Here is a 51,210-nt window from a genome sequence, read left to right on the forward strand (position 1 = left end):
CGGGATCCAGTCGGTCTTTCCCGGGGTCATGGCGACGACGGTGGAGTTCGGTCGCAGCGAGGCAGACCGTCCTGTCCTAACGGGCCGCAGCTGCGGGTGCGAGAAGAAAAGGGGCCAGGGGAGGAACAGTTCCATTTCTTCCCGATCGACCGTTTCGTCAGCTAGACCACGGCGCCGGGGGGCTCTGCTGGTGGTGGGGAGAAAAGGGGCCATTGAGCGAAATGGATCCATTAGGGATGCCGACCCTGATTGGCGCCCTGACGCTCGGCGGGGGAGCGCGACGGAAGAAATGTATCTACAGGATGAAAAGGTTCCATTTCTACCGAGGAGCCTCCTATTTGAAGGCAAAGGACGCAAGCGTCATCTCATCGTCGAGGGGTTCGAAGAGATGCCATGGGTAGTCCTCACCGGGGGAGAGGAGCTGTTGCTGCGCGCTGACCGTGTTGCCGGCGAGCCAAGCCCTCCAGACGGCGCGTTCTGCCCTGTAGCGGGTGAGCTGGCGTTCGACGGCGTCAGGGATGCCGAAGTACTCGGCGAGCAGGGCCAGGCTGGTGCCCGGTACGAGGGCCCAGGACCGGGTGGTGGAGCGGACGATGAGGTTCCAAGCTGCCAGCACCTCGAGGGCCGTGGACGCCGCCGTACGGCTAAGCCCAGTGGCATCGAGCAGCTCCGTAGTCGATAGGGGAGTGGTGGACTGCTCAAGTGCCTCGTACAGCAGCGCTGCTGGGATCCCGAGCTCCCGGAAGGCCGGCCTGAGAGCGTGGATCTTGCCCTTTCGCCAGGAGACCTCGGACGCCGCCTCCTGCAGGGGCTGCGGAACCGTGAGCATGTACAGATCTCCGTGGGTCCCGCGTCCTGACTCGATCAGCGTGACCAACGGGTCGCCTTCGCTCCGGAGGGCCCTGAGGTGGGCTGCGACAGTGGTGTGGTCGATTCCGGAGGCGATTGCCAGGGACCGCGTGCCGAACTCGATGTATCTGCTGCCGGTCATATGTGCTGCTGCTCCGAGTGCCCTCAGGAGCATCCTCTTGGCCATGCCGTCTCTACTGTCCCTGTACCGGACCTCAGCCAGAGCAAGAGCGTTACGCCAGGTTCGAATGAAGCGGTGCTCGAAATCGGAACCACGTGCAAAGGAGGCAGTACCCCCTGCCCCCTGTGTATTAGGCGGGCTTGTGGGGGAAATACGGGCATTGTTCTTCCCGGTGGCTTGAGTGGCGAGAAAGGTCTTCGCTTTCCGCCAGTCCCGCTCGAGTGCCTTGAATCTGTGCGGGCTCCGGTAGCGAGCGAAGAACTGTGCGAGCCCAGGCCAGATGCCCTGCTTCATCCGTCGCTCGACGTCCAGGAGCCCAAGACCTGCTGCTGCAGCTGCCACCAGGACAGCCTGACGAGCTTCGGAGGGGGAGTCGTAACGAGTGGTGTCGAAGATCCCGTGGGTGGCGATCGCCAGCGTCGTACGGGACATGCCGCGAACTGGTGTGACCGCGTCCTGATTGTCCACGCTCGTCGAAGGCTCGTACTCCTGTTCGAGGCGGAGCGCGCGCACCGCGGCGATCTCGGGCGCAAGATCTGCGACGAGCCGGGCCCACACGGTCTTCGCGTTCGGCCTGCGGGCAATGTCATAGGCCATGGTCAGGCTCATGTCGAGCATCTGGTGTCCGCCGCGCTTATGGACGCTGCCGGGCGTGCGCATGCAGCCGTGGTGGAGGTTCTGGTGCGGGGACTTGTCCAGGCTGCGGTGGCGGGTGCCGAGAGCTTCGACGAGCTCGCGGGCCTCATGGAAGGGCACGCGCTCGGCGAGGGGGATGTAGATGTGGCGGCCGCCGTTGGGGGAGTAGTCGGCGATCCATCGGGCGCCCATATTGTGGAGCCAGGCCGTGACGAGGTAGACGTCCGCGTCGACCCTGTCGGTACCGTCCACAGAGGAGTCGAAGTCGAGGAAGATGGCTCGGCAGGTGCCGTCCTTGCCGATGATGCGAACTGCAGCCGGCTTCGACGGTAGTCCGTCGGTCAGCTCGCGCTCGAAACGCTGGGGGTAGCTCTTGCCCGCATCCTGCGAAATGCGGACGCGTGGCTGGCCTGCCAGGAGGGGTGCAAGGGCTGCCCACACCACGGCAGGGTCATCGGTAACCGCCGCGACACGCGGCACGCCGGGGTGCACAATTTCTGGCAGCGCAGCACGGCGCTGTTGTACGATGAACCTGTTCCTCTCAAGGGAATAGCGAAGGGACCCTTCACTGGGGTTTGTTCAAAAGGCAGGATCCGTAAGGACCCTGTAACGGCTCTTCACCCTCGCCGGCAAGCAATCGGGTGATGAGCGACATCTGTCATTGGAAGGCCCGCCTTGTGCGGGCCTTCTTATGCTTAAGAGGCCATGTTGATTGGCAGGACCTCCTGGTTATCCCTCTTCGTGAGATCAACGTGCTGCAGGCGCATGGCAAGGGCGGACTCGATCATCTCCGTGATTGTGAGTCCTTCGAGCTCGGCGGCCTGATGCACTTGGTCCGCCATGCGGGCAGGGATCTTTCCACCGACGAATCGACGGTCGCCCTTGAACCGGCGACCGATCTTACGTGGAGTAGATTCAGCCATTCCCAATCGGTCCTTTGCTCATGTGCGCTCCGACTGCCAACCAGGGCCGACTCGGTAGCACGAGGATCAATCTGTCTTTAGCTGCTCCTAGGCTCCGAGCTCATCGCGCGGTCGACCAGGTGCGGCTAGTGAAAAATTACCAGCGCAGGGGATCGATTGCCGGGAAGCTGGCACATCGTTTTGTAAAACGATGTGCGCATGAGCTGATCGGAGGGTGGTCTGAAGCACCGCGTGAGCTGGCGTATGCGCCACGCCTGCCGTCCTACTGGGGAGAATGCACCTAATGTCCCCATTGTTTCCGGGTCTTTTCACGCACAGATAGAGCCATAGATGACCCGAACTGCCCGCGAGATACAATGGTTCCATTTGAACCCTTTCTTCCTCGCCACGCTACTGGAGCCCACTTTCGTTTTTCGTTAGACGTCTGTAGGACGTCCTTGAAGGCCGACAAGCCGACCCGAAAAAAAGTTCCTACACGGCGTGTCGGCGTGTCACCTCGAGGAACGACGAGTTGTGGGGGCGTGTCGCGCGACATGCCCCTCTGCTTGTCGGTGGGCTGCATCTGACTCCTCAACGATTGAAGGACCGTACCAATATGGCACAGTCCTTCAATCCACAGTAATCAGAGCCGCTTCAGCTCTTCCACGCCCACTGAATTAGCTTCGCCTTGGCGTCTTCTGCTATGACGTCGAGCGACCTCGAGCCGAAGGCTTCTCCGAACATGGTCTTGACCGACTTCGCGGTGCGGAAGTATTGGCCGTGCTTGTCGATGCGGCGGGCAGATACACCGAGGTAGCGGGCCGTCTGCCGGCGGTTCATTCCGGCCTCGATGCAGATTTTCACGGCGCGGAAGATGACGGCGTAGGCGGCCTCGTTTTCCGGGTTCGCCTTGGTCAGAATGCGCTCTACAGCCTGCTTTGCCTCTGGTGGTGTCTTACTCACGATCCGCTCCTCACTTGATCGACAGGCCGGTGTCGAAGGTCTTGCGTGCCAGCTGGCGTGACCTGGCGAAGGCGAACGCCCATAGTCCGAGGACGACGCAGGCCGTCGATACGTGCGTGACCAGCTCGAAGATGTAGAACGCTTCGGGCCCCGCGCCTAGTTCCAGCGGGTAGGCGAGGGCGCGTCCGATTGAGAGGATGAAGCCAGCGAAGATCAACCTCGAGGCCAGTCGGCCGAAGCGCAGAGGGTTCCTGCGGCTGTCACGGAAGAGCGGCAGCAGGAGGGGCGCCAGTACGTAGGCGGTGTAGGCGAGGACAATCCACTCGTTCAGTTCCACCGCGCGCTGCTCTTGGTACATCTCCAAGCGGGGTGACGCCTCGGGGGTGTTCGCCACGAGGAGCGTGAAGAGCACCCCTGAGGCCGCGATCACGCCCACCAGGAGGCCGAGCTTTCCAACGATCCAGGTGGTAGCCGTTTCTGAGCCGTAGGCGACGGCGAGGTGCACGCCGAGGACCCCTACAGCGGTCATGGCGCAGCATTTGGCTATGAAGTCGGTGCCGTTGGAGATGGGCACGAAGACTTCCAGGAACTGATAGACGCCGGGCATGGAGAAGACGTAGGCGGCGGTCAGCATTACTCCCATGAGGGCCAGCCGGCCACTGGGTCGCAGCAGTGCCCGAGCCCCTTCGGGTGTGCGCTTGGAGGTCATGCGGTGGAACGTCAGTCCACCGAGGAAGATCAGCATGAAGCTGACTGAGATGACGTAGATGCTTTCGTTCATCCGATCAGGTCCGTAAGTTTCTCCGCGTATTCGAGTGCTTCCTTGCGCTGCCGCAGGCGGCGCTGAAGGAGATTCAGTCGCTGTTGGATCAGTTCGACCAGGTCCTCGTTCTTCATCACCATCAGGGCGGTCTCCCGGATGTCGTCGTGCCAGTCACCCTCCTTCATTGTGACCAGTCCGATGACGACAAGGGGAGCAACCAGGGACGTTCCGCTGACCCGCGCTGCGGTGACTGCCTGGATGGGGGTCAGCTTGTTCTCGGAGAGCTGGGTGAACAGGTAGGTGATCGCTGTCCCTGTCTTCTCGGCAACGTCATGTCGGACGTCGCCGGTGTCGATCGCGTCGATCCATGCGCGATGTGAGCCGTCATGGGGAAAATCGATCTTGACCTTGTCATTCCGGGGGAACAGGTCTTCCTGGAAACGGTGCTGCAGCTCCGCCATGAGGTCCGCGTGGTGGACCTGGCTCAGGACTTCGGCGGCAGTCGGTGTGCGGGGCCGGCCGTCGAGGTCTTCGTACTCCTTGAAGTCCGCCAGTGCTTCGATCGGGTGGATGCCAACACCTCGAGCCACACCAACGATCGTTGTCTCGGGCACACTGCCGCGCCGGATCTGATTGCCCACGGTGACCCGATGCAAACCAGTAAGCCGGCCCAGCTCGCTCGCTGATGTGGTGATGCCGCGGCGTTCAAGCCACTGCTTGAAGTCGGAACCAGAAACAGTCACGGCACCTCCTCCAAGAAAGCACTAGATGGGCATGGCAGACGCGTCCAGCAAAGATGTCAAAATCTAAGCTATTATGAGTACTAAGGAATTGGCATCTGTCCTTTTCCTCACCATTCCAAATTTTACCGGGCAATCCCTAATCGGTCTGTGCCCTTCACACCCCGGGGAGGCGCGGTGGATCAGGACGAAAAGCCCGGAGCTTCACCGCTGCTGGCTCTGGTGATTCTTCTACCTCTGCTGGCAGGACTGCCCGTGGTGGGCATTGCGGGTGCTGCGATCCTCACGCAGGAAGAGGAGAGACCTGCTGCGTGTGTCGTCTCGGCAGTCGGCGGAACCGTCGGGGTTGGCACCTCGACTCCGGCGATCCCGAATGGCTGGGGTCCTTTGGTGGAGGCTGCGGCGAAAACTGCCGGCCTGCCGGTCAGTGTCGTTGCAGCGCAGTTGAAGCAGGAGTCGGGCTGGAACGAAGGCGCTCGGAGCCCTGTGGGTGCTCAGGGCGTCGCTCAGTTCATGCCCGGCACTTGGGCGATGTACGGGGAGGGCGGGGACGCGTTCTCGGCTGAGGATGCCATTCCTGCTTACGGCCGCTACATGGCTGCACTGAAAGAGCAGGTGCAATCCCTGGCCGGCGACGACGCCGACCTTCTGGTGAAGCTCACCCTTGCTGCCTACAACGCGGGCCCCGGTGCCGTGCAGAACGCGAAGGGCGTCCCGCCGTTCACGGAAACCGTGCAGTACATCGAGAAGATCCTGAACACCGGGCAGAACGAGTTCACGACCGACTGTGCCGCCCCGGCCGGGGGAGTGGCATGGGACGGGGACCTCGGAGACGGCGAGTGGACGACCCCCCTGCCGGGCGGCGTGTTCACCTCCGGCTACGGGCACCGGGACATCGCAGGCCTTCCCGCCTGGGCGCAGGAACACGTCGGCGTCGACATCTCGACCCCGGGCGCCGGCTACGGCGACGGCGGCCAGGTCATCGCCCCGACCAAGATCCAGGTCACAAGCTTCCTCCCGGTTGACGGCTGCGTCATCGCCAAGGTCATCGAAGAGGGAGAACCGGCGTTCAAGTTCGGCTTCTGCCACCTGAACCGCTACGACGTGCAAATGGGCGACGTCCTGGAACGAGGCGACATCGTCGGCATCGAGGGCAACAGGGCAGGACTCGGACGGGTGGCCACGCACCTGCACTTCGAGATTTACAGTCCCGAATCCCCGGACGCGGCCTACCCCTACAACAACTTCAACCTCGACCCCGAGCCGATCCTGAAAGAGAAAGGAGCGTGGGTGCAATGACCCACCGCTCACGCACACACCTGTACCGGAGAGCAGCTTTCGCGGTCTCGATCGTCGCCCTGACCAGCTGCGGCGCTGATGCTCCTGCAGCTGAGGACGACGTCGCGCCTATCTCCGCGCCGACGACCATCTCCGAAGGCTCCTCCACCTCCGCCGCGGCCGAGGAGGTCCTGGGTGGCGACACGTTCGCATCCCCTGAGGACGCTGACCGTTCCGACGTCGAGTCGACCGCCCGGGTCGCTGCCCTGGTCCTGCATTCCTGGGACACGACGGTGGACCGCACGGAGACGGCGGCCGCGGTCCGCGCGAAGCCGCTGATGAGCGAGGCGTGGGCAGCGAACCAAATCGAGCCCGAGCGGAACGCGAGCAACGGTGACTGGCTGGAACCAGCCGAACACCGCGCCTACAGCGTTCCCCGGGCGGTTCCCGCAATCGGTGACGCCGCGCAGGACGTCGCCCCGGATAAGGCGATCCGGGTCCTCGACGTGACCTGGCGGTGGGTCGCCCGGGACGAGACACCACTCGAGGGCACCGGCCAGCGGCAGGTGACTCTCTACCTCGAGAAGGTGGACGGCCAGTGGGATGTCGTCGGGCACCAGACCCGAGACCTGACCGCAGCGATCGGAGGTCAGCGATGAGCCACGCCGTGCACCCATGGCCGGTGATCGTCCTGACCATCGGGGAGGGCGAAATCGTCGCCGACGCCAACGGTGACGTCCTCACCTACCCGGTGCTCGAGGACGCTTCCCCTGCCGACGTCGCGGCCGACGCCGCGTCGGAAGCATGCCGTCGCCTGGGCTTGAAAGCCTGCCGGGTGCAGGGCCACACCGAGGACGGCGAGGTGTACGAGATGATCGTCGACACCGAGTTCGGCACCCTCGAGGAGCGTTCCACCGATCCCGCCACGACGCTCACCAGCGGTAATGGAACCATCCACGGACAGACCAGTGCCCGCAGGGGCGGGCATCTTGGCCGCCGCCGCACCTCGAGCGGAGCGACCGCCGCCCGTGGTGGCGTGCGGCGACCGCAGGCACGCCGCCGGAAGCTGATGATGTGGGGCAGCGCCGGGATCTTCGTCGTGACCGTCGGGGTGTGCGGGGTCTACGTCCTCCAGGATCCCGAAGCGACACCAGCCGCCGTTATCTACACGCCACCCCCGGCGCAGCTCCCAGTTCCGGCTCCTGCCGGGTGGGACACCTACGCGACGTGGACCGCGCCGATGCAGTCCTCCACGGTCCGGGCGATCCAGGACCCTTCCGGTCACCCGGTGAGTGTGGACGGTTCGACCCTGACCGCTCATGATCCCGGGACGGGGGTGGAGCGGTGGACGCGTACCGCGCCGTTCACGATCAGCGAGGTGGCCCTGTTCACTCTCGACGGGCAGTCCCGTGTGGCGGCGTCGACCGCGCGCGAGCTGGTCATGTTCGGGGACGGGCCTGATCCGATCCGCGTCGACGTTCCGCAGAACGGGACGATCGTTCTCGACGGGGGCACTGCGCCCCGGGTGGACCTTCCGAGCAAGCAGACTCTGATCGTCGCAGCCGACGGCAGCACCGTGTCCCGGGTGGTCCCGGCGTCCGCCGAACCGGTCGAAGCCCTCGGCGCGGACCTGGTGACCGCGGACCTGGATGCCGGCCGAATCTGGCGGGTCACCACGGACTCTGCCGCCCTGCCCTCCCCGGCAACACTGCCGTCCCCGGCAGAGGGTGCCGAACTGATCAGCGTCCTCGGATCCATCGACGGTCGCGTGGTCGCCGCATGGAAAAACGGGGACGGGGCAAGCGGCGGGGCAAGTGATGGGGTGAGCATCGGCTTCTACGACCTCGGGACAGCTCCGGATGCCACGGAGGTGACGCAGGCCGGACTCGTGACTCTCGAGGGCGGGGACGTCTCAGCCTCCGGGCTGCAGCTGGACCGTGAGAACGCTCTGATGCTCGCCGGGTCCGTCCTCATCGACGTCTCCGCCATGGAAGCTCACCGGCTACCCGGCGCGGGCAAGCTCTCGGCCGGGTACGCGTGGGTCAACACCGACGGCGAACAGTCGCGCATCAATCCGCAGGGCGAGGTCGAGGACACCACCGACTCCCTGCAGGCGTCCGTCCCGGATCTCATCACGGCGGACGGGAAGGCGATCACCCGTGCCACTGGATCACCCACCGGAGACTCACCGAACTCCCTGTACGCGCTGGCGGACACCGGCCCCCGTCCGACGGCCTCACCGACCTCGACCATGGCGCCGACCCCTGCGACGACAAATACCCCTGCTCCTGCCTCCACTTCCGCCGTTTCCCCGAAGGAGAACCCCTGATGAAGATGACCGCTGTGATCGACCAGACCGGAGCCCTCGACCTGGACGTGGAAGGACACAAGACCCACGCGGACTACTCCACGGTGATGGAAGCGCGGCGTTCAGTGATGACGACCGCGACCGGCCTTGCCGCGGACGCGACTACCAGCGTCGAACTCCACATCGAGGACCCGGCCGGGGCTCGGACGGTTCTCGTGCAGGCCGATGGGGCGGTCATTGAGCAGGCTGCCACCACAACCCCGGATGAGCAGCCGATCCTTGCGACCGTGGCAGCGCCGGCAGAACCGGCTGTGTCGTCGGCGCCGGCTGAGCCAACACCTGCTCCTGCTCCTGTTCCTGCGGCACCTGTTCGGGCATCCCGGCGGGTGTCCACAGCAATTCCGGCGCCCACCGAGCCGGTGGCGGAATCCCCTGCACCGAAGACAGCGGTGGCGGTCCTTGAACCGGATACGGACACCCAGGCGGACACGGCGCAGGCTCCTGCGGATGTCGTGGAGCGGGCACCAGTGACAGCAGCGGTGGCAGCACCGGCCGAGCAGGACAAGGTCACGACTGTGGAAGTCCTGCCGACCCGCCGGTCCTCGATGCCATCGTTCGTGGACCGACCCGATGCGGCGTTTCCGGCGCAGCTCGGGATGCGTGGACTGCTGAACCACCTCGGGATGAAACTCGCTCCGTCCATTGATGAGCTCGCGCGACGGGAAGACGAGAAAGCCGTCTCTCAGCACTGGGAGGGACCGCGGACGATCACGGTCCTCAACCCCAAAGGCGGCGCAGGCAAGACCCCGACGGTCATCTGCCTGTCGGCGGTATTCGCCCGTATGGGCGGTTCCGGTGTCCTGGCATGGGACAACAACAACTCGCTGGGCTCGCTGGGGTGGCGGACCTACGATGCAGGCCACGAAGCAACGGTGGTCGACCTCCTCGGGCAGACGGACTACTTCATGACCGCCGGTGCCCGGGCGGGAGACCTGTCGTCCTACGTTCACCACCAGCCCTCCGATCAGTACGACGTCCTCCGCTCTGATGACCGTTCCGGCGCCAGGGCCCGTCACGAGGTCACCGGCGCCGAGGTTCACCGGCTGTACGCGGTGGCCGCGAAGTATTACCGGCTGATCGTGAAGGACTCCGGGAACACCGAGCGCGGCGACAACTGGGAAGCGATGATCAGCCACACCGATCAGGTCGTAATCCCGGTGAAGTCCGTCGATGACGCGGCCGAGGGTGCGTCGAGGATCCTCAGCGCACTACGGGCCGGGGACGAGCACGCTCAGTCCCTCGCGGACCGCGCCGTTGTGATCGTCCTGGGCTGCACTCCGGCGCATGGCAAGGCGAAACTGGACGCGCTGGCTGAGTCCTTCCGGCCGTTCGTGAAGGCTGTCGCCACGGTGCCCTATGACCCGTCCCTGGTCGAGGGCCGGATCCGGTTCTCCTCAATGCTCCCGCGGACCCGGCGGGCCTGGCTCCGTGCTGCCGCTCTGATTGCGGAGGAGCTGTGAGCGTGACGACCAAGGGCAACCCGTTCATCAGTGCACCGGAAGTAGCACCGGAAGAGGACCCGATCGATGATGACCCGATTCTGGGGCACCGTGAGTCGCTGCGCGGTCCGCAGAACATTCAGCAGACCCTGGCTGAGGAACCGGTCAAGGAAACCGAACCTGCCGCGTCAGTCACGGTGACCTCGGCAACGCTGTGGCTGGTGGGCGCCTCCGGTGGAGTCGGGACCACGACGTTGGCGGGCATGTGCTCGGACAACGTCGTGGACGAGTCCGATCAGCGCCCGACGTGGGCGGGGCGGGCCTTGCTGGTGTGTTCAACCAGCGGGTCGTCACTGGAGGCCGCGCAGCAGCTGGCCCGCAAATCGGCGTCCGGGCAGCTCGCCTACGAGCTGGTCGGACTGGTCATCGTCCACGACCGGCCAAAGAACCGGCTGACGAAGCCGACCCTGGACTTCGCGCGCGGTGTCGCGCGCATGTTCCCGGTCGCCATGACCGTCCCCTATGAGGCGTCCTGGCGTGAAGTCGGCGCAACCCCACAAGCTTCCGGCACGCGACTGAAGAGCGTGCTCCGGAAAATCGAAAAGATCGCCCACACCGGGCACTGAGAGAAGGAAACCATCATGTTCGGAAATGCACTGGCAGCACACACGATCACCACCATCAACGCTTTCACTCCTTCCACGGAGGGCACGATCACGGCGCAGCAGTACACCCCGATGCAGCCTCCCGGCACCGAAGGTCTCACTACGGTCATGGGCTGGGTCCTCTGGGGCGCCACCGCGTTGCTGTTCGTCTACTTCATCTTCGGACTGGTTCAGGCTGGTAAAGCACGCCGCAATGGGGAGTCGGTCGAGGCACCGCTCTGGCCGATGATCGGAGCACTCCTGATCGGCTCGTCCGGGGCGATCTGGACCGCTGTCACCGCAGCCTAATCCACACCTGACTGACCCACCTGCAACGAGACAAAGGACAGACGATGAGCACACAGGACACTACCGACCGACCTACCGGCCGACCCGCTTGGTTCGGTGCTGCTGTCATGCTTCTGGTCCTCGTAGTGGTGGGCCTCGCAGCTTGGGGCATACGGACCTTCTTCTTCGATAACAACGCTGATGACTCCGCCGCACCGGCGAGCCCGACCAGTCAGGCTCCCGGTGCGGCGGAACCCACCGCTTCCACCACGACAGGACCGGCCGTGGTGGAGGCTGATACCGCGTGGGACTGCCAGGCGGACCTCAGCGATGACGAGACCTCCGTCGCGGATTCCGCTCCTGTCGTAGAGGAGTGGGTGGCCGCCGGCTACAACGTCGTCCCGTTCTCGGAGTTCGGTGGCTGCCAGAAACAGCCTTCAACCCTTCGGGTCGGATATTCACACACCGAAGCCGGCGCACTGATGGCAGCGGCCACCTATGCCGTCGCACTCGACCCCTCGGTTAGCGAAGAGGCAGCACCCGACCTCGAGGCGGCTGTGGCGGAAGGACCGAACCGAGTGCTGCTGGGCGAAAGGGCACAGCGCATCCGGGACGGAATCGAGCAGAGCGAAGACCCTACAGCCATCACGCGGCTGAACTTGATCGGTTACATCCAGAACAGCTACGACGCCGATGCAGCTTCCTACCTTCTCGTCTACACGGCAGTGGATGACAGCGGGCTAGACCAGACGGTGATGGCTCAGGTCGACCTGGTCTGGGAAGACGGTGACTGGAAGCTCGACCCGGCCTCGGGCAATGACTTCATCACGGGTGCTCGATACCAGGGGCAGCCCTACATCGAGTGGGGACCTAAAAGCTGATGGGGGACTGGGTAGGGGATCTCTTTGAAGGAGTTGCTGGGGACGCGATTGAAAAGCTCATCACTTTTCTCGCAGGGTGGGTCATCCAGATATTGACGGAGATTCTGAACTTCGTCGGGACGTGGTGGTTGAAGATCGGGGCGCCCGAGATGGGGGAGGGCTCCGCGACTGCGCGGATCCAGACGTCGACGGTGCTTTTCGTCGGTGTCGCTGGCGTCCTCGGTACTGTCTTCGCGCTGATCAAGATCGCCCGCGATCAGGACCGCAACTCGGCCGAGAACTTAGTGATGGGAATGGTCCGCACCATTCTGACGACGGCGATCGCAGTTCCCATGGTGGCGCTGCTGTTTGCTGCAACTGATGAGCTCGCGCCGTGGTTGGTGACGACCATCTCCGGGTCCGCGCAGGAAGACGGACTCGGGCAAGCCATGGGGCTGGACGCTATCGCGGGCGGGACGATGACGATGCAACTCGCCGGCATCGTCCTGTTCATCGTTCCTTTGGCACTGTTGGGGGCGATCCTGAACGCGCTCATCGTCATTTTCTCCTACGGCATGGCGATTGCCCTGTGCGGTGTCCTGCCGATCTTCGCCGCGGCCTCGCAAACCGAGCGCGGCCGCAAATCCTTCGACAAGGCCGTGGCGTGGCTCGCTGCCGTGGTGCTGTTCAAGCCTGCTGCGGCGATCCTCTACGGGGCGGGACTCGCATTGCTCAAAGGTATCCAGGGCACCGCCGAGAACGAGCTGGGGAACACGATGATCAGCCTGATCACTGGCCTCGTCGTGATCCTCAGCGCCTCCGTTGCGATGCCTGCCCTGGCGAAAGTCCTCGTTCCGGCGATCAGCGCCGGACCGCAGGGTATGGGGGCGTCAGGGCTCGCGATGCTCGGTGGAGCACTGGCGGTCGGTGCGGTCACTGCTGGCGTCGGGGCGGCGGGCATGGCCGCGGCTGGGAGCGCAGGCACTGCCGGCACGGCAGGCACCGCAGCGGCAACCGAAACGGCTGGGACCGCAGGCACCGCAGCGGCAACCGACGCGGCTGGGACCGCAAGCACTGCCGGAGCCGCTAGTGCTGACGGGATGAGCGGCACACCTGCCCTGACCGGAGGCACTGGTTCTGGTGGTGGACCTGCTGGTGCTGGTCCCGGCGGCGGTGACGGAGTCAGCGGCGGTGCTGCCTCGAGTGGTGGGGCCGGAGCTGATGGTGGTGCTGGTTCTGGTGGTGGCACCGGTGGATCCGGAAGTGCTGGCGATTCCTCTGGTGGACCGACGGGTGCGGAGCAGCAAGCCCAGCGAACCGGCGCACCGGGAGCCACGGAGACCGGAGCGGACAGCAACAACAGTGGAGGAGCTGGTGGAGGTGCTGGTGCCGAGTCCGGCGGTGGCACAGGCGGCCCGACAGGTGCGGAGCGGCAGACAGCCAGCTCAGGGGCCCCTGCTCAGACGGAGTCCGGCCCGGGGTCCGGCTCAGGTGATGAAGGGCCCAACGGGTCAGGGGGAGGTCCAGCGGGGGCTGAACCGTCAGCTAGGTCAAATAGTCCTTCCACGGGGTCTGCCGTGCCGGATGGTGACGCCGGTGGCGGACCACAGGGTGCGGGCAGTGAATCCCCGGCGGCGCAGGGGTACCGGGACGGAGCCCCTGGTGGGGCGGAGAAGACGGCGGACAAGTCGGGGTTCAACCGGCAGCGCATCGAGTTCGCGTTGCGGGACGCAGCGCGAGAAGCCGAACACGGAGTGGAAAGCGGGAATGACGTATGAGCACTGATCAGCAGGTTGTCCGGCAGTACGGCAACATCGCCGAGGACAAGACGGCGGGCCTGATGGGGTTCACCATGGCCTCGACCGCTGTCCTCGGTGTCGGGGCGGTGGGCGTATTCATCGCGATCATGCTGTCGCAGATTTGGGTGGCGATCGGGCTCGCCGTTTTCTCGTTGGCCGTGGCCGCTGTACTCGGGTCCAAGGACCGGTATGGCCGTTCCAAGCCGGAGCGGTGGATTGCCCGCAGCATGCACACCAAGGGCAGACGAGCAGGAGCGACCACGTACAAGGCCGGGCCGGTCTCACAGATCCCGGACGGATCATTCCGTGCACCGGGCCTGCTTGCCGCGACGGAGCTGATCAACTTCCAGGACCTCTTCGGTCACGAGGGCGTCATGCTGTGGCACCCACGGCTGAAGACCGGGACCGTGTTCTTCTCCACCAACTCCTCCGGTCTCGGGTTGCTCGATCAGGACCGGGTGAACCGCCTGGTCGGATCATGGGCAGCGTTCCAGCGTGACGCCGGATCGAACGCCCGCGTCGAGCAGATCGCGGTGACCACCCAGTCGACCACCGATCCCGGCGAACGTCTCCCGGACGCGGTGGCCGTGGCCCGCCAGCAGGCCGGTAACCACGAGGTCCCATCCTTCGCCCGGCAGGTCATGGACGACGTCGTACAGAACCTCAACCACAATGTCCCCAAGCTCGAGCAGTGGGTATCCCTGACGTTCAGCGGCAAGGCCAGTGATCAGGGCCGGGCGCCGGAGCGCACCGCCGACGAGCTGGTGTCCGACGTGAAGTCCCTGCTGCAGGGGTTCATCGAGGAACTGGAGTCCGCAGGTGCGGGCAGCGTCGCGCTGATGAAGGCCACGGACCTGACGGACCAGACCTATGTGGCGTACAACCCGCTGGGCGCGGCAGCGGTGGAACGGGCCCGTCTGACCGGTACCGGTACCGGTACCGGATTGACGTGGCATGAGGTCGGTCCGGCCTCAGCACGGACGGTCGGGTTCCCGGGCCGGTACGAGCACGCCGGCGTCGTGTCGAAGTCCTGGCAGATGTTCCGCCCACCGGCCGGAACGTTCCGGGAGAACGCGCTGGTGGCGCTGTTGAGCCCGGATTCGAGCATGGTGCAGAAGCGGGTCACCGTGTTCTACCGGCCGCAGCCGCCGGAGAAATCAGCGGTGCAGGTCCAGGAAGCGTTGACCAACGCGCAGTTCGCCACGAACCAGAAAGGCCGACGCCCGACCAGCTCGCAGATCATCGCCCTCGAGAAGGCCCGCAAAGCCGAGCGGGAGCAGGCCGAGGGCGCAGCCCTGGTGCGCTTCGCGATCGGGATTACCGCGACCGTCCACACCCCGGAGCAGCTGCCTCAGGTGGAGGCGTCCATCATGCGCAACGCCTCGAGCGGAATCCAGATGCGGGTGCGTGGGTGTGACTACAACGACGATGCGGCGTTCGCGTTCAACCTCGGCCTGGGGCTCATCCCAGAAAACGTCGCCACCATCTCCGCCAGCGTGAGAAAGGCCCTCTAGATGTCTGTCTTCGATGAGCTGGTCGACAAGGTCAGCGACAGGTTCTTCGGCAAATCGGCGGCCGCGACGACGGCGGCCGCCGCGACCTTCCCGCAGCTCACCGACAAGGGCATCAAAGTGCCCGACGGCGGGATGGTGACGTGGGTGGAACCGCCCCCGGAGTTCACGGCCACCTCGAACCAGACTGCGGGCCTGTGGCCGTTCTGCGTCGGTACGTCCTCGCCTCTGGTCGGTGCGATCCTCGGCCGGAACCTCCTCAACGGGTCCGTGGTGTGCGGGGATCCGATCAGTCTGTTCCTGCGCGGGATCATCTCCTCCCCGTCCGGGTTCATCCTCGGCCTGAACGGTCGGGGAAAGTCCTCGGTCGCTGTCCGCATGGCGTTGGCCCTGATTGATCAGGGGTTCCTGATCTTGGTGGCCGGGGACCTCAAACCTGACTTCGCCGGCGTCGTGAAGGAAACCAACGGCCAGATCATCCGTGTGGCGCCAGGTGTCGGGGCGATCAACCCACTGGACGCCGGGCCGCTCTGGAACAGGCTCGGAGGTCTGGAAGCTCCCGTGCAGCGGCAGATGCGCGCCGAGATTCACAGCCGCCGGCTGATGACGCTCACCGGGCTCATCGAACTCGTGTTCAAGGAGCCCCTGGACGCGAAGAAGCAGGAGCAAACCGTCCTGTCCATGGCGATCGCCATGGCAGCAGAAAAGGCCGAAGCCGAGGGCCGGCAGCCGCTGGTCGGCGACGTCGTCGACGTCATCAAAGCGGGCCCACCGCAGATCAAGGCGGCGCTGCTCATCGAGGACTCCACGGAGTACCTGCCTCAGGTGAAGAACCTCCTCGCGGGCCTGAACGCGCTCGGGGAACACGGCCCGTTCGGGGACGTGTTCTGCCAGCCGACGACCGAAGAGATGCTCATGGACAAGTCGGTGGACTTCGACATCTCGATGATCGACGAGTCCCAGCTGATGCTCCGCGCCGCAGTGCAGACCGTGTGCTGGTCCTACGGGCAGGCCGGTGTCTCGGCTGCGAAGACCATGGCCGACGCCGGGCTGATGGAGGAACGCCATCACCTGATGATCATGGACGAGTTGTGGCAGTCGCTGCGGGCCAGCGAGCTGCTGGTCCACCAGATCGACGCCCTGACCCGCCTGAACAGGACCAAGGGACTGGGACAGCTGATGATCACGCACTCCATGAAGGACCTGCTGCTCTCCACGGACGAGCTGACGAAGATCGCCACCGGATTCGTGGAACGCTCCTCCGTGAAGATCCTCGGCGGGCTCGCTCAGAACGAAATGAGCCTTCTCGAGACGGTGTTCCCGGTCTCCGAGCGGGAGAAAGCCCTGCTGGTCGGCTGGTCAGCAGAAGGGTCGATGAACCCGAACACCGGTCAGGTCTCGCCCCCGCCCGGGCGGGGCCGGTTCATGCTGAAAACCGGGGACGAGCCCGGTGTGCCGTTCCGGATGAACCTCACTGCCGGAGAGCACCGCGCCCACGACACGAACAAGGCATGGGCTGCCGCGCAGGAGAAGGTGAACCGTTGAACGATCAGGAGAACGGTTCGGCTATCACAGTCCTCGGGGTCATGGGCGCGATCGCTCTCGCGGTTGGCCTGATCCACCTAGGGGCGGTTCTGACCCCTGTGCCGGTATCCCTGCCATGGAATCCGATCGCGCTGGGTATTGGTCTGATGCGGGGCACGCCGTGGCCGCCGGCGGCCACCTGGTTGCTCGGCGTCGAAGCACTGATGGTCATCGTGGCGCTCGGTTGGTGGGGAACGCGCACTCCCTCGAAAACCAGTAGCGCCGCGCGCCGGATGAGTCCTGGCGGGAAGATGCGTCCGGCCATGGAGGAAGCTCGGTTGACCGAAGCTGCACGCCTCCACCCCGACGCTGAGGGGATCGGCCCGGGCCTGACCATCGGGTACACCGGGGACACCGGCACGAAGGCCGTCATCCAGGGTTGGCGTGAGTGCTCCGCGCACGTCTGGGGGACCGGTCGGGGTAAGACGACGACGCAGGTTGTCCGTCATGCGACCGAAGCGCCTGGCCCGTATTTGATGACCAGCAACAAGGTTGACGGCGTCGCCGAAGTGATCGCCGCCCGGTCCGGGACCGGGACGGTGTGGTTGTTCGACCCGCAGCGGATCTGGCGGGACAGTCACCGGCCCGCGATGATCTTCAACCCACTCTCGGTCGTCACCGACACGATCAGCGCCGGCGAAGTCGCCTCGATCTTCGAGACCTCGTCCGCTCCCGGTGCCGGGTCGGGCCGGGGGGATGCACAGTTTGATTCGCAGGGCCGCGACTTCCTGTCCTGGTGCCTGCTCGCCGCCGCCAAGAACAACGGCACAGTGAAGGACGTTCTGCGGTGGGTGTCGGCAGCTGACTTCATGGAACCGGCCGCGCTGCTCGAACAGGCAGGGCAGGCCGGTCCCGCCTCCGCCCTGCAGGGAATGAGCGCCCAGCCGGAGGACACACGGGGATCCGTGGCCGCCAGCGCCCAGCGTATGGCTTCCGCCCTCGTCCACGACGAGCTCGTGGCGTGGTCGACCCCCACCAAGGGCGTCCCGGTGTTTGATCCGGCCCGGTTCGTGATCGGTAAGGACACCCTGGTCCTGCTCTCGCAGGACGCGGCCGGCTCCGGCGCCGCGTTCGTCTCGACCCTCGTCTACGCGGTGTTCACCGCAGCGCAGCAGGCCGCCCGTCGTGCCGGTGGACGCCTGACTGTGCCGGTGGTGGCTGACCTGGATGAGGTCGGGAACGTCGTGAAACTCAAGCAGCTCCCCGAGTGGTATTCCTACTTCGGGTCCATGGGCATCGTCGTCAGCGCGTACTTCCAGACCAAAGGTCAGGGCGTGGCCATGCTCGAGCGCACCGGCTGGGACACCCTCTGGTCCGCGGCCGCGATCAAGGTCTACGGCGGCGGGTCCGACGACACCCAGTTCCTCGACTCCCTGTCCAAGACGATCGGCCAGTACGACGCGAAGGTCCGCAGCTCCTCAACCTCGAGGAACGGGTCCTCCCGGTCCGTGCAGACGCAGCGCCGCGACATCATGTCCGTCTCCCAGCTCTCCGAGCTCCCCACGAACCGGGTATGGGTGAAGACCTCCAACGGAGGCGGCACCATCGTCCGCACCGTCCCTTGGTTCCGCGACAAAGCCCTGAACAGCCAGATCGGCGCCACCGTCGAACGCATTAGGACAGGACACCGCCCATGACCGAATCCACGGACGACGTCGCCCCCGTCACTGGCAGTCAGGATCACGACGAGGACTGTTTCACGTTCACACCCGAAGAGCTTGTCGACTGGGTAGAAGGTCTGGTGTCCATACTGGAATCCGTCGACAAGTCCACGGGCATGTCCTGGTGCCCACAGTGGTGGAACCACCCCGAAGCGGTCGAAAGGTTCCGCGCACTCATGGAAAAGTGGCTAGAAGTGCAGAAAGAAGGCGGAATGTCGTCCTGGTGGACCGACCACTTCGACCGGCAGGCCGCCGTGCTTTTCGCCAAACGGGGACCATTCGGTGAGTGCGGGACCAAACACGTTGAGAAAGGACTACGCCGAACCCTCGCTACGGAGCACCCCCCGAGCGACTGGTCATGGTGAGGATCCTCCTCACACCAGGGCGCTACGAGAGCATCATCAGAAATACGAAAAACAAGGCTTGTGATGCAAAAACAAGGCTTGCAATACAAGCCTTGTTTGCCGTCTGATAGCAGAAGGTTGCGGGTACGACTGCACCATCAACTTCCCATGATCCCTAGAAGCGGGTGGCTTGCTGAGCGACTGCCTGCTGGTCTGCGCGTAGAAAACCGAGGAGTGTGCGGCCCGCGGGAAAGAAGGGCCCCGACGGAGGATCAGGGCGAAAGGCCCAGCCAAGCCCACCGGGGCCCTATCCCGTAGCTACTGCTGCCGTACCCGCCCGACGAACTTTTGCGCGCGTTCCTGTAGTTCCTTTACCTGCCGCAGAACCACGAGCGCCGGGTCAAGGTGAATCTCGCTCGCCGGCGGTTCCTTGCGCACGTTTGAAGAGCAGATAAAGTCCGCGCAGATGAGTGTGCCGACGGTATTGCCGTTGCGGCCGGATTGGCCAGCCCGGCGGGCGACCCACAGCAGGACGTCCTCCTTGGAGTGAACGTCGCGGCACAGGTCGCACAGGACCGAACGGTTTCGGCGAGGACCTCCCTCGGGTGCCCTGAGCAGGATAGACGTCAGCCCTTGATCGGTTGGCAGCACGAGGTAGCCGCGTAACGGCATTTTTTCGTCACGCCAGCCGAGTAGGTCAAGGTTTGCCCAGTCCAGCGCGTCAAGGTCTTTGGGCGGAGTGAGTTTTGCGGTCTCAGACCGGGTGGCATTGATGAAGGACGAACGAATGTCTTTGATGGAGAGGGGGTGCATGAAGAATCGCCTTTGCCGTGGATGAGGCTCGAAAATGATCGGGCTTTGCCAGCGGAGGCCATGCGGTATCCCGAATCCAGGCGGGCGGTGTCGTCAACGCGTTGGTTGGGAGGATCAGCTCTCGGAGCTGTCTGCTGCGCATAGGGAGGCCGGCATCGGCCGGGGCGCACAGAGGGCCCGAAGGGCCACCCCGCTCACCATGGCCATACCGTTCCCGAAGGTTTGCAGCATGTTCATTCATCCTCGTTATTCGACGCTTAGTGCGCTCATTGTCTCAAGAGGTGTGTCGTGGACGCAAAAGCAACAGCTTCACCGACCGGATGACCACCACACAGACGGACGAAAGCGCCCCAATGCGATCGCGCCATGAGCTGGCTCTTTCGGCTCACATCAAGGCTCCGGACCTTCACCGTATGTTGTTGCTGACACCGCGGTTTGAATCAGTGCATGACAGCGTTGCGTGAAGTACGGCGCACGGAACACCGCACCGGCTTGACCCTGTTCCTTGCACATGGTTTCAACTGGTCCCGTACCAGAAATAGAGCCGCTCCGCAGCTGACACCGACTCGCATCGAATGCGACGATCTGCAGCCCCGGGCGGCCCCGGAACCGAGGAGAACACAGTGGACAATCCGTATGAGGGAGTGCGCGAGTTCGTGCAGCAACTCCCCGAGATCGTGCAACCGGTGGGCGTCGCCCTCGCCGGCACCATTCCGTACATCGAGGGCGAGGGAGCCGCAGGCATCGGCATCCTCCTCGGGATCAACCCGATCGTCGCGGCTCTCGCAGCGATGATCGGCAACTTCCTGAGCGTCCTCGCCGTCGTCACCATCAGCTCCCGCGTGCGGGAGAAGGTGGTCGCCGGGCGCGCGGATCGCGCTTCCGCAGACGGTGCCGTTCCCGCAACCACCCCGCGCCGGGCGAAGGGGCAGCGACGCCTGCAGGGCTGGCTCTCCCGCTTCGGCGTGCCGGGAGCGAGCCTGCTCGCCCCGCTGGCCCTGCCCACACAGCTCACCGCGACGTTCTTCGCGGCGTCGGGCGTACCGAAGCAGCGCGTGCTCGTGTGGCAGGCCGTTGCGATCGTCCTGTGGACCAGCGGCGTCGCCTTCCTGGCTACCGGGGCCGTGCGCCTGCTCGGGTGGTAGGGACACCTCATGGGGAAACGATGGTCGGGAGCGACGACGAGGAGGGGACGGAAGATGGGCTGGAGCACGCGCGAGCTCGCCGACCTGGCGGGCACCACGGTGAACACAGTGCGCCACTACCACCGGATCGGTCTTCTCGAGCTGCCGGACCGGTCCTCGAACGGCTACAAGCAGTACGAGGTGCGGCACCTGGTGCGCCTGCTCAAGATCCGACGCCTGCGGGACCTCGATGTGCCGCTCGACCGGATCAACGAGGTCACGGACGACGACGATTCCTCGACGAAGACGCTCAGACTCATCGACGCCGAGCTCGCGGCGAGCATCGAGAGACTGCAACGGGCCAGGGTCGAGATCCGCGCGATCCTGGAGGGCTCCTCCGTCGCAGGAGTTCCCGCGGGGTTCGAGGACGTGGCGTCACATCTCTCCGAGCCGGACCGCTCGCTGATGCTCATCTACGAGCAGCTCTACGACGACACCGCCATGAAGGATCTACGTGAACTCCTGACGGCCGATCCCGATGCGGCGAGCAAGGAGTTCGACGCTCTGTCCCCCGACGCCGAGGAATCGGTGAGAGGCGACCTCGCGGTCCGTCTCGCCATCACGCTGGCCCGCACCATCGCCGACTACCCGTGGCTCCTCGACCCCGCGGAGCACCTGTCGAAGAGCCCGGCGGTGACCGAGCGGACGTTCCTCGAATCGGTCACCGCCCTGTACAACCCGGCGCAGCTGGACGTCCTCGCCCGTGCCGGCGAGATCGCGAAGAAGCTTCGGACACCCGACGAACCCTGACAACCTGACTGTCGAGCGGCCGCCCTGATCGCATGGCGAACAGGTGTCCTGCTGCAGCGCCCCCACCGGCGGCGGGGCGCTGACATGGGTCGTGGTCTCAGCGAGCGAAGTCGAGCTCAAGCTGCTCATATAGGTCGGCTGGATCCTTGTCGAGGAACGACTTCACCCAACGCGTCCAATTGTCGGTCAGCACCTCAATGTCGCCGCGCTCAACTCCTTCCAGGAGGACGCGGGCGATGTCTGCCGGGTCCTCCTTCGGGCCGTCGTAGCCAGCCGAAAATTCTGTGTCGAACGCTCCGGCATGGACCCCGATCACTCTCGTCCCCTGACCCGCCAGCTCCAGCCTGAAGCCATTGGTCAGTGCCCAGGCCGCCGCTTTGCTCGCGTGATAGCCGTTCGTGCCGGGGTAGGCGAACCATGACTGAGCTGAAAGGACGTTGACGATGGTTCCGCTCTTGGAAGCAGCCAGTGTCGGCGCGAACGCCCGCACCATGCGCAGGATGCTCCCGTAGTTCGTGTCCATCTCCGCTTCTAGGTCGGAGATGGGGCTGCTGAGGAGTGAGCCAGGGCGACTGATTCCGGCGTTATTGATCAGTAGAGTCACATCGGATGCTACGTGTGCTGCGGCCTCGATCTGTTGGGGGTCGGTCACGTCAAGGACGATGGGAACAACGCCCGGAAGGTCGAAGCCCAGGGGTGAGCGGACACCGGCGTATACCTTCGCGGCCCCGCGCTCGAGCAATTGTGTGACGAGGTGCCGGCCAAGGCCACGATTCGCACCGGTCACGAGAGCCACAGAGCCGGAAATGGATGAGTTTGGACCAAAATTTGAGTTCATTCCAGTACTGTAAAACCTGACGCTAACGTCAGATGCAAGTTCAGGATTGTCGCGAGGAGAACGCTGTGAGGATAGGCGAATTAGCTACGCGTGCCGGCGTGAGCGTTCGCGCTCTGCGGTACTACGAGGAGCAGAAGTTATTGGAAAGCGAGCGTACCGCCGGCGGTCAGCGTCATTACCCTGACAGTGCCGTGGAACGGGTCCGCTTTTTCCAGGCGATGTTTGCCGCTGGCCTCTCGAGCCGGCGGATCGCAGACATGTTGCCGTGTTTTGACAACGGCACGACGAATGCGCAGCAGCGGGAGATGCTTGCCGAAGAGCACGTGCGGATTAACGAGCGCATCGCCGAGCTTATGGACGCCCGGGAGCGACTTGATCAGCTCATCGTCGCGGCAAGCCAGCGCGCCGCCTGACCCTCAAACCCGTTCAGTTCCATGTAGTAGCTAGTCGTTCAGTGGACCTGACGACGCCCCAGACCTGCACCAGCAGCGTGAGAGAGGCGAAGGCGATCCCTCCCGCGTTCGAGCCGGTGGGCATTGTGATTCCGGATAAGTTGATGATCGGTAGGTTCCCTGAACCTGTCCGGTTCAACCCGTTCACTGTTCCGACGGTCGTCCTGCATCCTTCGCAGTGTCGGTTGTTGGCGGCGCCCCCAGCACGCGTCCACTTGAGGGCAGGCGTACCGCGGGCGAGATCGGATGTACCGGCGATCAACCCGGGCGACGCACCTTCTCCTGTCAGTTCTCCGATCCGGGGTGTGGGGTCGTTCTTGCTGAGGTGCGTCCGCGGCACCGGTGAGCCTGTACGAGCAGTACTGCGCATGCGATGGCTACGACTCCGGTGGGGATCGAGACAGCCGGAATGGAACTGACGGTTGTGGTTAGGGTGTTTGCGACCAGTGCTGCGATAAGCGCTGCCCAGAGGACGACAGCGCGGCCGAAACCGTGTTGTTGAACAGGAGGATTGTGAGTCATGTGAACTACGTCCAGGTCAGTGGGTTGGGTAGGGGTTAGGTCCGGGAGTCAGAGGCTGCGACGTTCCAGGGTGAAGGCGGCGCTGCCCAGCAGAAGTGCGGTCAGGACGGCAAGCCCTCCGAAAGTGGTCGAGCCGGTAACTGCATCGGGTGCGCTGATTAGGGCATGGGACAAGGTACCCGGCATGAGTTGTGCCCAGATCGGAAGAGTGCCCGTGGCAATCTGGACGATCGCGAGCAGGATCGGTTCCAGGACGAGGACGCCAAGCATGACGAGGACCGCGGTGAGCTGGTTTCGAAGCAGCAGCCCGACAGCGAGTCCGATCAGGCTCAGAAACGTGAGGGCCAGGACGCCGCGGCCGAGTGTGCCCAGCATGTCGGGCAACGTCGCGGTCAGGGTCGCTCCGTCGAGGACCAGGGCGAGGAGCAGCGTGACGGCGGATACGAGGGCGAGGACGACTCCCGTTGAGACGCCAATGATCGCGGTGGCTCCAGTTTTGGCCAGGACGATACGTGCGCGGCGAGGTTCGGCCAGTGCCGTGCCGACCATTCCTCCGAAGCGGAAATCACTGATTCCAGCGAGGACACCGAGGAGTACGACGGCGAGGAGGACAATCCCGATGGAACCACCAGTTCCGAGGGGGCTGAGGGCGGCCAGCTGTTCGGAGGCCGTCGTCATATCTATCACCGGTAGGTCACTGGTGACTTCTGGGCCCGCGGCTCCGCTATCGACAAGGTAGGGCAGGAGAACGGTGGAGGTGAGCTGCGTGGTGAGCAGGCCCAAAACCGCAATGAGGATCGCTAATTTTGTCGCGCGTACAGTGGTGAGTTTGAGAATTTCAGCGCGCAGCATGGGTGGTCCGTTCCGTGGAGCTGATCAAGGAGAGGTAGAAGTGCTCGAGGTTCCCCTCGGACGCGGTGAGGGCTTCGGCGAGGGTGGTCGCTGAGCGCACCTGCCCACCGGCGATCACCACGATGTCATCGGCGATCTGCTCCACGTCGGCGAGGATGTGGGAGGACAGTAGGACGCTGCCGCCATTGTCGGCGAAGGAGCGAAGGTATTGCTTGAGCCAGAAGATGCCTGCAGGATCCAGGCCGTTAGCCGGCTCGTCGAGCACGAGGATCTTCGGGTCGCCGAGGATCGCTGTGGCGATGGCGACGCGCTGGCGCATGCCGAGGGAGTAGTCACGGATCCGGCGATCGGCGTCGGCGCTCATACCGACGATCTCAAGAACCTCTTCCACGCGGGTTCCTGCGTGGTAGCCCTGCGCGGCGGCGATACGTAGATGTTGGCGTGCGGTACGGCCGGGGTGGAGGCCTCCTGCATCCAGCACTGCTCCGACGAGCCGGGTGGGATCGGACAGGTGGCGGAAAGGACTACCGAACACCAGCGCCTTCCCCGAGTCGGGCGCGATCAAGCCCAGCAGCATACGGATGGTCGTGGTCTTGCCGGCACCGTTGGGCCCGAGCAGGCCCGTGATACGGCCGGCGCTGACCACGAAACTCACGTCCCAGACTCGGCTGGTCCCATGGAAGGACTTCGAGAGGTGCTCAATGAGCAGGGGTTCATTCTCTTGCTGGTTCATATCTCTAACCTGTCAGTCGTATTGTTTCCGTGCCCCAGCCACAGGACCAGTCCTTCACTAGCCAAAAGGACAGTTTGCTCATCCCGGCACGGCTCAATGCCTCTTTCTCTAGCCTTGGGAAGGGGTCCTATGGCATGACATTGTTTCCGGGCTGTGGCCCGGCCTGTATTTAAGGTTTAGCCAGCCCGAGGTATACCGAACACACCGGAGGGCGAAACGCTTTGCCCTCCGGTGTGCACTGGGATAAGGCGGCAGATTCGGGAATACCGTGGGTCAGCGTGAACAGTCGGGCATCTCGACAGGCAGCTCGAGATCGATCAGATAATTGGATGCCACCTCATTGACGCAGTCATTCGTACCCTTGCTCACGATGGTGTGCTCGGCTCCCTCGAGCGTAAGAAGTGCGCTATCGAGGGCATCTGCCAGTGCAATGGCTCCGGTATGCGGCGTCGTGGGATCCCCGGTGAAAGATATGACGAGAGTAGCGGTCAAGCCGTCGATGTCCTGGGCGTAGGGGAAGCCGAGCGTCGGCTCCGAAGGCCACTGTTCACACGCGTCCCGCGCACCCTTCGTAGGGTCGCCGCCACGGTCCATGAACGGGGCACTCTCGTAGGTCAGTTCGTTCAGCCGCACGATGTCGTCAGGTGAAAGGCGTTGCTCGTCCATGCAGTTGATGGCAAAGGATGCCTCGAACTGGTTCTGATTGACTGCTGTAGTGGGATTTGCGGTGCTTGTGGTCGCGTACTTCAGCAGTGCGTCGCCGCGGCCCTGCTTCACTTCGGCGATTCCAGCAATCAGGGTCGGCCACGTTTCGGTCGAGTACAGACCGAGGATGACTGCGCCGATGGCGGTATCGAAGTCCAGTTCCCCATCGAGGGCTGGAACGGGGTCTTCGTTCAGGGGCTGCATGATCTTCTGGAACGCTGCAGTCGCGTCGGCCGGATCAGTGCCCAGCGGGCACTGCGCGTCTTGGGTACAGTCTGCGGCCATCGCGTCGAATGCCGCCTGAAATCCGGCGTACGTCGTCGAGAATCGTTCGACAGTAGGCAGCGTCGGATCAAAGGCTCCATCGAGGATCATTGCCCTGACCCGCTGGGGGAACTCCTCCGCGTAGACAGCGCCCAATCGGCTGCCATAGCTTTGGCCGAGGAACGTCAGTTTCTCATCCCCCAACGCTGCACGCAGGATATCCATGTCCTTGGCCGTTGTCCTCGTACCCATTTGTACAAGGGCGTCAGTGCCACCGGAGCCCTCTGCGCAGCGATCTAGCACAGCCTGGGTGTCCTCTTCTGTGAGGGAAGGTCTTTGAGCGAGGGTGGGGAACAATTCGTCACCGCGAGTAGTGCCGTCCTCTGAGTAGCAATCAGCAGCGGGAGTGGTGGCTCCCACGCCACGCGGGTCGAAAGAAACGATGTCGAACTGCTGCGCGAGGCGAGTCGCTGACGGTGGCCCGCCAGGCGCAAGACCACCAAGCTGTGCCCCGAGCGCTAGGGCGCCCAGCACTCCTGATCCACCGGGTCCTCCAGGGTTGAACACGAGCGAGCCTGTTGCCTCGCCGGTTGCACGCATTCGGCTGACTGCGACGGAAGCGGTTGGACCGCTGGGCTCGTCGTACCGCAATGGAACCTTAAGGAATGCACAGTCTGCGGGGCTCGCGGCAAGTATTTCCGCTTCTCGAGGGCTTGTGGCGAAGTTTGCATCGCACTCACCCCACGCAAGTTCCTGTTCGTAGAACTCATCCAGCTCCGTGTTGATCTCGGCTTCCGTGGGCTCTGCCTGCGGGGTTCCCGACGTACACGCAGTTACCGTCATCATTACAGTCATCACAACAGTCAGCAATGTCCACCGTCGTCGGTCGCGCTGTTTATGTGGGTTCTGGATCAGATCTCTCGGGGTCATTTCGTCATTCATGTTCATAGTTCACGGCCTGTTCCTACCACAGAGTCAAATGACCTCTCGAGACCGGCTACCTCTTATGCCAGTCCGCCTCCTACCAGAATGTTCTGGTTCGTCACCCACCGGCCGCCAGGGCTGGCAAGGAAGACAATCAGCTCGGCAATCTCTTCGGGTTGTCCCAAGCGGCCGAAGCTCGAAAGCGACTCCGCCAGGTCAAGCATCTCGGGCTGGAACGCATCCGTGTTTGTCGCGCCAGGAGAGACGGCGTTGACCGTGATGTGACGAGGGCCGAGCTCTTTAGAAAGCACACGCACGAACTGCTCCACGGCTCCCTTCACGCCCAGATACATGCCCATCTGGGGCAAGAGCATCCGAGTGTTCACACTTGAGACCGCGATGATGCGCCCGTGTTCGCGCACCCGGCGAGCTGCTTCCCGGAGGGTCAGGAAGGCCCCTCTCAACTCTCCTACCAACTGGTCGTCGAAGTCCTGTGTTGTGAGCTCTGCGAACGGTCCGACATACTGCCGCGCCGCATTGGCAACAACGATGTCCACGCCTCCGAAACGATCGATGGTTTCGTCGAAGAGCCCAATGAGATGATGTTCGTCTGAGACATCACCTGCCTTAGCGAAAGCCCGGCCTCCTCCTTGCTCTATGAGGCCTACGACGTCTTCGGCCGCATCATGACGCTCTCGGTAGGAAATGACGATGTCAGCACCTCGGGAAGCCAGAGCAAGAGCGGTATAGCGTCCGATTCCCCTCGAACCTCCTGTCACGATTGCGGTCTGACCAGCGAGGTCCATCGATTCTTGCTTCAAGCGGTACTCCTAATTGATCAAGGGATCTGCAAGTGTCAGTTGTGACTCCGGTGCCGACCACGGTCCTGATGCGCGCTCGTGCACGGTTGCTTGCGGCACCTTCATAGCCGCATGACATAGTTCGAGCGGCGTGATCTCACACCCGGCCAACGATGATGATCGGATCCATACAGCCGGCGGCGAGCCCCTTGTGAGTCGCGGTTGGATGTGACCGGCGCGCGTCCGACAGCTCAGCGAAAGCGCACAGCAGGTGCTGCTGCATCGTTAGATGCGGTAGTCCTCGCCAACTTCGAGGACGACCGGTTCCACTCCCACTTCCCGTGCCTTAACTTCGAAGCGATTGATCGCGTCGGGGGCTTGGGCATAGAGCGGTGGATGGTCAAGTCCGTAGTGGATGGGGACTGCAATGGGAGCCCCGAGCAGGTACGCCGCTATTGCCGCCTCTTCGGGCAGCATCACAGCCGGCTGAGGGCTCGACGGGTGAATATTGGGTACATCGACCAACGTCGGACCGTTGATCGGAAGGAACGCGACGTCGATCGGGCCAAGCCTCCGGACTATCGACCACCAGAAGCCGTGAAACATGGTGTCCCCGCCATGGAACACACGGGTGTTCCCGCCCTCGATGACCCAGGAAACTTGCGGGTCGCCCAGCCCGTCAATTGCGGGGCAGGCAGTTACCCGGAAGGGGCCCACGGTACGGCTCTCCCACAGCGGTACGGGCTCGGCCCTGACACCGTTGAGGCTCAGGGCGTTCTCCACCGTCGATTCATGGTGCCGGTCGCCGAAAAGCCCTGTGTCGGGTTCGGGGCGGTACAGAGGGGCTCCCGGAGCGAGTGCTCGTCCGAGCGCTTCAGCGTCGGTGTGGTCTGTGTGCATGTGCGACACCAAAGCCGCATTCGTACGTCCGGGACGAGATGGGGGAGTGAGAGGGAAATTGAATTCAAGATGCTCGGACAACGGCGTGTGATCCTCGAGGAGATCGACGACCAACACATGGTCTTCAAGCTCAATCTCGATACCAGCCCACCCCAACCTGCGTAACCTCATGCTCTTCCTTTCTGATTCCACGCACATCTAGCTCCGCCCGAAAGTTGTTCCGTGGGAGTAGCTGACGAAAGCCAATATTGGTGCATCAACTCCTCATAATCGGTTCATGTCCAAGCATGAGCCGAATCAGGACGAGGTGCACCTTGCGGACGGTTGCAACGGTGTAGGAATAACGCCAGGGCAAGAGGCGTCACTATCGCCTCTTGCCAACTGGGCGCCACCTATGGATCGCTCCGCACGTCACGTCGAACGTGACCTGATCATCTGATGTGTAGATGTGCGAGTATGAGCTGTGGAGCAGTATTCGCTTTTGAAAGGCTTCCGCGAAGACCCCTCAGGTTACTGCTGCACTATCCGTCGCGATCTTGATTTTCGACCAGCGGTCCACGTCCACTGGAGGAATATCTGTCGCAACGCTTGTCGGATATCAGTCCAGGATTGCTGTTGCCTCGATCTCGACGAGCAATTCAGGCACCCATAGTGCCTCGACGCCGATCACGGTGATGGGCGGCAAGGGGGAGCTGTAGCCATCACTCTGCTGGGCACGCGCCGCCCCTTCGAGCACTTGAGCGCCCATTTCCGGCTTCCACCCCACGACGTAGATGGTCATCCTCGCGATGTCGCTTACATCGCCACCTGCTCCCTTGACCCCGAGGACGACGTTCTGCATCGCGGAGTGCACCTGGCCGGCAACGTCTGTCGCGGTCACTGCGCCTTCAGGAGTGACGGCGCACTGACCTGCAAGGAGGAGGAAACGCGTGCCGGTCGCTGATGCGACTGGGGCGTAATCGTCCTGCGCGAGCAATCCCTCGGGGCGACTGAGGCTGACTGTCATTGGATTTCCTTTGCTTGCCGATGTGGGTGGTCAATTTTTGGCGGGGTTCCCGCTCGACCCACTCTAGCAGTGCTAAAGTCTAACTGTCTAGCACCGCTAGATGCTCAGCTCATGCTGTTCTATCCGTCGAAGTGAGTTGAGGACGAACCGTACGTGTGCCAGACGCAGCTGCTCCTTCTCTTCCTCAGGCCAGGCAGACATTGGTGTGTCGATGAGTAGAGCTGCGAGGCCATGGCAAGCTGCCCAGACGTGCAGTGCGTCCCGGCGAGGACCCGAAGTCATGTCGAGCTGCTCGGTGTGTGTGGCGACGGCTTGCTCGAGAATTTCGAATGCTGCGAGTCCAGCTACGCCACGTGCGGCCTGCGCCGGCCGTATCAGCTCCTCGGTAGAGGAGTTCAGCACTATGACCTGGAACAAGCCTTGGTGGTCTCGCGCGAAGTGCATATACGCGAGGCAGACGGCAGCTAGACCTGAGTCACGGGAGGACAGGGTGTTGGTAACCGCGTCGCTGAGAGCGTCGGCGAGTTTGGCGGTGGCGCGCCGGCTGACGGCGAGGAGTAGATCAGCCCTGTCCTTGTAGTGCCAGTACGCGGTTGCTGCGGAAACGCCTGCTGCTCGTTGAACGGCACGAAGTGATAAGGCGGAGGGTCCGGAGGCGGCAGTGATGTCGTAGGCGATCGTCAGGAGGCGCCCGGCAAGATCGGAGGTTGGAGTTTCAGGCATAGTCCATTGTGCGATGACGGACGGTGTCTATGGCAGAGCACAAAAGCCTCCGTTCCACGGAGCTATAGGTGAACGAGTTGTCGTGCTGGACTTGAAGAGGGTTGCGGTCGACGGACATTGGGTGTCGAGCAAGACGCTGCTAAGGGGAGATTTGACGTGTATGACAGCAACATTCGCGGGACGGCGCAATGACTGCATGTGAGCCGACACTGGTCGAAGATGTGCTTCTCTTGCTTTTTCAACCGTCATCGGGTGCCATCGCCGGTGAAAGCACGTTGTATTACGTTCTTGGCGGTGCTGTCATCGCTGATCTGGCGTTAGCTGGGAAGGTGGAAGCCAGGCCTTCTGGTCACTTCTCGAGTACCCTGCACCCGATTGGTGAGGATTCGCCTGCCGATGAGCATCTTCGATCAGCATGGCAGCAGATGACAGCTAAACCGAGAAGTGCGCAATCCCTGATCGCATCAATCGGTCCAGCGCTTCGAGCGCCGATACTGGAACGGTTAGTTGATCGTGGTGATCTGCGTCGTCATGCCACCAAAGTTCTCGGCATCTTCAACTCGACCAAGCTGCGTGTTGGTAGTGAGCGCCGCGAGGGGCTCTTGACTGCTGTGCGAAACACCCTCACCGAGGGTAGAGAGCCGGACGCTCGAACCGCCGCTTGTATCGCTCTTCTATCCGCGAGTGGCACGCTTCCGCAATTCAACCAGGAGATTCCTTGGAACACGGATGTCTATGTTCGAGGAAAGCAGGCCGAGCAGGGTGATTTGGGGGCTCAAGCTGCTGGAGCCGCGGTAATCCGAACGTTGACAGCAGTCACGGTTAACCCTGTGATTGCCTCGACTTTCCTGCGATCTGAGAACTGAACTGCTCAGCTCCGGGCTTGAGCCTAGCTGATCGTAGATCTGCTCAAAGGAGATTTTCTCCTACGACCCGACGGCGTGCTGGGCGGGCAACACATACTCCTCCAAACCCCACCAACCCCATAACCAGCACATCTTATGAAAGGGACCCGCCATGGACACGACAGACATCAAGAGCCGCTCGATACAGACCTCGTTCATCTTCAACTCCTACTACCGAGTACATCCCGAGGACCGCCAGAAGTTCATCGATGCGGTGGCAGAGCACATCCCCCCTACCGCGCAGATGCAGGGATGCGTGTATTACGTATTCGCTGCCGACATCCTTGACCCCAACACCTTCCACCTCTCCGAAGGGTGGGAGAGCGAAGAGGTCATTGAGCGCCACCATCAGTCGGACCTGTTCCAGGAAGCCCTGAAGAAGGCGACGACGACGGTGCGGATCCTCGACAATCAGGGGCAGCGCTACGAGGTCGCCGCGCAAAGTGACGGTCGTCCGCCGCGCCTGAACTGACGTCGGAGCTCACACCTGGACACCATCCGTCGCTGGAGTTCCGACGCGGTTCGTGCCCTGTGTACTTGCTCGGAATGCCCTTGAGGTGGCCTTGTCTGGTGTCACCGAATGATCGATGCTGTGTCTGAGCTGAAGTCCTTACTGCAAGCTACAACGGCAGTTCACTCCGCTGATCCTCCGGTGGGCCGCAGGGCTAACCTCGCTATTTGCTTGCGGGAGACGCGGGATCCCTCTGTGAAGAGTAGGTCCAGGCATGTGAGCATGACATCCCACGTGTTGTGTGTACCTGATGTGCCCTTGTCGCCAGCGCGTCGATGGACGGGGTAGCAGGCGGAGGGCAGCGGAGGGCAGCGGAAGGAGCAGTGCTGTGGCAGGTGATCAAGAATCTCCAACCGGGCAGATAGAGGTCGAGAACTTCTTCGTAGACCCTGCTTTCTCCCATCCGCTGATCTCACCAGACGGGTCACAGATCGCGTACCTGGCTTCCGCTCTAGGGCGGCGAAACGTGTGGGTTCGCGGTGTCGACCAGGACCATCACCACGCAGTACGCGTAACCCATGATTCCCGACGTGGCATCACAAGCTATTTCTGGGCGGAGGATTCGCGATGGTTGCTCTACCTGCAGGACACCGACGGTAACGAGGATTGGCACCTGTTCAAGGTCGATTTGCATGCCCCAGAGCAACCCGCAACCGACCTCACACCGCTTCCGGCGGGGTCACGGGTATTCGGAGCTGAACCGCTGCCATCAAGGCCAGACACTGTGCTCGTCTCCATGAACAAAAGACCGACGGCCATCGACCTGTTCCGCGTTGATCTGGTCACAGGGGAGACAGTCTTACATTACGAACAGACAGATCCGTCCGAGATCGTCCTATTGAACTCCCTTGGAACGCCGGCCTTCTCGACCAAGATGACCGTGGAAGGCATACTCGAGATCTTCGCGATCGACGACGATACTGACAGGCGTCGTCTCCTCCGGCGCCTGGGAGGTGCTGAGTACCCGGTGGGTGTACAGCCCCAGGTCGTAACTCCCGACGGTAAAGGCCTGTTGATCGGTGCGTATCAGGATTCTGATGACTTGCGTCTCCTTCGAATCGACCATGAGTCGGGCGAGGAAAACGTAGTTGCCGCCGTTGCCGGGCACAGCCTGGACATCCTCGGCACGATGGCACCAGGTCTTCTCCCTCCAACAATCTTCACCAGCCGGCGAACCGGAAATGTCATCGCCGCACGGTTCGTCGACGACCGGCCCCGCATCGAAGTCCTGGATGACACTTTTGCCGATGTATACGCTGAACTCGCAAAGCTCTCAGATGGGGTATTGGGCACGCTGTCATCTGACCTGTCCGAGCAGCGATGGGTCGCTACCTTCATCCACGACCGCGATCCAGCGGTGACCTGGTTGTACGACCACGCCACCGGAAAGAGCCAACTTCTCTTCCGCCCTTACCCGCAACTCGATCCGGCAAGCTTGGCGCCAATGACATCGGTTCGTCTGAACGCTCGTGATGGGCTCCCCTTACACGGGTTCCTCACTCTCCCCACCAGCAGCGGATTGGAACCACCTGCGCTCGTGCTTCTTGTTCACGGTGGACCATGGCAGCACGACACCTGGGGCTACAACCCCCAGGTGCAGCTTCTGGCCAATCGCGGCTACGCGGTGCTCCAGGTGAACTTTCGTGGTTCTACCGGATACGGACGAACCCACACTGTGGCCGCGATCGGGCAGTTCGCCCGCGCGATGCATACCGACCTCATCGATGCCTGCGACTGGGCGGTCGCGCAGGGTCATGCCGACCCGCGACGCATCGGCATCATGGGAGGGTCCTACGGAGGCTACGCCGCTCTCCTAGCCGCTGCCATTGCTCCCAAGTACTTTGCCGCGGCGGTCGACTATGTCGGCATCTCCGACCTCGAGAACTTCCTACGGACCCTGCCTCCATTCACGCGCCCTTACAGCATCAATAGCTGGTTCAGGTATGTTGGCGACCCTGACGATTCCGCTGCTGCTGCCGAGATGTTCAAGCGATCGCCGATCTCGATGATCCATCAGATCACCATTCCACTGCTGGTCGCTCAGGGAGCGAATGATGCGCGGGTCGTCCAGGCTGAATCAGACAATATCGTTACACCGCTGCGCGAACGCGGCGTTCCGGTTGAATATCTGCTAGCCACTGACGAGGGCCATGGTTTCGATAACCCGGAGAACAACATTCGATTGCACCATGCGATCGAACATCACTTCGCGAAAAACCTCGCTAACTGATATGGCTGATGTTCTTTTCGGTGAAGTCCTTCTCCGTTTCCACGCCGGAGGGCGAGTGCTCGGATAGTTCGAGGTCGACCGCGTCGATGTGGGGATTCCCCTGTAGCGCCCGTCGATGGGGCAATCACAGCTGGTGCGCGCCACTTCCCGTCGATTCGGACCCCCGACGGATCGCCGATAACTTAGATTATGTCAACTTATGTTGACGTGCACCCCTACTCGCTGCTGTTTGAGCTGATCTGGTCGAACGCTGCGGTGAGGTCATCGGCCGCTGGCAGGGCGCGCCGCTCAGCAGCCGGCAGGCTCTCGTACGTGTAGGTCGAGACGGCCATTGGCGAATCGGATCGACCCAGGGCATAGCGGACGGTGTGGTCGTTCTTGCTGCCGCAGATGAGGATGCCGACGGTGTCGTTGTGCGCCTCACGGCGAAGCTTGTCATCGACCAGGGCGACGTAGAAGTTGAGCTTGCCGGCGTATTCGGGCTGGAACTTGCCGGTCTTGAGTTCGATGACGAAGTAGCGCAGCTGTTCGACATGGAAGAACAGCAGGTCGAGGTAGAAGTCGTCGCCTTCGACTTCGAAGTGCACCTGCCGGCCGACGAAGGCGAAGCCGGGACCGAGCTCCCGGAGTGTGTCGACGATGCGATCCATCAGTGCCTGCTCGAGGTCACGCTCAGCCACCTCTCCGGAGAGACCGAGGAACTCGAACGCATACGGGTCCTTGGCCGCCTGCTGTGCTAACTCGGAGTCCGAGGCAGGCAGGCTACGAGTGAAGTTCGATGGCGCCGTTCCCGTCCGCTCCATCGACTTGTTCATGATCATGTTCGCCAGGACGTTCCTGGACCACCCGTACTCAACGGCTGCCGCGGCGTACCAGTCACGCGTATCGCGGCTGTCGAGCTTGTCAAGCAAGGTGACGACGTGGCCCCACGGCAATTGTCCAACGGGCTGTTGGACAATTGCTTCCTCTTCCCACGCGGCGGCGAAGGCTCGCATGTACTGCAGGTTGCTCCGTGACAAGCCGGTCATGTCGGGGAACTCTGCCCGCAGGTCCTCGGCCAGCCGCTTCATCACTCCGGCACCCCAGCCCTGTCGCTCACGCCGGACCAGGATCTCGTGGCCCAAGTGCCAGTACAGGCTGATGAGCTCAGTGTTCACAGCCCGATGGGCTTTCTGGCGTGCGCCTCGGACGCGTTCCTTCAGGGCTTGCAGCGTCGATCCGTACTCATCTGCCACGGCACCATCGGCGGAAGTCATGAGAATCATCCTTCCAGCATCATCAACGGCGAGTGATCATGCTCGGAGCAGTTGAATCGTCCCCCCCCCGGCGCAAATTGCGTGGGGGACGCGGACTTCTGGGCTATTGGGAGAGGACCTATTGATTCTCGAAAGACTTGTTGTACCTCCGGAGGAGGTGCAGGTCTATTTTTTCCAGCTGCAGGACGTCGGCCACAAAGCGACATCGGTGTTCCGATAACGCGGATCTGTACGCGAGGAAGAATCCTGAGGCTACAGAACCGGTCAAAGTCCACGGTAAAATAGGCGAAACGGCCGAATTGCCTCCAAAAAGTTGACCTAAAACTGCGACAATCAGCACGCCACCTGCAACAAGCGTGAAAGCGATTAAAGCAAGTTGACCCGATGGTTTGAGTAGACGGTAAAGTGGAACTCGAACAAGATTTGTCGCTGCAAGTTGAACGGCTGCCACTCGGAGGTTCAGTTCCAATACAGATTTTGCCACTTGGTCCTCAGCCACCACTTTCAGGGTCTCTTCGATTGATCCGACCAACCTTTGAGCACGCCGGAGGTCAGATAGGCGGGACATGAGTCCGAGTAAGGCAGTCACACCCGCCGAACCTGCAATTGCCGCAATTAGCGAAGCCGCGCCTGCTATATCCACTGCACAGCCTTAGGAGCACAGCCAGTGGACTGATACCTCTCGATACGCAAGCCTTGCGTTATACCCAATCCCAACCTCATTCACTTTGATCCCAACCGGCTAGTTCCGCGTCGACGGTAGGCGCTCCTTTGACCAGAGCGGTCCGCCAGTCGAGCACCTTGTCAATCTGCAGTCGCCCCAAGATAACGATGGGATGCACACCAGTCTTCTGTGCGGCTTCATGCACCCACGCCTTCCGTATGACATCGGGAAGCTGAGGTAAACCACCTGGGATCTGCCACTCCCCCGCTTGGGCGTCTGCAGCCTGCTCCATAGGCTCCTCAGACGACTGGGAGCCATCATCAATAACGAGCTGATCTGGAGACACATGACCAAGGGTGATATGAGCCGCTTCATGCAATAGAGTGAAGAGAACGCTATCTAGTCGCTTACCTCTACCCGATAGTGCAATTACGGGCTGGCTCCGATCTTCATCGAGGAGGAAAGAAGCACCGTTTAGCTTGCTACCAGGGAAAGCTTCAACATAGACGAGGCGCACTCCAATCTCACCAAACATGGCTGGCAGCTCTCGAAACTTAGTTGGCTCCGAGGTGAAGCGCGCCAACTGCGATGCGAGACGTTCAAGTCCCCCTTTATCGTACTCGCTTACCTCTACTTGTTGTGCGCGCTTCCGTGAACAAGCTAGCCATGCCTTTTGCGTTGGCGTGGGACCTTCGTCACGATTAGAACGCCGTGCGGCAGCAAGGAAAGCGGGCGTATCGTAGATGCTGTCGATTTGAAACAACTCTCTGAGTTCTGATTCCTGCTCAGCGAGGCTCTCGCCCTGGATAAGTTTTCGCTTTCGCAGGAGCGACACCGGCGCCAGTTCGTTCATACGTGCACGTAGACGAACTTCATCAAGATCCTTACGGTTTGAGTCGCTTTGGGCTCGTAGCCAGAGCAGATAGCTATTCTGCAGGTTGAGCCAGTACTCAGGTCCGGTCCCTAGGGCAGCACCAATTTGAGCGGCTGACTCCCGAGTAATCTCCTTCTTACCTGACAGGATTTCAGAAACAAACTGAGCTGGTCGCCCCAGTATTTGGGCAAAGTCACCCTGAGACCAATGTCGAGCTTCAAGCTCCTCGGCGAGGAACTCGCCAGGGCGGAAAGCTTCAGCAAGCTCGCGTGTCATGGGTTTCACTCCTTCATCAGTGGTAGTCGAGAGCTTCAATTACGATGACCGATCGCTCATTGGACTGTGTCTCGAAACGAAGGATGACCGTGTATTGCGCATCTATGCGAATGGACCAGGTGCCCGCCCGGCTACCCTTCAGTTTTTCGAGCCGCAGGGACTTGAGCACGCGAAGGTCCTGATTATTTACCGCAGCTTCCAGCTGCTGGATCCGTCGCCGGTAGGCACGAGTGACAGTCGTGGACCACTTTGAGGTATGGCGGCCTTGTTCGTAAGCAAGAAGCTCCAGCTCCTTGTCCTCAAACATCACTCGCATGCGCTCCCCGTCTTCACCCTTGGTGTGAATCGAGACTACAGGAGTGGTACGTGAGGCGTGCTTCTATCGTGCTCGTAAGCTCGTCAGCGCTCATCACCCTTGCGCATGATCATGTTCACGAGTAACGTGATGATCATCATCGTTTCAATCGCTTCAACGACGACCACAAGCTCGCGCTTCTCCCGAGCTGCAAGAAGATGCCCAGCCGCCATCGTCGGTACGTTCTCCACCACAGTCAGTGCTCTGCTCTGACAGAAAGTAGTGCTCCCATGAAGACTCCGATCACCACCGACCTGCAGGTCGTCACGCAGGGAATCAACATCGACATCGAGTCGATTGCACCCACGAAGCTTTTTGGCTCCGAGGCCTACGACGTCGCGAATATGACGATCACGGCCACGGTCAACTCCCCTGCTGATGCGATGTATCGGCTGGTACTGGCCGCTGACGTTGAGTCCGGCACGTCAGCCCTGGTACGGGTCGTCTCGGCAACGGACAAGCACTTCGACAAGCCCGCGTCATTCACACGTGTCAACAAGAACGAGGCAGACCTGTTGGAACCGATTCTGCTCAAGGAGGGAAAGACCCTCGATCCCAACGGCAATACGAAGAAGCAGCTCGAGGCGCTCGTCAGCCAGTACAAGATTGCGGACCTCAGAATCCCCGCGGGCACACAGGTTCTGCGTATCCACGCCAGCCAGAAGCTCCTGCCCGTCGGCGGCGACCCGAAGAAGTATCAGTTCGTCATGTACGCCCCTCAGCTCAGCTTCGCACCGGCCAGCAACGTGCGGCTCGGTGCCACCGTTGTCTTCCCTCTGGACTTCAACGCCACCATCGACACCCCCGTCGTTGAAGCACTTCCCGGCCAGCCACCCGTCAACCTGATCGTGGGAGACGGGACACCTATCACCGTCGGCCAGCAGCGGGCTTACGGCTGGTTCTTCCAGGCTGACCCAAAGATCACCTTCAACTACACCTACGCCTAGAGCTCACCACTCAACAGGAGGGCGGCCGCACTCGTTATCGAGTGCGGCCGCCTTCCTGGTCCTGCTGACGCATAGTCGGACAACAGGCAAACCAACGATTTGCCGAGTAGCTCCGAGATTGTTGTAAAAACTCAGCACGATACCTAGAGCGACCTGCCTTTGGTTAGATCTGCGGCTTCCGCGGCCCTTCTGGCTGCGGAAGCCGCTTCGTCTTGTGCGGTCTTCGTGACGGGCTTGTCCGGCGTGTTCTTCCTCCTCTGAACAGCTTCCTCGGTCTTCTCACCCCACCACGAACGACGGCCATCGGAACGGGGGGCATCCTTGTTCTCGCTCACGACGGGCTCCTTCTTCTGCTGCTTCGCTGCGTCCTGGGTCGCCTCGGTACCAGCCCGGGCAGCGTTCGAGGGCGTCGTCCCTGAAGCCTTCTCCCCAGCCTCCCGATGCCGTGCGATCGCACGTTCGATCGCGGCCTCTTCCGTCGCGGAGCGTTGCGGCTGCACCTCAGGCGTCCTCGTGGGCTGCACAGCGGCCGGCACAGAGTCAGTGGACTGTATGGCGTCGACGATGCGCGCTTCGCGCTGCTGCGGTGCCGGCAGCGGGTCGCTGGCAGCGACACGTTCGGCTTGGAGGCGTTCGATAGCCCTGCGCGCTGCGGCCTGATTCGCGGTCATGCGGTCGGTGATCGCTGCTTCGTCGGCACTCTGCTGCACCTGGGCGGCGCTGCGCGGCGGGACCTGTGTGAGGGCACTGTGCTTGTGCAGGGCCATGGCACGCTCGACCAACCGCTGCGCGACAGGGTCGTCCTGGTACTGCTTCGGGATCATCGCCGTCTCATGAGTACCGATGTTGTACCGGTTCCGATACGCCTCGGTCTCGGCCGCGATGCCATGCCATTCGGTGGCCTTAGACTCCTTCGCTGGCACCGGTCCGAGCGCGGCCGCCCACGCCGGTTGTTCCTCGGCGAGCTGCGCGCCGCGGACGGCGACCCGCTGTCCGAGGTGTGCCCGCAGCCGCTCGAGTTCATCCCGGTACTCGACCGGTACCCGTGCGTCCTGCAGGAGAACGGACGGTGCGATGTCCTCGCTGATGGTAGATCGGCCGAACCCTGCCGTGCTCGTGTCGGTGGTGGTTCTGATGCGGTCGGTGGACGCCGGCGTGCTGGTGCTGGGAATACTGGCCTCGCGTAGCTGGCGTTCCTGGCGGATTGCCTCGGCGATCGTGACCTGGTGGGCGCTGCGGGGATCCTCGCCACGGGCGGTGCGTTCGATCGCTGTCTGCGTCGGGGAGAGATCCTGGCGGCGCTCGAGCTCGAGGGTCATGGTCTTCACCATCCACTGCTCTTTCCTCGTCGCAGCACTGAGTGAGGCGGTCGGGTCGAGGGACTGCAACCGCTCCACAGCGGTGTCGCGTGTCTCGGTAAGTCTGTTGGTGTGCAGGAGCGCGAACGGCCGGGCGGCCCATTCGGTGTCCATGGGAGCCTCACCGGGTGTCCGGCGGAGCTGACCGGCGGCAGCGCCCTCGGCGTGCTTCGCGGCCTGCTGAGCCAGGCGGTCGAGATGATCGTCGGTAAGGGCACCGAGCGGTCGCTGTCCGGTGTTCGCCCGGATCTGCTGCGCGGTGTCGATCCGATTCTCTACCCGGAAAGCGAGGACTGCGGTTGCGTCGTCGGCGCCTGCAAACCCGCGTTCCCGGTATGCCTGAGCGAGGACCGTGGACGCGTCCAGACCCTCGTTCTCAGCCCGCCGCAGGTACGTAGCCACGGCGCCCCATGACTCGTGCGAGGTGAACGCAGCGGCAGCTTCCGGCCCCATGACGTCCTGCGCGATGCCCCGGGTCTTCGCGGTCCATGCTGCTGCCTCGACCTCCTTGTAGACGCCGGCGAGGGTGGCGACGTCACCGGTGCGGACGGCTTCGGCGCGGACAGTTTCGTGGGCAGACAGGGTCCGGTCATGGTTCGCGGTGATCGACGCGAGGACGCTGTCACGGGTGACGGTCTGGTCGTTGTCGTCGCCCAGGGCGACGTAGAGCTTGTTCGTCTCGCGTCCGCGGGTGGCGGCGACGTAGGCGCCGGCCCGGTCGGTCCGCTCATCGATAATCGCGTGCGCGGTGTCCACGGTGGCGCCCTGGGCGCGGTGCACGGTCGCGGCGTAGCCGAGCTGTCCGTGCTCGTTCAGGTAGTCGGCGTCGACGGTGATACGTCCCCGGTGCCCGGAGTGACGGAGGGTCACACGCTGCCGGTCCTTTGCCTCCGGCTGTCCTGCTGCGTGGTCGGTGGTGGGGTTGGCGGTGACCTGTTCCACGGTCCAGACGTCGTTGTTCTTGACGAAGTCCTTGCCTTGGTTGAGCTGCAACGTCCGGTCGTTCCTGCGGGTGACGACGGTGTCGCCGGGGTAGGCGCGGAGCCCGTCCCGCAGGACCACGGACGGCGTTGCGTCCGTGATCGGGCCCGCCCCGTCGGTGAGGTCGCCGGTGGCGATGCGGGCGGCCTGGGCGCGGGCGTTGAGCTCCGTGACGGTGGCGTTGTCGGTGGCGATCATCAGCGACGTCTTACCTGCTGCGGTGTCGGTCATCCACGCGGTGAAAGCATCCTGGGTCATGGCTTCGGTGGTGCCGCCGGTGACACGTTGGTTGTCGAGGTACCACTGGAAGGGGGTGTCAGCTCCGACGGTTGCCGGTTCCCGGAGGGCCAGGGAAGCGTCTGCTTCGCCTTCGGTGTGGAAGCGGTGGACCTCCTCGAGGCGGACTGCTCCGACCTCGTTGTTGAGTAGGCGCAGCGCGCCGCCGGAGCCGATGGCTCCGAGCTGCCGGTCGTCCCCGATCGCACGCACCACGGCACCGTTGCGGGCGGCGACCGCGACGACCTCGGCAAGTTTCGGCGTGGTGACCATCCCTGCCTCATCGACGATGATCACGTCCCCGGCACCGAGAGCGAAGGCGGACCCGCCGTTGTCATGGCCGTCCTTAGCCATACTGTTTTGCTGGTTTTGCTGGCCTTGCGGGTTCCGTTGGGAGATGAGGAACGCGTCGATCGTCGTCGTGTCCGCCCCGATGTCCTTGGACATCACCGCTGCGGCCGCCGCGGTTGGTGCGAGTCCGATGACCTTGCCGCCGCTGTCACGGACAGCGTCAGCGGCCAGGGACAGGCTCGTGGTCTTGCCCGCGCCGGCGGGTCCTATGCCGAGGGTCAGCAGCTTCTCGTCGGTCGCAAAGGCGCGTGCGAGGTCGATCTGACCCTGCGACAAGGCAGGTCCCCCACTGGCAGCGGTGGCCTCGACGTGCTGTGACAACAGGGTGTCGAAGCGTTCAGCTGACACGGCGGGGATGACGATCTTCTGTCCTGCGGCCAGGACCCGGTGCTCGGCGTTCAACACCTCGTGCGAGGTGAACAGGGTGACGTCGGCCTGCTGGAACTGGCTCGTTCCGTCGGCGCGCAGGAACTCGGCCAGCTTCGGAGTGATCGTGTCCGGGGTGACCTGGAGGCTGTGCGTCCCGGTGACTTCCCGGGTGATGTTCTCCACGGTCTGGTCGGTAATGGTCTGTCCCGGGAAGGCCTCTTTGAGGTGCCTGCGAGTCTGGGCGATGACGTGATTCCGTCCCCATACTGCGCGCTTCGCTGCCAGCTCGTGGACGACCAGGCGTGCGTGTTCGTGGACGTCGAGGTCATTGACCAGTGCACCTGCGGGCTTTCCTGTGCTCGCGTTGCGGACGTGCTCGAGCAGGTCGGGTCCGACCGGCATGTTCGTGCTCGAGCTGTAGTCCTGCTGCCATTCCTCGACCAGCTCCGACAGCCGGCGGGCACTCTTCTTCTCCGGCCTTGTCTCCAGGGTTGCTTGCTGCGCGAGGGCGATCTTCTGCTTCTCGTTCGGCGCGTACCCGTGCTTGTCAGCGAACTCAGATTCGAGTCTGCCGATGGCTCCGGCGATGTCTGACCGTCGTGAGGATGCCCGGTAGATGGTGTCCAGGTCGATGCCGGCAACCTCATAGATGGGTTCTCCACCACCGGCTGCGCGGGCCACTGTGCTGACGCCGAGAGACGCACAAACCTTCTCGATGACCTTCGCGTTGTAGGTTTCGGACGCGGCGACGTTCATCTTGTAGAGGGTCCGTCCGTCGAGGGAGGACCACTTTCCGTCGACGCCTCGCACCTTGTTGGCGATGACGACGTGGTCGTGTAGCTGGGGGTCCCCGGCGCGGGAGTCGTAGTGCCGGAACTGGGTAGCGACCAGCCCGCCGTCGACGTCGATCTGTCGGACCCCGTTCTTGCCCCGCCGCGTGTAGGTGGCGTTCTTCTCGAGGAAGGTGATCGTCTCGGCAATCGCTTCATTGTGTGCGGTTTCAATGGCTTTGCGGGCTTCGTCGCCGCCGAGCGCCCACAGAACGGACACCGATTTGGCGGGAGAGAACACCAGGTCATACCCGGCAACGGTCTGCTTCGCCGGAGTGGTCTGCGCGGTCACATACCGGGCAAGCTCCTCGTTACTGCGGGCGTTCCTTCCGTGCGACTCACGGAACAGCTCGCCTCCCACCCGTGACCGGATCTCGTGCATGACCTCCGTGGGCAGCACCTTGTCCGCGTTCTCGGGACCGGTCCATCCGGGACCGCCGAGGCGCCGGAACCGGGCTACTTCCTCGTCGATCCTGCGAGTCATCTCCGTGTTGGCAGCGCCGTACTGGTGGTACTTCTGACCCAGTTTGATCTGCGCTGTCGTACCGCCGGCGGCAAGAATGCTCGCGGCCTCGGGGTGCAGTCCCTCGCCGAACAGAGCTTTCATCTGCGCTTCGCTGACTTCCCCCGACACTCCCAGCAGCTGTTCTGAGTGTCCTACCCACTGACCGGGAGGCATGCCCTCGACGGTGTAGTAGTCCCCCAGCTCACGGTCGCCCGCGCGGAGCTCATCGGCGCTAGCGACCTCGGAGGTGTAGTAGGCGTAGCCGTCGCCAGCACTGAGCTTATGGACGGTCATCACAAACCCATTCTCGCTCACATTCGTTGCGGGGTCGACCTCACTTATCAAGATGCATGAGGTGTGACACATTGTGGTGGTTGGAACGGGGTGGAATCGTGAGGTGACGACGGAGGAGGAAACGCGATGGAACCACGTGGAAACCACTACGATTGGTCCATCACGAACGTGATGCGGTTGTGCACATGAGAATGGGCTGTGGGTAACACGATTCACCGTTATCCACAGCCCATTCGATTGTGTGGAACCGCAAACGGACGTTATCCACCAGGTGGGCAGCGGAGAGACGTTGGGTTATCTCGGAGCTGTCCACGTGTGGTCAACGTCCGTTGGATCCAGTCCGAGCGTCAGCGAGGTCCGCATCGGTGGTTGTAGGCGCCGGCCTCGAGGTCGGCGGTGTCCGTGACCAGCCGGGTTCCGGTTGGGGTCGGCCGGTGGTCGGGCGCTAACCGTTAGGTTTGGGATGGAGTACGCGCCGGAGTGCAAGTCGCGGCCGGGGCAGTATCAGGTACAGGTTTTGAACGCAGGATGAGTGAAGGGGACGAGTCATCATGGCAGCACCGAGGAAGTCAGCGCAGCAGGTAGCGGCACGCGAAAAGGCGAGGGCGAAGGCTCAGGAGCTGACCGAGCGGCACGAACGGTTGATTGACCTGGCGGCGGAGTTCTTCGAGCAGGAGCAGCTGGCCGAGCAGATCCGCGCCGAGGCGCGAGAGCGGGCGGACGCGATCCTGGCGAAAGCCGAGCAGGACGCCGAGGCGGCCGCGAAGGCAGCTGGGCTGAAGGTGCAGCAGATGCTCGATACCGGAGAGAGCCGCGCGGCGGTCGCCGCCCGACTCGGGCTCAGCCCCGCCGAGATGAAGCGGGCACTGGAAGGGGCCGATACCAGCTCACCGTCTGGTGAAGCGCGGACCGAGCCGGCGTTGGCGGCAACAGCTGACGACGTCGCGGAACAGGTCGCAGCAGAGACGAAGGCCGCGTAGCGGGCGATGCTCTGACGGGCAGCACGAAGTGAGGGGACCGACGTATGTTGGTCCCCTCTTCTGTGGGCGACGCATCTGCGTGGTCCTTCCTCCTGGTCGTGTCGGTGTGTGGCGCGGCCGGGGTGTGCGTACTTGATGCGCGGCACCGGAGCCGGGTCGAAGCTGAGTGCGAGGATGGCGGTTCGTCGCCGGCGACCACAGCTCGAGGTTCCCGTAACGGCGGCGAACCGCCCCGCCCACCAGCGGTAAGCCGACCGGCATGCTTTCCCGGGCTGGGCTGGTGGTGCAGGGCTACCGCTCCCTGCACCACCGGCACCCGGTGCTACTCGGCCGCGTACTCTTCCGCGATCATTTCCTCCTCGTCCGCGTGGACTTCCTCGAATGTCTCGGTGTCCTCGTCGGGTTCGGTGGTCTTGTTCGCGCTGTCGAGGATGATCTGCTCGACCTCGCTGGTCTTGTACCCCCACATAACCAACTGCGTCAGGTACGCGACGTGGCCTGCGGAGGGTGAGCGCCACGAGTCCTTCGCGATGGTCTCCTCGAACCCTGCGCAGATCAGCGCGATCAGCGACACCTCGGGACGCGTGGTGGTCTTCGCGACGTGATCACGCAGCGGGTTCCACCCCCACGTCTCCTTGCCCTCGATCTTCGCCCCTGCCATGGTCGCGGCCACGTCGCCCTTGTAGCCGCTGGCGACCACGGGGTGGTGGGTGAGCGCATAGGCGGTGAAGTGCTGCCACCCCTTCGGTGCCTGCTTCTTCGCCAGCAACGACTGGACGAAGTCGCGGCGGACGGTCGTCGCGGACACCATGGCCTTGTTGTTCGCGATCAGGGTCCGGCGGTCGGCCTTCTGCTCATCGGTCATCGGGCCGGACGGCGCCGATGAAGTCGCTGCGTGCCGGAGGGTGAAGCCAAGGTCCTTCCACCCGGTAACCACGGGCACGGTGAAGACCTCGCCGTAGTAGTTGCTGTCCACGAACACGGCGTTCGCGTCCTCGTCGGTAGCTCGTTCGCCGTCCGAGCGGAGCAACCCGCTGGGGCGCACGTTCTCGTCGGTCGGGTAGTAGCCGTAACTCGCGTGCTCCACGACGGTGGTCCCTGCCGCTGCCAGCTCTGCGAGGAGATCGACGCGGGCCTGCTCACGGGTCCGCCTGTCCCGCAACTGCTGGGCGGCGTGAGCGAGCATTTCAGGCTCACCCTCGATCACCGATTCCAGCTCCTCCGTGGCGTTTTCGTCGCCCTCGAACTCGGCCAACACGAGAGCTTCCTCGATGGTCCGGCCCCTCGTCAGTGCAGCCTCCCCCGCTGCGCTCTTCTTAGCCTTCAACGCGCCCTCGACTTGGGTCTTAGCGCGTCCGGTCTTCTTCGCGATCTGCGCCGCGCTCACGCCCAGCAGGGACAGCTGGTGGAAGGCGTCGGCCTCTTCGGCGTCGGTCAGTGCGGACCGCTGGACGTTCTCCACGACCTGCGTGGTGATCCGCTCGGCTTCCTCGGGGCTGGCGACGACCATGACCGGGATCAAAGGGGCCTCGGCTTCGACCGCGCCGCAGGTGCGGCGCTGACCCATCAGGACGTGCACGGTGGTGGTTCCGTCGCCGTTGTCCTTGCGGTGTGCGATCACGGGTTCGATTACGCCGTGCTCCTTGATGCTCGCGACGAACTCGGGCGTCAGGGCGGCGTCCTTGCGAACGTTCACGTCGACGGTGAGCGTGCGCGGGTCAATCATCTCCAGCGTTGGCGCGGAGGTCGGCTGAGTAGTCAGCTGAGTGTTCATGGTTGTTGCTCCTTCGTTGCGGTGGTGGAGTCGAGGCCCTGTAGTGACCAGCAGCGGACCCCTTCCCCGTTGTTTTTTGCCTGCTGGCGAACTCGTTCGCTCGTTCCCGACGGAGCACTGTCAACCCGAAGGGCAGGGCCTGCCAGAAACCTCGAAGGAAATAAGCGACGCAGGAGCGCCGTAGAGGTTTGTGGCCGGCCCCGTCGCGCAGCGATTGACGGTGTGGAGCGGGGACGCACAATCCGTAGGACAGCAGCAAAAAAGACCCGGACGGGATGCGACGAAGGAGCAGCCTGGCCGTGACAGGCCGAAGCGAAGCGCAGGACCATTGCCCTGCTCGGAGCCCTGGCGGAGAGCAGGGGAAGCACTAGAACCGCCGGCTATCCACAACCGCCGGCCACCACACTCCCCCGCGCTCGCCGGCCACCGTTGGATGCCTGGGTGCATTGGTGGGGGTATGGGAAAGGGCGGCAGGGCTGGTGTGCCCGTGCCGCCCTCTGTGCCCGGCTAAGTGCTCTCAGCCGATGGTGTGTCTAGGCGAGGAGATCCTTGTCGGCCTCGGGTGTCCACACGATGTCGACGTGCGAGAAGTGAACGGGCCCGGCCGTTACCTGGTCCTCGAGCAGTTCTTCCACTGTCGGTGCTGTCAGCTGCGGGAAGTGGACGGCCAAACTCTCACTGAAGGGGGTTGCCATGGTGATGCTCGGGGTGGTGCGCGCGATGAAGTCTGTGGTTCCCATGCGTGTGTCTTCCTTACTCGGTGGAGTGATTTCACTGTACGTGCTGGCGCAGCCGGAACCCGGAGGTCGCCTGGCGGACCAATCCTGTAGGTGCAGCTCGTGGCTGGTAGGTGTGGTCGCGTCAGCGTGTCTGGCGGCGGCCGGGGGAGCTGGCGGCGGAGGCCGCCGCCCGCGCACCCAGCGAAACCGGCGGCACCCCTCTCGCGTGCTCCTGTCGTGCCGGGTAGACGACAAGAGGGCCGGACTCCCGTGGGGGTGGGTGTCCGGCCCTCGGCCTGTGGTCCAGCTGGCCCCGTTTCCGGGTGCCTGGCTAGTGGCGCCTACCCTGCGGGTACGCGGTGGCCTCGCTCTGCGCGGGCAGTGCTACGTAGCTGCGGCCGACCATTTCGCGCAGCAGGCGGGACAGCCGGTGCTGCCCGTCGACGTCCACGGCTTTCGTGAAGTAGGCGATGGCCACCGACGATGATCCCCGGTACCAGCACAGCCATCCGAGGAAGCAGAACAGCGGGGCGCGGTCCTCGATCGGCGTGTACGCGAGGACCTCGATCAGCAGGTCCTCGGTTGCGTCCACGCGGGACCAGTCCGGCCGCCCCTCGTACCGGCCCGTCAGGATCTTCCCGAACGTCAGCTCGTCGTCGGCCGCGCTGATCGCGTCGGCCATCAGCCGGTCCCGGATGGACTTGATGTGCAGGTATGCGACCAGCTCGCACGCGGCCGCCTCGTCGACGTCCTCCCCCAGTGCTTCGTTCCACTCGGCGCGGGCGTCGCGCATCTTCTGGTGGTCGAACTCCAGATCATCCGGGGCTCCCAGCCTGTTAATCCAGTACGTCGTGTCACTGATCGTCGCGTGAGCGTCCCCCGATCCGATGAATGCCGGGTTTACGGCCATGGCTTCCACGCTGGGGCGCGTGCTGTATCCGCGGTAGACCATTTCCGCGTTGACCGTGCTGTCACGGACCTCCTCCAGCGGGTTCAGTGTGCAGCACCCGGCGTCTTCGCAGAAGTAGGTCGTGTATCCCTTGTCGGTGACCAGCCACCCGTTCCGCAGGGACCATCCGGCCTGCTCCATTTCGGTTTCGATGGCCTTCGCGTAGTCCATGTAGGGCTTCGCGTGCTCGTTCTCGCCCGACAGGGCGGCGTCGGCCAGCTCGTTCGTGTAGGCGATCAGCAGGGCGCCGTCGGCGGCGGTGTCCGCGAGCAGGTACTCCATGACGGTCCGCGCATAGTCGACCGGGCGGACCCCTTCGCGGGGGGCGTCGGTCCGAAGGGTCGCGCCCGCCACCTTGCCGCGCATGGTGACGACCACGAAGGACTCGCGCGGCTGGAAGCCGAGCACGGTCGGGACGTAGGCGAGCAGGTCGGCGGCCGTCGACGCGGTGACGGTGTCGTTGTGCTGGGTGTTCTCGTTCATGGTTGTTGCTCCTTCGTTGCGGTGGTGGAGTCGAGGCCCTGTAGTGACCAGCAGCGGACCCCTTCCCCGTTGTTTTTTGCCTGCTGGCGAACTCGTTCGCTCGTTCCCGACGGAGCACTGTCAACCCGAAGGGCAGGGCCTGCCAGAAACCTCGAAGGAAATAAGCGACGCAGGAGCGCCGTAGAGGTTTGTGGCCGGCCCCGTCGCGCAGCGATTGACGGTGTGGAGCGGGGACGCACAATCCGTAGGACAGCAGCAAAAAAGACCCGGACGGGATGCGACGAAGGAGCAGCCTGGCCGTGACAGGCCGAAGCGAAGCGCAGGACCATTGCCCTGCTCGGAGCCCTGGCGGAGATCAGGGAAGCACTAGAACCGCCGGCTACCTACGACCGCCGGCCACCCGCGTGGTTTGTCCCTGAGCCGCAGCAGTAGCTGAGAGTGTGCCCGCCGTAGGGTGAGTTGCATGCGTGACTTGGCCAATCTCCTCGTACAGCTCGCCCTGATCGTCGGCGTCCTGTTGATCGTCCGGCTGGTCTTTGATCTGAGCCTGGGAGGGGTGCTGGCTGGCTGTGGCGCAGGACTGGGCATCGCCGTCACTCAATACGTGAGAGCCCGCAGGGCTACGCGGGCGACCGTTCATGGTGACGGCCGCCGGCTACCGGAGGGTTAGAAGGTGGAAGCGGGAGCTGCACTACCAGCTCCCGCTTCCGTACCGCTTTTCTTGCGTTTCCCCGCAACGAGGAAATCTCGGGCCCGGTTCTTCTCTTCGGTGAGAGTCCGTCGGCCTGGCCGGAGGGCCCCCGGTGCGACCGGTTCCCACTTCCTGCCCTGGTTGTGCTTGCGCTGCAGGCGCTTCACCTCACGCATCACAGCTGCTTCGATCAAGTCTGTCACAGAGCGGTACCCCTCGGCATTGCCTGCGGCGAGGAACGCGGCTCGCACCTGGTCCGCGTCGGTCTGGCTGAAGTACGGGGTGAATGACGCAGGCTTGTTCTTGCTCACTCCGCGTCCCCTCCCCCACCATCGCCCTCGGGCTGTCCACCTCGAGCGGTGTCCTACTAGCGCCTACCGTTGAATTTGACTAATACATAGCGACAGCAAGTGATGTAATTCTTCAGGAGTTTTAGCGTTTGGGTTTTCATTAGTTATGAAAACATTTAAGTACTGATGTAGCTGACGCCGTCCGGTGATTCCCTGCAGAGGTCTGATATACCATACAAAACCTCGAGGACGCGGCGGTATACCAACAGCCGCTAAATACTCGTCGATAGTATCTTCGACAATTAGCTGATCGTCGACATCTAGCAGAGGAGCACTTGGGACCTTCCGTACAACATTCGCCGGTTTGGTGACAGCGCATATCATGGCGTCCCAAGTCGAGTCTTCAAGCTCGATCCAGTCCGAGCTAGGCGACTGGACCCGTACCTGTTGCCAGTTGAAGGACTTCATTTTCACTCCTCTAAGTGTCCCGCACCGGGCGTGGTTCGCGCAGTGCGGGACACCGAATCCTAGGGGAAGTAGCAGTTATCTGCTCCGTAGCAGGCAAAGTCAAGCGTCTCGAGTGGAGCCGCGGTGTAAGGAGTATAGCCCGACGGTGTGAAGTCGGTTCGAGCGAAATTGACGTACAAATTGCTGTTATTTAGCCTGTTGCCATAGACAGTCCCCGAGTCTGCACGATACTTATTTGGCCCGATGCCGGCAGCCGCGACATTATGTGATCCGCAATTGATTGGGGGATTACGGTACTCGGTGCAGGTAATTCTTGTATTGTAAAAGGAGATACTCGGTCCCGAGTCCCAGATCACAGCCAGACGAGAGTTCGCTTGGCGCCCATTGAGAGACGTGCGGAGGACTATGTCGTAGCTGCCAATCACACCATTCGAATTCCCGTATGCCGCGTTACCCTTGGTCTCAGAGACATAGTTGCTGAGCTCACGCCTGCAGATCGAGCCATTCTCACACCAGGTGTCATAATCAGTCCCACCAGCCATCAGTTCCAGCTCCGGGGCATTCCGGTCCTGCTTAGGCTGGTGACCTGCAGGGGAAGAGCTGGGCGTCGGTTCCTTCACGCTCTTCTCTTTGATAGGAGCCTTACCCGTGCGGTCAACCTGCACATCCAGACCATCCGGAGTGCAAAGCCACTGTTGTGCTCCGCTAGCCATAGCCTCTGATATGCAGGGCTGCAGCGTTTCTGGGATGCCCCTATCAGGCTTTTCCCCATTCGCATGGGCAGGCGCGGCAGTGAGTAGTGACAGGAGGACAATTGACGATGCAAGTAGTGACCAAATGGAAGAGGCCCGACTTGAGTTTGGGCGCACTCCAGAGTTTGATGGCATATGTGTATCTCCCACACGTTGACAGAAGGTAAACCTTCGAGCGATAACGGCTATTGCCGTTGCGTTAGATTAAAAGTTAGTTTCCTGAAGTTCAAGGGTTCCCGCGACTAATTTTCGAGAGTCTAGACAAACGGCATCTTGAAGTGTATAAAGCTCGACTTTTACTAAGTCGAGTAGGATCTATAATCTCAGTGAACTTATTAGTTTACCTATCATTCTGTCTACGACAGCAGGAACCATCCTTACCGCCTGCGCACACCCACCTCGTCACCGACACCGCGTAGTTCAGCTCGAGCGAGCGGTGGCCGTGCATAGCCCCTGAACGCCAACTCACCACGTAGATCATTGATTGTTGACGTGGGCTCGTACTATCTGGGCATCGGTCAAAACAAGCATCGCGCTGCCTTCTACGCGGAACAGCTGAATGCGCGAATTGAATAGTTCGTGATGCGGGAGGAGCTGATCATGCTCACCGCAGCCGAGCTCGACGTCGAGAACTGCCAACCGACGGATTTTGCCGAACCGCGGCAGATGTACGCGTGGGTGCGCTATCGGTTTAAGACCAGCGGGGTTCATGCACACGCGATCCCATACTTGAGGACGGCGCGGCGATGTTCAGGCCACGGTGTCAAAAAGAAGGAGACGGGAGCTGCACTACCAGCTCCCGCTTCCGTACCGCTTTTCTTGCGTTTCCCCGCAACGAGGAAATCT

45 protein-coding genes are annotated in these 51,210 nt (G+C 62.9%); 21 read left to right on the top strand and 24 right to left on the bottom strand.

Annotated elements, in window-relative coordinates:
• Nucleotides 1-334 precede the first annotated feature (334 nt).
• The 5 genes from AC4D12_RS16175 to AC4D12_RS16195 all read right to left on the bottom strand — a co-directional run bounded on the left by AC4D12_RS16175 (nucleotide 335) and on the right by AC4D12_RS16195 (nucleotide 5,037).
• Entirely contained in the window at nucleotides 335-2,158 is a 1,824-nt protein-coding gene (locus AC4D12_RS16175) for a MarR family transcriptional regulator (RefSeq protein ID WP_490950980.1), read from the bottom strand.
• A gap of 203 nt (nucleotides 2,159-2,361) precedes the next feature.
• Nucleotides 2,362-2,589 carry a hypothetical protein gene (locus AC4D12_RS16180; RefSeq protein WP_146069706.1) on the bottom strand — a complete coding sequence of 76 codons (228 nt, stop codon included), beginning with the start codon at nucleotides 2,587-2,589 and terminating at the stop codon, nucleotides 2,362-2,364.
• A gap of 633 nt (nucleotides 2,590-3,222) precedes the next feature.
• Nucleotides 3,223-3,531 carry a hypothetical protein gene (locus AC4D12_RS16185; protein ID WP_490950981.1) on the bottom strand — a complete coding sequence of 103 codons (309 nt, stop codon included), beginning with the start codon at nucleotides 3,529-3,531 and terminating at the stop codon, nucleotides 3,223-3,225.
• 10 nt (nucleotides 3,532-3,541) lie between these two features.
• Nucleotides 3,542-4,312: a hypothetical protein gene (locus tag AC4D12_RS16190; protein WP_490950982.1), complete on the bottom strand. Its 771-nt coding sequence runs from the start codon at nucleotides 4,310-4,312 to the stop codon at nucleotides 3,542-3,544.
• Nucleotides 4,309-5,037, bottom strand: a complete 729-nt coding sequence (locus tag AC4D12_RS16195) for a hypothetical protein (protein ID WP_490950983.1) — start codon at nucleotides 5,035-5,037, stop codon at nucleotides 4,309-4,311. Before AC4D12_RS16195 ends, AC4D12_RS16190 begins: the two co-directional genes overlap by 4 nt.
• A gap of 174 nt (nucleotides 5,038-5,211) precedes the next feature.
• On the opposite strand from AC4D12_RS16195, the gene AC4D12_RS16200 reads away from it, so the two are divergent.
• The 12 genes from AC4D12_RS16200 (at nucleotide 5,212) to AC4D12_RS16255 (ending at nucleotide 18,831) form a co-directional block, all read left to right on the top strand.
• Nucleotides 5,212-6,333, top strand: coding sequence for a transglycosylase SLT domain-containing protein (locus tag AC4D12_RS16200; RefSeq protein ID WP_490950984.1), 1,122 nt, complete (start codon nucleotides 5,212-5,214; stop codon nucleotides 6,331-6,333).
• Nucleotides 6,330-6,971 carry a hypothetical protein gene (locus AC4D12_RS16205; RefSeq protein ID WP_490950985.1) on the top strand — a complete coding sequence of 214 codons (642 nt, stop codon included), beginning with the start codon at nucleotides 6,330-6,332 and terminating at the stop codon, nucleotides 6,969-6,971. The genes AC4D12_RS16200 and AC4D12_RS16205 overlap by 4 nt, the downstream gene beginning before the upstream one ends.
• Nucleotides 6,968-8,641 carry a hypothetical protein gene (locus AC4D12_RS16210; RefSeq protein WP_490950986.1) on the top strand — a complete coding sequence of 558 codons (1,674 nt, stop codon included), beginning with the start codon at nucleotides 6,968-6,970 and terminating at the stop codon, nucleotides 8,639-8,641. The genes AC4D12_RS16205 and AC4D12_RS16210 overlap by 4 nt, the downstream gene beginning before the upstream one ends.
• A complete protein-coding gene (locus AC4D12_RS16215; protein ID WP_490950987.1) occupies nucleotides 8,641-10,140 on the top strand; it encodes a MinD/ParA family ATP-binding protein in 1,500 nt (499 codons plus the stop codon). Before AC4D12_RS16210 ends, AC4D12_RS16215 begins: the two co-directional genes overlap by 1 nt.
• Before the next feature lie 2 nt (nucleotides 10,141-10,142).
• A complete protein-coding gene (locus AC4D12_RS16220; RefSeq protein ID WP_490950988.1) occupies nucleotides 10,143-10,745 on the top strand; it encodes a DUF6668 family protein in 603 nt (200 codons plus the stop codon).
• 15 nt (nucleotides 10,746-10,760) lie between these two features.
• A complete protein-coding gene (locus tag AC4D12_RS16225) occupies nucleotides 10,761-11,072 on the top strand; it encodes a hypothetical protein (protein WP_490950989.1) in 312 nt (103 codons plus the stop codon).
• 44 nt (nucleotides 11,073-11,116) lie between these two features.
• Nucleotides 11,117-11,932, top strand: a complete 816-nt coding sequence (locus AC4D12_RS16230) for a DUF8175 domain-containg protein (protein WP_490950990.1) — start codon at nucleotides 11,117-11,119, stop codon at nucleotides 11,930-11,932.
• Nucleotides 11,932-13,689: an ICP22 family protein gene (locus AC4D12_RS16235; protein WP_490950991.1), complete on the top strand. Its 1,758-nt coding sequence runs from the start codon at nucleotides 11,932-11,934 to the stop codon at nucleotides 13,687-13,689. The genes AC4D12_RS16230 and AC4D12_RS16235 overlap by 1 nt, the downstream gene beginning before the upstream one ends.
• Nucleotides 13,686-15,224: an SCO6880 family protein gene (locus AC4D12_RS16240; RefSeq protein ID WP_490950992.1), complete on the top strand. Its 1,539-nt coding sequence runs from the start codon at nucleotides 13,686-13,688 to the stop codon at nucleotides 15,222-15,224. Before AC4D12_RS16235 ends, AC4D12_RS16240 begins: the two co-directional genes overlap by 4 nt.
• On the top strand, nucleotides 15,225-16,766 hold the full coding sequence (locus tag AC4D12_RS16245) for a hypothetical protein (RefSeq protein WP_490950993.1): 1,542 nt from the start codon (nucleotides 15,225-15,227) through the stop codon (nucleotides 16,764-16,766). It abuts the gene before it with no gap.
• A gap of 317 nt (nucleotides 16,767-17,083) precedes the next feature.
• Entirely contained in the window at nucleotides 17,084-18,442 is a 1,359-nt protein-coding gene (locus tag AC4D12_RS16250) for a type IV secretory system conjugative DNA transfer family protein (protein ID WP_490950994.1), read from the top strand.
• The gene (locus tag AC4D12_RS16255) at nucleotides 18,439-18,831 is read left to right on the top strand and encodes a DUF4913 domain-containing protein (protein ID WP_490950995.1); all 393 of its coding nucleotides are present in this window, start codon (nucleotides 18,439-18,441) and stop codon (nucleotides 18,829-18,831) included. Before AC4D12_RS16250 ends, AC4D12_RS16255 begins: the two co-directional genes overlap by 4 nt.
• 297 nt (nucleotides 18,832-19,128) lie before the next feature.
• Here AC4D12_RS16255 and AC4D12_RS16260 read toward each other — a convergent pair whose 3' ends face one another.
• Nucleotides 19,129-19,623, bottom strand: coding sequence for an FBP domain-containing protein (locus AC4D12_RS16260; RefSeq protein ID WP_490950996.1), 495 nt, complete (start codon nucleotides 19,621-19,623; stop codon nucleotides 19,129-19,131).
• 623 nt (nucleotides 19,624-20,246) lie between these two features.
• On the opposite strand from AC4D12_RS16260, the gene AC4D12_RS16265 reads away from it, so the two are divergent.
• Both AC4D12_RS16265 and AC4D12_RS16270 read left to right on the top strand, forming a co-directional pair.
• Complete coding sequence (locus tag AC4D12_RS16265) at nucleotides 20,247-20,768, top strand: small multidrug efflux protein (protein ID WP_490950997.1); 522 nt, start codon at nucleotides 20,247-20,249, stop codon at nucleotides 20,766-20,768.
• A 9-nt stretch (nucleotides 20,769-20,777) separates the two neighbouring features.
• Nucleotides 20,778-21,557 carry a MerR family transcriptional regulator gene (locus AC4D12_RS16270; protein ID WP_490950998.1) on the top strand — a complete coding sequence of 260 codons (780 nt, stop codon included), beginning with the start codon at nucleotides 20,778-20,780 and terminating at the stop codon, nucleotides 21,555-21,557.
• A 97-nt stretch (nucleotides 21,558-21,654) separates the two neighbouring features.
• Here AC4D12_RS16270 and AC4D12_RS16275 read toward each other — a convergent pair whose 3' ends face one another.
• A complete protein-coding gene (locus tag AC4D12_RS16275) occupies nucleotides 21,655-22,395 on the bottom strand; it encodes an SDR family oxidoreductase (protein ID WP_490950999.1) in 741 nt (246 codons plus the stop codon).
• Between the two features lie 32 nt (nucleotides 22,396-22,427).
• On the opposite strand from AC4D12_RS16275, the gene AC4D12_RS16280 reads away from it, so the two are divergent.
• Nucleotides 22,428-22,808, top strand: a complete 381-nt coding sequence (locus tag AC4D12_RS16280) for a MerR family transcriptional regulator (protein ID WP_490951000.1) — start codon at nucleotides 22,428-22,430, stop codon at nucleotides 22,806-22,808.
• A gap of 609 nt (nucleotides 22,809-23,417) precedes the next feature.
• Here the strand turns inward: AC4D12_RS16280 and AC4D12_RS16285 are convergent.
• The 7 genes from AC4D12_RS16285 to AC4D12_RS16315 form a co-directional block, all read right to left on the bottom strand.
• Nucleotides 23,418-24,221: a hypothetical protein gene (locus AC4D12_RS16285; RefSeq protein WP_490951001.1), complete on the bottom strand. Its 804-nt coding sequence runs from the start codon at nucleotides 24,219-24,221 to the stop codon at nucleotides 23,418-23,420.
• Nucleotides 24,208-24,954 (bottom strand): ABC transporter ATP-binding protein, encoded by a 747-nt coding sequence (locus AC4D12_RS16290; protein WP_490951002.1) that lies wholly within the window; start codon nucleotides 24,952-24,954, stop codon nucleotides 24,208-24,210. Before AC4D12_RS16290 ends, AC4D12_RS16285 begins: the two co-directional genes overlap by 14 nt.
• 273 nt (nucleotides 24,955-25,227) lie before the next feature.
• Nucleotides 25,228-26,871 carry an alpha/beta fold hydrolase gene (locus AC4D12_RS16295; RefSeq protein ID WP_490951003.1) on the bottom strand — a complete coding sequence of 548 codons (1,644 nt, stop codon included), beginning with the start codon at nucleotides 26,869-26,871 and terminating at the stop codon, nucleotides 25,228-25,230.
• A gap of 56 nt (nucleotides 26,872-26,927) precedes the next feature.
• A complete protein-coding gene (locus AC4D12_RS16300; RefSeq protein WP_490951004.1) occupies nucleotides 26,928-27,668 on the bottom strand; it encodes an SDR family oxidoreductase in 741 nt (246 codons plus the stop codon).
• A 264-nt stretch (nucleotides 27,669-27,932) separates the two neighbouring features.
• Nucleotides 27,933-28,718 (bottom strand): MBL fold metallo-hydrolase, encoded by a 786-nt coding sequence (locus AC4D12_RS16305; RefSeq protein ID WP_490951005.1) that lies wholly within the window; start codon nucleotides 28,716-28,718, stop codon nucleotides 27,933-27,935.
• Nucleotides 28,719-29,145: 427 nt separating this feature from the next.
• Nucleotides 29,146-29,553, bottom strand: a complete 408-nt coding sequence (locus tag AC4D12_RS16310; protein ID WP_490951006.1) for a RidA family protein — start codon at nucleotides 29,551-29,553, stop codon at nucleotides 29,146-29,148.
• Between the two features lie 96 nt (nucleotides 29,554-29,649).
• Nucleotides 29,650-30,276 (bottom strand): TetR/AcrR family transcriptional regulator, encoded by a 627-nt coding sequence (locus AC4D12_RS16315; protein WP_490951007.1) that lies wholly within the window; start codon nucleotides 30,274-30,276, stop codon nucleotides 29,650-29,652.
• Nucleotides 30,277-30,464: 188 nt separating this feature from the next.
• On the opposite strand from AC4D12_RS16315, the gene AC4D12_RS16320 reads away from it, so the two are divergent.
• The 3 genes from AC4D12_RS16320 to AC4D12_RS16330 all read left to right on the top strand — a co-directional run bounded on the left by AC4D12_RS16320 (nucleotide 30,465) and on the right by AC4D12_RS16330 (nucleotide 33,922).
• A complete protein-coding gene (locus AC4D12_RS16320; protein ID WP_490951008.1) occupies nucleotides 30,465-31,142 on the top strand; it encodes a GOLPH3/VPS74 family protein in 678 nt (225 codons plus the stop codon).
• Nucleotides 31,143-31,293: 151 nt separating this feature from the next.
• A complete protein-coding gene (locus tag AC4D12_RS16325) occupies nucleotides 31,294-31,653 on the top strand; it encodes a putative quinol monooxygenase (RefSeq protein WP_490951009.1) in 360 nt (119 codons plus the stop codon).
• Nucleotides 31,654-32,020: 367 nt separating this feature from the next.
• Nucleotides 32,021-33,922 (top strand): S9 family peptidase, encoded by a 1,902-nt coding sequence (locus AC4D12_RS16330; protein WP_490951010.1) that lies wholly within the window; start codon nucleotides 32,021-32,023, stop codon nucleotides 33,920-33,922.
• A gap of 215 nt (nucleotides 33,923-34,137) precedes the next feature.
• Here the strand turns inward: AC4D12_RS16330 and AC4D12_RS16335 are convergent, their stop codons facing one another.
• From AC4D12_RS16335 to AC4D12_RS16350, 4 genes are all read right to left on the bottom strand, one after another.
• A complete protein-coding gene (locus tag AC4D12_RS16335; protein ID WP_490951011.1) occupies nucleotides 34,138-35,178 on the bottom strand; it encodes a PDDEXK nuclease domain-containing protein in 1,041 nt (346 codons plus the stop codon).
• Nucleotides 35,179-35,897: 719 nt separating this feature from the next.
• Nucleotides 35,898-36,992, bottom strand: coding sequence for a HigA family addiction module antitoxin (locus tag AC4D12_RS16340; RefSeq protein ID WP_490951012.1), 1,095 nt, complete (start codon nucleotides 36,990-36,992; stop codon nucleotides 35,898-35,900).
• Between the two features lie 16 nt (nucleotides 36,993-37,008).
• Nucleotides 37,009-37,299, bottom strand: coding sequence for a type II toxin-antitoxin system RelE/ParE family toxin (locus AC4D12_RS16345; RefSeq protein WP_490951026.1), 291 nt, complete (start codon nucleotides 37,297-37,299; stop codon nucleotides 37,009-37,011).
• Between the two features lie 92 nt (nucleotides 37,300-37,391).
• Nucleotides 37,392-37,541, bottom strand: a complete 150-nt coding sequence (locus tag AC4D12_RS16350) for a hypothetical protein (protein WP_490951013.1) — start codon at nucleotides 37,539-37,541, stop codon at nucleotides 37,392-37,394.
• 36 nt (nucleotides 37,542-37,577) lie between these two features.
• Between AC4D12_RS16350 and AC4D12_RS16355 the strand changes: the two genes are divergently transcribed.
• Nucleotides 37,578-38,294 carry a hypothetical protein gene (locus AC4D12_RS16355; protein ID WP_490951014.1) on the top strand — a complete coding sequence of 239 codons (717 nt, stop codon included), beginning with the start codon at nucleotides 37,578-37,580 and terminating at the stop codon, nucleotides 38,292-38,294.
• A gap of 143 nt (nucleotides 38,295-38,437) precedes the next feature.
• Here AC4D12_RS16355 and mobF read toward each other — a convergent pair whose 3' ends face one another.
• Entirely contained in the window at nucleotides 38,438-43,258 is a 4,821-nt protein-coding gene (gene mobF, locus AC4D12_RS16360) for a MobF family relaxase (RefSeq protein WP_490951015.1), read from the bottom strand.
• Nucleotides 43,259-43,809: 551 nt separating this feature from the next.
• Between mobF and AC4D12_RS16365 the strand changes: the two genes are divergently transcribed.
• Nucleotides 43,810-44,238, top strand: a complete 429-nt coding sequence (locus AC4D12_RS16365) for a hypothetical protein (protein ID WP_490951016.1) — start codon at nucleotides 43,810-43,812, stop codon at nucleotides 44,236-44,238.
• Between the two features lie 322 nt (nucleotides 44,239-44,560).
• Here the strand turns inward: AC4D12_RS16365 and AC4D12_RS16370 are convergent, their stop codons facing one another.
• From AC4D12_RS16370 to AC4D12_RS16390, 5 genes are all read right to left on the bottom strand, one after another.
• A complete protein-coding gene (locus AC4D12_RS16370) occupies nucleotides 44,561-46,012 on the bottom strand; it encodes a ParB/RepB/Spo0J family partition protein (RefSeq protein WP_490951017.1) in 1,452 nt (483 codons plus the stop codon).
• 533 nt (nucleotides 46,013-46,545) lie between these two features.
• The gene (locus tag AC4D12_RS16375; RefSeq protein ID WP_490951018.1) at nucleotides 46,546-46,752 is read right to left on the bottom strand and encodes a hypothetical protein; all 207 of its coding nucleotides are present in this window, start codon (nucleotides 46,750-46,752) and stop codon (nucleotides 46,546-46,548) included.
• A gap of 310 nt (nucleotides 46,753-47,062) precedes the next feature.
• Nucleotides 47,063-48,163 (bottom strand): DUF4192 domain-containing protein, encoded by a 1,101-nt coding sequence (locus tag AC4D12_RS16380; protein ID WP_490951019.1) that lies wholly within the window; start codon nucleotides 48,161-48,163, stop codon nucleotides 47,063-47,065.
• Between the two features lie 666 nt (nucleotides 48,164-48,829).
• The gene (locus tag AC4D12_RS16385; RefSeq protein WP_490951020.1) at nucleotides 48,830-49,165 is read right to left on the bottom strand and encodes a ParB family protein; all 336 of its coding nucleotides are present in this window, start codon (nucleotides 49,163-49,165) and stop codon (nucleotides 48,830-48,832) included.
• 63 nt (nucleotides 49,166-49,228) lie between these two features.
• A complete protein-coding gene (locus tag AC4D12_RS16390; RefSeq protein ID WP_490951021.1) occupies nucleotides 49,229-49,612 on the bottom strand; it encodes a DUF5956 family protein in 384 nt (127 codons plus the stop codon).
• 1,352 nt (nucleotides 49,613-50,964) lie between these two features.
• Between AC4D12_RS16390 and AC4D12_RS16395 the strand changes: the two genes are divergently transcribed.
• On the top strand, nucleotides 50,965-51,210 hold a 246-nt coding region (locus tag AC4D12_RS16395; RefSeq protein ID WP_490951022.1), incomplete at its 3' end, for a hypothetical protein.

Source organism: Arthrobacter sp. TJ-266, assembly GCF_058269115.1.

What these genes read in the sequence shown, in the direction of transcription:
- AC4D12_RS16345 (WP_490951026.1), bottom strand. Translation starts at nt 37,299, where the DNA reads ATGTTTGAGGACAAGGAGCTGGAGCTTCTTGCTTACGAACAAGGCCGC.
- AC4D12_RS16340 (WP_490951012.1), bottom strand. Translation starts at nt 36,992, where the DNA reads ATGACACGCGAGCTTGCTGAAGCTTTCCGCCCTGGCGAGTTCCTCGCC.
- AC4D12_RS16325 (WP_490951009.1), top strand. Translation starts at nt 31,294, where the DNA reads ATGGACACGACAGACATCAAGAGCCGCTCGATACAGACCTCGTTCATC.
- AC4D12_RS16310 (WP_490951006.1), bottom strand. Translation starts at nt 29,553, where the DNA reads ATGACAGTCAGCCTCAGTCGCCCCGAGGGATTGCTCGCGCAGGACGAT.
- AC4D12_RS16245 (WP_490950993.1), top strand. Translation starts at nt 15,225, where the DNA reads ATGTCTGTCTTCGATGAGCTGGTCGACAAGGTCAGCGACAGGTTCTTC.
- AC4D12_RS16225 (WP_490950989.1), top strand. Translation starts at nt 10,761, where the DNA reads ATGTTCGGAAATGCACTGGCAGCACACACGATCACCACCATCAACGCT.
- AC4D12_RS16380 (WP_490951019.1), bottom strand. Translation starts at nt 48,163, where the DNA reads ATGAACGAGAACACCCAGCACAACGACACCGTCACCGCGTCGACGGCC.
- AC4D12_RS16205 (WP_490950985.1), top strand. Translation starts at nt 6,330, where the DNA reads ATGACCCACCGCTCACGCACACACCTGTACCGGAGAGCAGCTTTCGCG.
- AC4D12_RS16390 (WP_490951021.1), bottom strand. Translation starts at nt 49,612, where the DNA reads ATGAAGTCCTTCAACTGGCAACAGGTACGGGTCCAGTCGCCTAGCTCG.
- AC4D12_RS16335 (WP_490951011.1), bottom strand. Translation starts at nt 35,178, where the DNA reads ATGACTTCCGCCGATGGTGCCGTGGCAGATGAGTACGGATCGACGCTG.
- mobF (WP_490951015.1), bottom strand. Translation starts at nt 43,258, where the DNA reads ATGACCGTCCATAAGCTCAGTGCTGGCGACGGCTACGCCTACTACACC.
- AC4D12_RS16370 (WP_490951017.1), bottom strand. Translation starts at nt 46,012, where the DNA reads ATGAACACTCAGCTGACTACTCAGCCGACCTCCGCGCCAACGCTGGAG.
- AC4D12_RS16260 (WP_490950996.1), bottom strand. Translation starts at nt 19,623, where the DNA reads ATGCACCCCCTCTCCATCAAAGACATTCGTTCGTCCTTCATCAATGCC.
- AC4D12_RS16230 (WP_490950990.1), top strand. Translation starts at nt 11,117, where the DNA reads ATGAGCACACAGGACACTACCGACCGACCTACCGGCCGACCCGCTTGG.
- AC4D12_RS16190 (WP_490950982.1), bottom strand. Translation starts at nt 4,312, where the DNA reads ATGAACGAAAGCATCTACGTCATCTCAGTCAGCTTCATGCTGATCTTC.
- AC4D12_RS16315 (WP_490951007.1), bottom strand. Translation starts at nt 30,276, where the DNA reads ATGCCTGAAACTCCAACCTCCGATCTTGCCGGGCGCCTCCTGACGATC.
- AC4D12_RS16285 (WP_490951001.1), bottom strand. Translation starts at nt 24,221, where the DNA reads ATGCTGCGCGCTGAAATTCTCAAACTCACCACTGTACGCGCGACAAAA.
- AC4D12_RS16305 (WP_490951005.1), bottom strand. Translation starts at nt 28,718, where the DNA reads ATGAGGTTACGCAGGTTGGGGTGGGCTGGTATCGAGATTGAGCTTGAA.
- AC4D12_RS16280 (WP_490951000.1), top strand. Translation starts at nt 22,428, where the DNA reads ATGCAAGTTCAGGATTGTCGCGAGGAGAACGCTGTGAGGATAGGCGAA.
- AC4D12_RS16375 (WP_490951018.1), bottom strand. Translation starts at nt 46,752, where the DNA reads ATGGGAACCACAGACTTCATCGCGCGCACCACCCCGAGCATCACCATG.
- AC4D12_RS16290 (WP_490951002.1), bottom strand. Translation starts at nt 24,954, where the DNA reads ATGAACCAGCAAGAGAATGAACCCCTGCTCATTGAGCACCTCTCGAAG.
- AC4D12_RS16320 (WP_490951008.1), top strand. Translation starts at nt 30,465, where the DNA reads ATGACTGCATGTGAGCCGACACTGGTCGAAGATGTGCTTCTCTTGCTT.
- AC4D12_RS16210 (WP_490950986.1), top strand. Translation starts at nt 6,968, where the DNA reads ATGAGCCACGCCGTGCACCCATGGCCGGTGATCGTCCTGACCATCGGG.
- AC4D12_RS16240 (WP_490950992.1), top strand. Translation starts at nt 13,686, where the DNA reads ATGAGCACTGATCAGCAGGTTGTCCGGCAGTACGGCAACATCGCCGAG.
- AC4D12_RS16365 (WP_490951016.1), top strand. Translation starts at nt 43,810, where the DNA reads ATGGCAGCACCGAGGAAGTCAGCGCAGCAGGTAGCGGCACGCGAAAAG.
- AC4D12_RS16180 (WP_146069706.1), bottom strand. Translation starts at nt 2,589, where the DNA reads ATGGCTGAATCTACTCCACGTAAGATCGGTCGCCGGTTCAAGGGCGAC.
- AC4D12_RS16295 (WP_490951003.1), bottom strand. Translation starts at nt 26,871, where the DNA reads ATGAACATGAATGACGAAATGACCCCGAGAGATCTGATCCAGAACCCA.
- AC4D12_RS16215 (WP_490950987.1), top strand. Translation starts at nt 8,641, where the DNA reads ATGAAGATGACCGCTGTGATCGACCAGACCGGAGCCCTCGACCTGGAC.
- AC4D12_RS16270 (WP_490950998.1), top strand. Translation starts at nt 20,778, where the DNA reads ATGGGGAAACGATGGTCGGGAGCGACGACGAGGAGGGGACGGAAGATG.
- AC4D12_RS16275 (WP_490950999.1), bottom strand. Translation starts at nt 22,395, where the DNA reads ATGAACTCAAATTTTGGTCCAAACTCATCCATTTCCGGCTCTGTGGCT.
- AC4D12_RS16255 (WP_490950995.1), top strand. Translation starts at nt 18,439, where the DNA reads ATGACCGAATCCACGGACGACGTCGCCCCCGTCACTGGCAGTCAGGAT.
- AC4D12_RS16235 (WP_490950991.1), top strand. Translation starts at nt 11,932, where the DNA reads ATGGGGGACTGGGTAGGGGATCTCTTTGAAGGAGTTGCTGGGGACGCG.
- AC4D12_RS16355 (WP_490951014.1), top strand. Translation starts at nt 37,578, where the DNA reads ATGAAGACTCCGATCACCACCGACCTGCAGGTCGTCACGCAGGGAATC.